General features: G+C 64.1%; 54 protein-coding genes, 1 pseudogene and 1 riboswitch (1 of these 56 only partly in view). Of the genes and pseudogenes, 19 read left to right on the top strand and 36 right to left on the bottom strand.

Going from position 1 to position 55,981, the window contains the following annotated elements; genetic code table 11:
* Positions 1–61: 61 nt before the first annotated feature.
* The 12 genes from ACQR1W_RS30140 to ACQR1W_RS30195 all read right to left on the bottom strand — a co-directional run bounded on the left by ACQR1W_RS30140 (position 62) and on the right by ACQR1W_RS30195 (position 11,162).
* Positions 62–685 (bottom strand): RNA polymerase sigma factor, encoded by a 624-nt coding sequence (locus ACQR1W_RS30140; RefSeq protein WP_434854166.1) that lies wholly within the window; start codon positions 683–685, stop codon positions 62–64.
* Between the two features lie 167 nt (positions 686–852).
* Positions 853–1,764, bottom strand: coding sequence for a flagellin (locus ACQR1W_RS30145; protein WP_434854167.1), 912 nt, complete (start codon positions 1,762–1,764; stop codon positions 853–855).
* A gap of 21 nt (positions 1,765–1,785) precedes the next feature.
* A complete protein-coding gene (gene flgK / locus ACQR1W_RS30150; protein WP_434854168.1) occupies positions 1,786–3,543 on the bottom strand; it encodes a flagellar hook-associated protein FlgK in 1,758 nt (585 codons plus the stop codon).
* A 24-nt stretch (positions 3,544–3,567) separates the two neighbouring features.
* Positions 3,568–4,020, bottom strand: a complete 453-nt coding sequence (locus ACQR1W_RS30155; RefSeq protein WP_434854169.1) for a flagellar protein FlgN — start codon at positions 4,018–4,020, stop codon at positions 3,568–3,570.
* A 21-nt stretch (positions 4,021–4,041) separates the two neighbouring features.
* Positions 4,042–4,314, bottom strand: coding sequence for a hypothetical protein (locus ACQR1W_RS30160; protein ID WP_434854170.1), 273 nt, complete (start codon positions 4,312–4,314; stop codon positions 4,042–4,044).
* A gap of 2 nt (positions 4,315–4,316) precedes the next feature.
* Positions 4,317–5,576, bottom strand: a complete 1,260-nt coding sequence (flgE, locus tag ACQR1W_RS30165) for a flagellar hook protein FlgE (protein ID WP_434854171.1) — start codon at positions 5,574–5,576, stop codon at positions 4,317–4,319.
* A 21-nt stretch (positions 5,577–5,597) separates the two neighbouring features.
* Complete coding sequence (locus ACQR1W_RS30170) at positions 5,598–6,281, bottom strand: flagellar hook assembly protein FlgD (protein ID WP_434854172.1); 684 nt, start codon at positions 6,279–6,281, stop codon at positions 5,598–5,600.
* A 451-nt stretch (positions 6,282–6,732) separates the two neighbouring features.
* Positions 6,733–7,017 carry a hypothetical protein gene (locus tag ACQR1W_RS30175; RefSeq protein ID WP_434854173.1) on the bottom strand — a complete coding sequence of 95 codons (285 nt, stop codon included), beginning with the start codon at positions 7,015–7,017 and terminating at the stop codon, positions 6,733–6,735.
* A gap of 275 nt (positions 7,018–7,292) precedes the next feature.
* Positions 7,293–7,718: a flagellar export chaperone FliS gene (gene fliS, locus ACQR1W_RS30180; protein WP_434854174.1), complete on the bottom strand. Its 426-nt coding sequence runs from the start codon at positions 7,716–7,718 to the stop codon at positions 7,293–7,295.
* A complete protein-coding gene (gene fliD, locus ACQR1W_RS30185) occupies positions 7,718–9,424 on the bottom strand; it encodes a flagellar filament capping protein FliD (protein ID WP_434854175.1) in 1,707 nt (568 codons plus the stop codon). Before fliD ends, fliS begins: the two co-directional genes overlap by 1 nt.
* Before the next feature lie 61 nt (positions 9,425–9,485).
* Entirely contained in the window at positions 9,486–10,319 is an 834-nt protein-coding gene (locus ACQR1W_RS30190) for a flagellin (protein ID WP_008967804.1), read from the bottom strand.
* Positions 10,320–10,457: 138 nt separating this feature from the next.
* Positions 10,458–11,162, bottom strand: coding sequence for an RNA polymerase sigma factor (locus tag ACQR1W_RS30195; protein WP_434854176.1), 705 nt, complete (start codon positions 11,160–11,162; stop codon positions 10,458–10,460).
* A gap of 901 nt (positions 11,163–12,063) precedes the next feature.
* Here ACQR1W_RS30195 and ACQR1W_RS30200 point away from each other — a divergent pair.
* From ACQR1W_RS30200 to ACQR1W_RS30215, 4 genes and pseudogenes are all read left to right on the top strand, one after another.
* Positions 12,064–12,255, top strand: a pseudogene (locus ACQR1W_RS30200) (hypothetical protein); the annotation flags it as partial.
* Positions 12,256–12,351: 96 nt separating this feature from the next.
* Positions 12,352–14,166 carry a hypothetical protein gene (locus ACQR1W_RS30205; protein WP_434854311.1) on the top strand — a complete coding sequence of 605 codons (1,815 nt, stop codon included), beginning with the start codon at positions 12,352–12,354 and terminating at the stop codon, positions 14,164–14,166.
* 54 nt (positions 14,167–14,220) lie between these two features.
* Positions 14,221–15,567 carry a hypothetical protein gene (locus ACQR1W_RS30210; protein WP_434854177.1) on the top strand — a complete coding sequence of 449 codons (1,347 nt, stop codon included), beginning with the start codon at positions 14,221–14,223 and terminating at the stop codon, positions 15,565–15,567.
* 16 nt (positions 15,568–15,583) lie between these two features.
* Positions 15,584–16,309, top strand: a complete 726-nt coding sequence (locus ACQR1W_RS30215) for a formyltransferase family protein (protein ID WP_434854178.1) — start codon at positions 15,584–15,586, stop codon at positions 16,307–16,309.
* Here the strand turns inward: ACQR1W_RS30215 and bluB are convergent, their stop codons facing one another.
* Entirely contained in the window at positions 16,310–16,981 is a 672-nt protein-coding gene (bluB, locus tag ACQR1W_RS30220) for a 5,6-dimethylbenzimidazole synthase (protein ID WP_434854179.1), read from the bottom strand. It lies immediately after the preceding gene.
* Entirely contained in the window at positions 16,978–18,318 is a 1,341-nt protein-coding gene (locus ACQR1W_RS30225; protein ID WP_434854180.1) for a cobyrinate a,c-diamide synthase, read from the bottom strand. The genes bluB and ACQR1W_RS30225 overlap by 4 nt, the downstream gene beginning before the upstream one ends.
* A 47-nt stretch (positions 18,319–18,365) precedes the next feature.
* Here ACQR1W_RS30225 and ACQR1W_RS30230 point away from each other — a divergent pair, with 47 nt between their 5' ends.
* Complete coding sequence (locus ACQR1W_RS30230) at positions 18,366–19,496, top strand: cobalt-precorrin-5B (C(1))-methyltransferase (RefSeq protein WP_434854181.1); 1,131 nt, start codon at positions 18,366–18,368, stop codon at positions 19,494–19,496.
* On the opposite strand, the gene cobM is transcribed toward ACQR1W_RS30230, so the two are convergent.
* From cobM to cbiE, 3 genes are read right to left on the bottom strand one after another with little or no spacing between them, the layout of a single operon-like run.
* A complete protein-coding gene (gene cobM, locus ACQR1W_RS30235) occupies positions 19,466–20,227 on the bottom strand; it encodes a precorrin-4 C(11)-methyltransferase (protein ID WP_434854182.1) in 762 nt (253 codons plus the stop codon). The genes ACQR1W_RS30230 and cobM overlap by 31 nt on opposite strands.
* Positions 20,224–20,628: a cobalamin biosynthesis protein gene (locus ACQR1W_RS30240; protein ID WP_434854183.1), complete on the bottom strand. Its 405-nt coding sequence runs from the start codon at positions 20,626–20,628 to the stop codon at positions 20,224–20,226. The genes cobM and ACQR1W_RS30240 overlap by 4 nt, the downstream gene beginning before the upstream one ends.
* Positions 20,625–21,860, bottom strand: a complete 1,236-nt coding sequence (gene cbiE / locus ACQR1W_RS30245; RefSeq protein ID WP_434854184.1) for a precorrin-6y C5,15-methyltransferase (decarboxylating) subunit CbiE — start codon at positions 21,858–21,860, stop codon at positions 20,625–20,627. The genes ACQR1W_RS30240 and cbiE overlap by 4 nt, the downstream gene beginning before the upstream one ends.
* A gap of 14 nt (positions 21,861–21,874) precedes the next feature.
* Between cbiE and ACQR1W_RS30250 the strand changes: the two genes are divergently transcribed.
* Entirely contained in the window at positions 21,875–22,624 is a 750-nt protein-coding gene (locus ACQR1W_RS30250) for a cobalt-precorrin-6A reductase (protein WP_434854185.1), read from the top strand.
* Here ACQR1W_RS30250 and cobJ read toward each other — a convergent pair.
* From cobJ to ACQR1W_RS30290, 8 genes are read right to left on the bottom strand one after another with little or no spacing between them, the layout of a single operon-like run.
* Positions 22,615–23,379, bottom strand: coding sequence for a precorrin-3B C(17)-methyltransferase (gene cobJ, locus ACQR1W_RS30255; RefSeq protein WP_434854186.1), 765 nt, complete (start codon positions 23,377–23,379; stop codon positions 22,615–22,617). The genes ACQR1W_RS30250 and cobJ overlap by 10 nt on opposite strands.
* Complete coding sequence (locus ACQR1W_RS30260; protein WP_434854187.1) at positions 23,376–24,134, bottom strand: precorrin-2 C(20)-methyltransferase; 759 nt, start codon at positions 24,132–24,134, stop codon at positions 23,376–23,378. The genes cobJ and ACQR1W_RS30260 overlap by 4 nt, the downstream gene beginning before the upstream one ends.
* Positions 24,131–24,763: a precorrin-8X methylmutase gene (locus ACQR1W_RS30265; RefSeq protein WP_434854188.1), complete on the bottom strand. Its 633-nt coding sequence runs from the start codon at positions 24,761–24,763 to the stop codon at positions 24,131–24,133. Before ACQR1W_RS30265 ends, ACQR1W_RS30260 begins: the two co-directional genes overlap by 4 nt.
* The gene (cobG, locus tag ACQR1W_RS30270; protein WP_434854189.1) at positions 24,756–26,030 is read right to left on the bottom strand and encodes a precorrin-3B synthase; all 1,275 of its coding nucleotides are present in this window, start codon (positions 26,028–26,030) and stop codon (positions 24,756–24,758) included. Before cobG ends, ACQR1W_RS30265 begins: the two co-directional genes overlap by 8 nt.
* A complete protein-coding gene (cobN, locus tag ACQR1W_RS30275; RefSeq protein ID WP_434854190.1) occupies positions 26,027–29,437 on the bottom strand; it encodes a cobaltochelatase subunit CobN in 3,411 nt (1,136 codons plus the stop codon). Before cobN ends, cobG begins: the two co-directional genes overlap by 4 nt.
* A 9-nt stretch (positions 29,438–29,446) precedes the next feature.
* A complete protein-coding gene (gene cobW / locus ACQR1W_RS30280; protein ID WP_434854191.1) occupies positions 29,447–30,481 on the bottom strand; it encodes a cobalamin biosynthesis protein CobW in 1,035 nt (344 codons plus the stop codon).
* Positions 30,478–30,891 (bottom strand): DUF1636 domain-containing protein, encoded by a 414-nt coding sequence (locus ACQR1W_RS30285; protein ID WP_434854192.1) that lies wholly within the window; start codon positions 30,889–30,891, stop codon positions 30,478–30,480. The genes cobW and ACQR1W_RS30285 overlap by 4 nt, the downstream gene beginning before the upstream one ends.
* A 3-nt stretch (positions 30,892–30,894) precedes the next feature.
* A complete protein-coding gene (locus tag ACQR1W_RS30290; RefSeq protein ID WP_434854193.1) occupies positions 30,895–31,527 on the bottom strand; it encodes a HupE/UreJ family protein in 633 nt (210 codons plus the stop codon).
* Between the two features lie 118 nt (positions 31,528–31,645).
* Positions 31,646–31,837, bottom strand: a riboswitch (cobalamin riboswitch).
* Positions 31,838–31,874: 37 nt separating this feature from the next.
* On the opposite strand from ACQR1W_RS30290, the gene cobU reads away from it, so the two are divergent.
* The 3 genes from cobU to ACQR1W_RS30305 are packed head-to-tail and all read left to right on the top strand — an operon-like array spanning position 31,875 to position 34,535.
* Entirely contained in the window at positions 31,875–32,411 is a 537-nt protein-coding gene (cobU, locus tag ACQR1W_RS30295; protein WP_434854194.1) for a bifunctional adenosylcobinamide kinase/adenosylcobinamide-phosphate guanylyltransferase, read from the top strand.
* 20 nt (positions 32,412–32,431) lie between these two features.
* Positions 32,432–33,040 (top strand): cob(I)yrinic acid a,c-diamide adenosyltransferase, encoded by a 609-nt coding sequence (gene cobO / locus ACQR1W_RS30300; protein WP_434854195.1) that lies wholly within the window; start codon positions 32,432–32,434, stop codon positions 33,038–33,040.
* Between the two features lie 4 nt (positions 33,041–33,044).
* Positions 33,045–34,535 (top strand): cobyric acid synthase, encoded by a 1,491-nt coding sequence (locus ACQR1W_RS30305; protein WP_434854196.1) that lies wholly within the window; start codon positions 33,045–33,047, stop codon positions 34,533–34,535.
* Here ACQR1W_RS30305 and cbiB read toward each other — a convergent pair.
* Positions 34,522–35,502, bottom strand: a complete 981-nt coding sequence (gene cbiB / locus ACQR1W_RS30310) for an adenosylcobinamide-phosphate synthase CbiB (RefSeq protein WP_434854197.1) — start codon at positions 35,500–35,502, stop codon at positions 34,522–34,524. The two genes, ACQR1W_RS30305 and cbiB, sit on opposite strands and share 14 nt — an antisense overlap.
* A 23-nt stretch (positions 35,503–35,525) precedes the next feature.
* On the opposite strand from cbiB, the gene cobD reads away from it, so the two are divergent.
* Entirely contained in the window at positions 35,526–36,575 is a 1,050-nt protein-coding gene (gene cobD, locus ACQR1W_RS30315) for a threonine-phosphate decarboxylase CobD (RefSeq protein WP_434854198.1), read from the top strand.
* Here the strand turns inward: cobD and cobS are convergent.
* Genes cobS through cobT form a run of 3 tightly spaced genes read right to left on the bottom strand, consistent with a single transcriptional unit; the run spans position 36,565 to position 38,935 of the window.
* Complete coding sequence (gene cobS / locus ACQR1W_RS30320; RefSeq protein ID WP_434854199.1) at positions 36,565–37,287, bottom strand: adenosylcobinamide-GDP ribazoletransferase; 723 nt, start codon at positions 37,285–37,287, stop codon at positions 36,565–36,567. The genes cobD and cobS overlap by 11 nt on opposite strands.
* A complete protein-coding gene (locus ACQR1W_RS30325; RefSeq protein WP_434854200.1) occupies positions 37,284–37,880 on the bottom strand; it encodes a histidine phosphatase family protein in 597 nt (198 codons plus the stop codon). Before ACQR1W_RS30325 ends, cobS begins: the two co-directional genes overlap by 4 nt.
* Positions 37,880–38,935 carry a nicotinate-nucleotide--dimethylbenzimidazole phosphoribosyltransferase gene (gene cobT / locus ACQR1W_RS30330; protein WP_434854201.1) on the bottom strand — a complete coding sequence of 352 codons (1,056 nt, stop codon included), beginning with the start codon at positions 38,933–38,935 and terminating at the stop codon, positions 37,880–37,882. The genes ACQR1W_RS30325 and cobT overlap by 1 nt, the downstream gene beginning before the upstream one ends.
* 177 nt (positions 38,936–39,112) lie before the next feature.
* Between cobT and ACQR1W_RS30335 the strand changes: the two genes are divergently transcribed.
* A complete protein-coding gene (locus tag ACQR1W_RS30335; RefSeq protein ID WP_434854202.1) occupies positions 39,113–41,485 on the top strand; it encodes an Orn/Lys/Arg decarboxylase N-terminal domain-containing protein in 2,373 nt (790 codons plus the stop codon).
* Between the two features lie 10 nt (positions 41,486–41,495).
* Positions 41,496–42,065, top strand: a complete 570-nt coding sequence (locus ACQR1W_RS30340; protein ID WP_434854203.1) for a GNAT family N-acetyltransferase — start codon at positions 41,496–41,498, stop codon at positions 42,063–42,065.
* A gap of 19 nt (positions 42,066–42,084) precedes the next feature.
* On the opposite strand, the gene ACQR1W_RS30345 is transcribed toward ACQR1W_RS30340, so the two are convergent.
* A complete protein-coding gene (locus ACQR1W_RS30345) occupies positions 42,085–42,297 on the bottom strand; it encodes a hypothetical protein (protein WP_008967834.1) in 213 nt (70 codons plus the stop codon).
* Between the two features lie 446 nt (positions 42,298–42,743).
* Positions 42,744–43,712: a Bug family tripartite tricarboxylate transporter substrate binding protein gene (locus ACQR1W_RS30350; protein ID WP_434854204.1), complete on the bottom strand. Its 969-nt coding sequence runs from the start codon at positions 43,710–43,712 to the stop codon at positions 42,744–42,746.
* Positions 43,713–43,864: 152 nt separating this feature from the next.
* On the opposite strand from ACQR1W_RS30350, the gene ACQR1W_RS30355 reads away from it, so the two are divergent.
* The 3 genes from ACQR1W_RS30355 to ACQR1W_RS30365 all read left to right on the top strand — a co-directional run bounded on the left by ACQR1W_RS30355 (position 43,865) and on the right by ACQR1W_RS30365 (position 45,464).
* Positions 43,865–44,419: a thiamine pyrophosphate-binding protein gene (locus ACQR1W_RS30355; protein WP_434854205.1), complete on the top strand. Its 555-nt coding sequence runs from the start codon at positions 43,865–43,867 to the stop codon at positions 44,417–44,419.
* A gap of 8 nt (positions 44,420–44,427) precedes the next feature.
* Positions 44,428–45,030, top strand: coding sequence for a thiamine pyrophosphate-dependent enzyme (locus tag ACQR1W_RS30360; protein ID WP_434854206.1), 603 nt, complete (start codon positions 44,428–44,430; stop codon positions 45,028–45,030).
* A gap of 80 nt (positions 45,031–45,110) precedes the next feature.
* The gene (locus ACQR1W_RS30365) at positions 45,111–45,464 is read left to right on the top strand and encodes a VanZ family protein (protein WP_008967839.1); all 354 of its coding nucleotides are present in this window, start codon (positions 45,111–45,113) and stop codon (positions 45,462–45,464) included.
* A gap of 86 nt (positions 45,465–45,550) precedes the next feature.
* On the opposite strand, the gene ACQR1W_RS30370 is transcribed toward ACQR1W_RS30365, so the two are convergent.
* The 3 genes from ACQR1W_RS30370 to ACQR1W_RS30380 form a co-directional block, all read right to left on the bottom strand.
* The gene (locus ACQR1W_RS30370) at positions 45,551–45,940 is read right to left on the bottom strand and encodes a DUF1236 domain-containing protein (protein WP_434854207.1); all 390 of its coding nucleotides are present in this window, start codon (positions 45,938–45,940) and stop codon (positions 45,551–45,553) included.
* Positions 45,941–47,075: 1,135 nt separating this feature from the next.
* Positions 47,076–47,804: an invasion associated locus B family protein gene (locus ACQR1W_RS30375; RefSeq protein WP_434854208.1), complete on the bottom strand. Its 729-nt coding sequence runs from the start codon at positions 47,802–47,804 to the stop codon at positions 47,076–47,078.
* Positions 47,805–47,920: 116 nt separating this feature from the next.
* Positions 47,921–49,948, bottom strand: coding sequence for a tannase/feruloyl esterase family alpha/beta hydrolase (locus ACQR1W_RS30380; RefSeq protein ID WP_434854209.1), 2,028 nt, complete (start codon positions 49,946–49,948; stop codon positions 47,921–47,923).
* Between the two features lie 187 nt (positions 49,949–50,135).
* Here ACQR1W_RS30380 and ACQR1W_RS30385 point away from each other — a divergent pair, with 187 nt between their 5' ends.
* The 3 genes from ACQR1W_RS30385 (at position 50,136) to ACQR1W_RS30395 (ending at position 52,789) form a co-directional block, all read left to right on the top strand.
* On the top strand, positions 50,136–51,125 hold the full coding sequence (locus ACQR1W_RS30385; RefSeq protein ID WP_434854210.1) for a helix-turn-helix transcriptional regulator: 990 nt from the start codon (positions 50,136–50,138) through the stop codon (positions 51,123–51,125).
* 117 nt (positions 51,126–51,242) lie between these two features.
* A complete protein-coding gene (locus tag ACQR1W_RS30390; RefSeq protein ID WP_434854211.1) occupies positions 51,243–51,857 on the top strand; it encodes a TetR/AcrR family transcriptional regulator in 615 nt (204 codons plus the stop codon).
* Positions 51,858–51,928: 71 nt separating this feature from the next.
* The gene (locus ACQR1W_RS30395) at positions 51,929–52,789 is read left to right on the top strand and encodes a DMT family transporter (RefSeq protein WP_434854212.1); all 861 of its coding nucleotides are present in this window, start codon (positions 51,929–51,931) and stop codon (positions 52,787–52,789) included.
* Between the two features lie 176 nt (positions 52,790–52,965).
* Here the strand turns inward: ACQR1W_RS30395 and ACQR1W_RS30400 are convergent, their stop codons facing one another.
* Both ACQR1W_RS30400 and ACQR1W_RS30405 read right to left on the bottom strand, forming a co-directional pair.
* Positions 52,966–53,196, bottom strand: coding sequence for a hypothetical protein (locus ACQR1W_RS30400; RefSeq protein WP_434854213.1), 231 nt, complete (start codon positions 53,194–53,196; stop codon positions 52,966–52,968).
* A 302-nt stretch (positions 53,197–53,498) separates the two neighbouring features.
* Positions 53,499–55,643, bottom strand: a complete 2,145-nt coding sequence (locus tag ACQR1W_RS30405; RefSeq protein WP_434854214.1) for an acetate--CoA ligase family protein — start codon at positions 55,641–55,643, stop codon at positions 53,499–53,501.
* A gap of 186 nt (positions 55,644–55,829) precedes the next feature.
* On the opposite strand from ACQR1W_RS30405, the gene ACQR1W_RS30410 reads away from it, so the two are divergent.
* A protein-coding gene (locus tag ACQR1W_RS30410; protein ID WP_008967851.1) for a GntR family transcriptional regulator crosses the window boundary here: on the top strand, positions 55,830–55,981 show its 5' end (the start). The gene runs 580 nt beyond the window's last position; the window shows 152 of its 732 coding nt (coding positions 1–152); the start codon lies at positions 55,830–55,832; its stop codon lies off the right edge, out of view.

The following is a 55,981-nucleotide window of genomic DNA, read 5'->3' on the forward strand; positions in this document are numbered from 1 at the left end:
ATTCGGCGCGGCCAACCCGGCTCGCGTTGCTTTGGTCGACCGCGGCGGCAGTTTACTGAAGCTAATCCCGCGCCTGCGGCTTTGCCCTTGGTCCAAAACGGCGAAGGATTTTACGGCCGAGGCGCTGGCTGAGGTGCTCCATAGCATATTGCAAGTCGAAATCGACCGTCCGAACGTTGATCCCGAAACGGTCGGCAATCTCCCGGTGCGGCTGCTGATCGAGATGGGCCGCAACGAAAACATCGCGCCGGCGAGCCGGCAATTCCGCCAGCGCCTTCTCGAACTCCGCCATTTCGATCCGCGACGCCGCAACCGCACTGGGATCAGGTCCATCGTCGGCGAGATCGAGTATCGTCTCGACATCTGCAGCGCTCAAGAGCTGCTGATCGCCTTTGCGTCTGTCGCGGGCAACGTTGAGCGCCATCCGAAACAGATAGTCGAGCGGGCTGCGAACCTCGACAGCATCGGAAACGCGATCGACACGGAGGAAAGTCTCGTGCAGCGCCTCACGAGCGAAGTCGGCGGAGCCAAGACGGCGCGTCAAACGCTTGGTCAGCCCCTCATATTCGGCCGCAAGAGCCTCCCGCAGCGATCTGATATTTGAATCGGACACCGACGCTGCCCCATCCGCTGCCGCTTTGCACTGCAACCGGCATACCGCCCCACTGGTGTACCTATCGAGCACGGATGACAATGGCGTGACGGCGGAGCCGTCCCGTATCGCCGCTTACGGATCCAGATCGAAGGCGACCGGAATCGTGATGTCGTGATCGTCCGACGGGTCGGGCGGAACGCGCGGCAGCGGCTGCGCCTCTTGGATGCTCTCGACAACCGCCACGCCGAGCGACGCCCTTATCGGAGATAGCTCGCCAGGTTGAGGCTCTGGATCTTGGAAATTGCCGTATAGGATGCGGTGAGCTGCGCCTGATAGGTTGAAAGCTGGGCCGTGACTGACGCCACGTCGACACTGGTGAGATCGCTGTCAAGGCTTTCGGCGTAGCTCTTGAAGTCGGTTTGCAGTGACTTTGCGTCCTCGATCTGCGAGGTGGCGTTGGAGAGCTTTGCCTGAACCGTCGCGACATCGTCCACCGCGCTATCGGCGAGGCTCAGCGCACTGGAGATATCGCTGCTCGACAGGGTCGAGCTGTTGGCCACGAACTTCAATGCCCGCATCACCTCCTCAAAGGCGGAGTTGTCGGCGGTGATCCCATACGTCACGGTCTGACCACCCGAAACGCGGACCGAGGCGAGTTCGCTGTCGCCCTGATAGTAGCTGGTATCCGGCGTGCTCAGCGAGCCCGCCCCCGACGAGCCGAAGGTTGAGAGATCGACCGCAGCAGTCGAGGTCTTGGCGCCGCTGAACACATACTCGCCGTCATATTGCGTGTTGAGAATGCCGCCCATCTGTTGCAACAATTGCTGCGCCGTGCTGATCGCCGACGCCACTTCCGTGCCGCTGGCGGTGGTGGCCGCGCTGAGGGCGCTCTTCAATTGGTTCACCACCTCCGAGACCTGGCCTACTGCCGAATACATCACTTGCGCCTTGTTGTCGGCCAGCGTCGCGGCGTCGATGTAGGATTGCGCGCGCGTCACCGAGACCTGGAGGTTGACGACGTGCTGGGTCTCGGCGCCGTAGCCGGCGAGGTATTCCGACTTCAGACCTGAAGCCTCCTGGACCTGCATATCGGCCATGGTCGCCTGCGTCCGCAGCGCGCCGGAGATCATCTGCTCCGTGTTGGAAAAAGTGGCGATCCGCATCATCATGGCACTATTCTCTTGTCCAGACTAACCCGACTGCATCGCGGTGATGAGCGATGAAAACATGGTGTTGACCGCCGAGAGCAGCTGCGATGCCGCTGCATATTTGTTTTGCAGCGAACTGACCCGCGCGGTTTCCTCGTCGATATTGACGCCGGTCTCGGAGGATAGCGAGCTCGCGTAAGTGGATTGCGCGGTCTCCTTTGCCGTATAGGTCGAGGAGGCCTCTGACGCCTTGCTGGCGACATTGGCCACGATCGCCGCGGCGTAATTGGCGAAAGAACCGCTGGTGGCGCTCAAACCTCCTGCAGCGGAAAAGCTGCGCGATCCCGTCAGCGCGCTGTAGAGGCTGTTGATGACGGTCGCCGAACCGGAGCTCAACACCTGACTGCCCGTCGTGAGAGTCGCAGAGCTGTCGATTGTATCCGTCGGCAATCCGGCCGCGCCCGACAGGATATCGCTGCGGACCGCAAAATCCGAGGCGCCGGTTCCGGTGACGAGATCGTTCATCCCGAAATAGTCCGAGAAGCCGGCCCCGCTGACCGCGCTCGTCATGTCATTGATGGCCACGCCATCGCCGGAGGCGGTCGAGCTGACCACCAGATGTCCGCTGGAATCGATCGATGCCGAGACACCGGAGATCCCGTTCAGTGCGGTGACGAGATCGCCGACCGTTGAATAGGATGAGATATCCAAATCTTGATAGGAGACCAGATTGCCGCTCTGGTCGGTGACGGCGATCCGGACCGTCCCGGTGGCCGACAGAGCATCCGTGCTGGCGACCGTCGACGTCCCGGTCAGGCTGCTCGGCGCCGGCACCGAGGATGCACCGTTGGTGACCGCATTGAACGCCGACTTCAACTGCGTCGCAAGCTGGTCGAGCTGTGACTGTTCGGCCGGCAACGTCTGGTCGCGCAAGGTGACCAAGGCGCCGATCTTGCCGGAGGTGATCTGCGAGGTGATATCAACCCCGTTGACCGTGATGCCGCTGAAGCCGCCCGAGCTATAGCTGGTCGACGCGGTGACGTTCGCCGAGGTCGAATAGCTGAGCGTATGCGCCGAGGAATCGACCAGCGCCTGGCCCGACGACGTGTAGACCTGCAGATCCCCGTTCGACGCCGTGTAGTAGCTCACGTTCATGTACGACGAGAGATCCTGCAGCGCGGAATTCCGTTCGTCTTCAAGATCCGCGGTCGATTGTCCGGCCGCGCCCATCTTCCTGATATCGACGTTGAGATCTGAGATCTGCTTCAGATCGCTATTGATGCTGGTGACCGAAGATCCGATATCCTGATCGGCGTTGGACCGCAGCGTCTGGATGCCGCTCGACGTATCACGCAATTGCGAGGCAACGTCGTCGAGCGCGCTCACGACGGCCGATTGCAGCGAGACGCTCGAGGGCGAGCTGGCCAGCGAGGACAGCGCCGATTCGAGCGAGGATAGCGAGTTGGCGAGCGACGTCCCGGTGGTCGACGTGCCATTGCTGTTGGCAGTGCCGAACAGCTGCTCGAGCTCAGTCATGTAGTTATTGGTGGTGTCGGCGGAGCCGAGGTCGGAGGTGGCGCCAATCAGGGACTTCAACAGCAGCTTGTCGACGTTGCTGCTGATCCCGGTGATGGTTACCCCGGTGCCGACGCCATCAGTCACGTTTGCAGACTGATTTGCCGTCTTCTTGGTGTAGCCCGTGGTATCGGCATTCGAGATGTTCGACGACGCCACGCTGATCTGCGTTTCCGTCGCCATGATCCCGCTGAACGCGATCAGTCTTGCAACATCGAGCGACATCGCTTTCCCCCGCCTCTACGGTGCTCAAGCCTGAACGTTAGTCCCGCACGACATCGCGCGCGTCGCGCGGCGGCCGCCCGACCCATAGGGCGAGACACTGGCGATCTGCTCGCGGATCGCCTGCATGACCGCCTCGATCCGGCGGTTGCTCGCCTCGATCGCGGCGCGCAGCCGCATCAGATTCTCATCCATCGCGAGACGCAGATTGAGAATCCGTTCCATCAGCTGCTCCCGCAGCATCTGGTCCTGCACGTCCAGGCTTGCCGTCCTGGCCGCGCACTCCGCGACACGCTGCTCGAACAATCCGGCAAGCCGGTTCTTGTCGTCGAGCTGCTTCGACCGTGACGCCGGCAGGCCCTTGGCCAGCTCGGCGTTCTCCTCCGATACCACGACGATCAGTTCGTCGATCAACGCAATCAACGTCCTCACGCCTTCGTCGCCGGCTCCGCTGCGGACGGCCTGGACTGCTGGTTTCATCTTGTCGCTCCCGTATCGTCGTCAATGACCGCGCCGTTGCGGCGCGCCGGCCGCGCGCGCCACGCGCGCGTAAGTGTTGAACGCAGCGACCCTGACCGTCGCCAGCCTTCGCTCCTCGTCGAGCTGCGCGCATTCGCGCAACAATTTGCGACGCACCGTCTCGATATCGTCGATCAGTGCGAGCAGCTCCAGACGATCGGCAGTGCCGGCAGCCGCTGCGCGGATCTTCAGCCGCCGCAACCGCCGCAACAGCGCTTCGCCTTCGCCGGCCCGCTCCTTCCTTGGATCGGCCATGCTCACCTCATCGACGAGATCAAGGTGTCAAACATCTTGTTGACCGTGGACACGACCTGCGATGCCGCCGAATAGGCCTGCTGAGCCGAAATCATGTTGCTGAACTGACCCGTGGTGTCGGTCGTGCTCGACTCCAATTCGCTACCGTAGATCGTGCCGGCGCCGTTCTCACCCGATGTCTGCAAGGTGGCGTCGCCGGACGTCGCGGTCGATGTGTACATACCGCCGCTATGCGCGACCAAGCCGTTCGGATCAGCGAACGTGGCGACTGCTATCTTGTAGATCGGGATGGTCTGCCCGTTCGAATAGGTCGCATCGACGACGCCGTCTTTGCCGACCGAGACGCTGCTCAGCGTGCCGAAGGATATGCCGTCCGAGTTCGCTTTGAAGTTGCTGACATCTGGGCTCGTACTTCCGGACGACAATTGGGTCAGACCGTTGGTGCCACCGCCGGTGGTCCCAAAGTCCATCGTGATCGAGCTCGTCGCGGCGCCGTTGTTCCAAGTGATGCTGAGCGGGTTGGACGTCGATTGGCCCGCGGTCGTTACAGTATCCAGCGATCCATCCGTGTTGAACGTGACGTCATAGGTGTCCGATGCCGGAGCCGTCGTGCTGACGGTTCCATCAGCCGAGGACATCTGGGCGGTCCAAGTGTTATTCCCGGTCTTGGTCCAGTTTATGTTCAGCGTGTGCGCGTCTCCCAGCGAGTCATAGACCGTGGTCGAACTGCTGAAAGTCGAGCTGGTCGTTGCGTCAGCCGGCAGATTCGCCGAGATGGAGGTCTTTGTTGTTGCCCCGCCATTGGTCAGGGCAACCTCGGTGTTGATCGGCTCGAGGCTCGTCCCGGTGATGTTTCCGCTCGCATCGGTACGCCAGCCCTCCAGATAGTAGCCATTGTCTTCGAGATAGCCGACATTGTCGGTCGTGAAGGCGCCGTTTCGGGTATAGAAGGTGTCGCCCCCCGCCGTCGTGGAGTTGGCTGTGACAAAGAAGCCCGAGCCCTGGATCGCGACGTCGGTCGCGTTGGTGGTTGACGCCAACAGACCTTGCTGGGTGATGTTGGAGCGGCCCGATACGGAGACGCCGCCGGATGAGTAGGACTGGCTGCTGCTCGATGCCGTCACGAGCTGCTCAAACATAGCCGACGTGGTCTTATAGCCTGTCGTATCGGAGTTTGAGATGTTGTCGCTGATCATCGCGAGCGACGAGCTCTGCGCATTGAGCGCGGAAATCGCCGAGGAAAGTGCTCCAGAAAGACTCATAGTCCACTCCGATTAATGCTGTCAGGAGGTTACGCCGATGATGTTTGCGGCACTGACCGAGACGCCGTTCACGGTGAGCGATGGCGTGCTGGTCGAGGTGTCGATGCCGGTCACGGTGCCCGTGATGGTCGTGTAGTTGAGCACCGAGGTGCCGGCCGAGTTGGTTGCCGTGACCGAGATCGTGTACTGCCCGCCATCGCTGAGCTGGGTGCCGGACGAGTCCTTGCCGTCCCAGGTGAACGAGTTCGAACCGGAATTGCCGGTGCCGGTGCCGGTCCAGACCGTATTGCCGGACGAGTCCTTGACCGAGATTGAGACATTGGAGGCGGCCGACGACAGCGAGTAGCCGAAGGTCGCGGACCCGTTGGACAGGGTCGCCGTATCGGTCTTCGCGACGACGGTGTGGCCGATGTAGTTGACCGAATTGAGCGTCACGAGGCTGGAGAACGAGCTCGCCAGCGAGCTCATGCTGGTGTTGATCGCCTGCTGCTCGGAGAAATTGGCGTAAGACGTCATCTGATTGATGAAGTCGGTCACGCTGGTCGCATTCAGCGGGTCCTGGTTCTGCAATTCACTGACGAGCAGCGACAGGAAGTCCTGCGTGCTCAGCGTCGAGTTCGACGAGGATGATGAGGAGGATGATGAGGATGATGAGGAGGAGGACGAGGCGGCTGAACTCGATGAACTCGTCGCGGAAACCGTCATGACAAACTCCAGATCTGCCCGCCGCGCGCGATGCAGCGGCTGCATCGCAAGCTCGCGATCGTGGTGGCGTTTGCAGATCAAACGGTCGGCGCAACCAATTCAGGCGCAGAAAGATTCGACGGAATTACTTGATTAGACGGCAGAATTTGCCGCAGCGCCGCCGTGCAGAGGCGGCAAAAAACGCCGGGTGCGGGCGATCTGACGTAGGCCGGTCGATGAGCCAGAGCCACGGCATCGGATCGAAAATCGGCTCGCAGGATTCGGTGGAGATCGGCGGGCGGGCACCCGTCCGGTCACGGCATGATGGCAGATGTGGCGGAGATCAAAGTCGGCCCAAGGCTTTGGCCTGGCATTCAGCCGTGCCGCGCCCGCAAGGACAAAGCCACACGAACGCCGGAGTGACGCGGCATCGCGCCGCCCTCTCCCCAGGGTCTCAGCTCAGCGGAAAAATTCAGCCCGGATGTGATGCGTCGGCCGCTTGGACCGGCTGCTCTTCTGCAGGCGCGGCGGTCTTCGTCCGCCCGGCCGCAGCGACAATCCGGTCCGCAAGACCTGCGGGCGCTCTGACCGGCGGTGCAGACAGAGCCTGGCGTAAGGTGCGTGCCTCCTCGAGCAGCGCATTTGCTTCGGGAGACGAAGCCAGAAGTTCGACCGCAGCCTGGCGCTGCGCTTCAGGCCAGCCGGAGAGATCTTCTCCCAGCCGGTCGATCAGATCCTCGAATTCCCTGACGTCCATCGTCCGCTCAATCCAGCGTCCCCGGCGCCGTCATAAACCATTCGAGAGCAAGACGAAATTAATATCAATCGGTTGCGGCAATAGACCGCAACATGATACCGTTACCGCGCGTAGATTCGTAGGCTCATATGCACAATGATGTGCATTAAAACCGACCAAAATGCACTTATAGGATGAATTTCTACCAATCTACTGCCTGTGCTGGATCCTAGGAAGAAGCGGCGATGGCTTACAATGCCATTCGCTCGACTGGAGCGACCGACGATTCGGTCGGCTTAGCGCCGGCCTGCCGAATCACCGGGCGGGCGTCCGCTTCTGCTTGCGGCATCGACCGCCTCCCACGCCTCACGGAGTTCAGCGATGCTTGCGATGATGCGGCTGAAGTTCTCTCGCATATGCGGACGGCCGTACGAACGCAAGCATGCCAGGATCAGCGAATTGTAGGTCCTGAACAACTTCTCCGCGACCGCGCCGCCACGGACCGAGTCGAGATGGTGGCTCAGCCCGCGCAGGATCGCGGTGGCCCGTGTCAGGTGCTCATGCCCCTCCTCGAAACGGCGCGCATCCTGCGCCTGCAACGATTTCTGCAGATACATGGTCGCACCGTTCAGCAGCATGATCACCGCCTTGAGCGGGGACACTGTGACAGCCGCGCCGCGGTAGGCCTGGTTGGCACGATAGGCCATCGAACTCTGGGTCATTAGTTGCTCGAATTCGAGTTGAGAAGAGCTTTGAGGTAGGTCAGGGTGTTATTGGCGCTCTCGATGGCGGCTTGGTATTTCGCATATTGAGCTTCGAGCTGACTCTGAAACGTGGCAGCAGCGCTGTCGATATCGTTGACCTTGCTGGTCAGCGTATTGTCTTGGGTCGTCAGGTTGTCGATCAGCGTCTGCAAGGAGCCGCTGCTCCCCGAGGCCTGGTTTGCGATCTGATAGATCTGCGTGGCAAGACCCTGGGTCGAGGTCACCGTGATCGACTGCGATGTCGAACCGCTATAGGTGAAGGCCATGCCCGCATAGGCCGTGCCGGACTTGCCGATGATGGCGTTGCCGCTGACCGTGAACAGAGAGCTGTCTCCTCCCACCGATGCAGAGCTGAGATTGCCTGACGAATCCACGGTCAAGTCGAGCGTGAATGATTGTGGCGAGGTTCCTGTATTGACAACGGTGAGCTGGCTCGACGACGTCTTGGTCTGCGCTGAGAGCAGCGTGGTCACACCACTCAGATTGGTGCTGAGGATCGTCGACAGGGTGCCGGTATCGAGCTGAAGCTCATTCTTCTCGTTGAACGAGAGTCCCAGATCGGCCATCGTCATCCCGCCGACCGACGCGCTCAGCACGCTCTGGAGCTGGTCCATGATGTCGCGCATGGTCCCGTCGCCGAACAGGACCGCGCTCGATGACGCCGTCCCATCCGAATTGGTCGACTGCTGGGCGATGACGGCATCGCGAAATGCATTGTAGTTCGTCACGAAGGTTTCCAGAGCAGATTGGATCTGGCTCGTATCCGTGCCGATGCTGATGCCGACCGACGTTCCGCTCGGGGTGGGCTGCAGCAGGTCGAAGGTCACACCGCTCAGCACGTCCGAAATGTCATTGGTGTTGCGGGTGAGTGAGACGCCGTCCAGGGTGAATTCCGCCGCTTGCGCCGTTTGCATCACTGTCGAGAACGCACCCGAACTGTCGGTCACACCGAGCTTGTTCAGAATGTCGTCGCCGGACGTGCTTGAATAGGTGATATCGGCGGCGTCCTGCGTCCCGCTCAGCACCATTTCATAAGACCCGGTCGAGACTTGCAGGATGTTTGCCTGGACATTCGTTGTGGAGGTCTGCGCGTTGATCGCATCTGCGATGTCCTGCAGCGACATGTCGCTGGTCACCGTGATGCTCTCCGTGCTTCCTCCGGAAAGACCGATCGTGAACGCGCCAGAATAGCCGAGGGCGTCGGTCTCAGTCGACTGGCTGCTGCCAGCAACCTTTTGCGCCGTCGCGATCTGGCTGACGGTCAGCGTGTGATCGCCGGTCGCGGCACCATTGTTGACCGACATCGACAGGACCGACGAGGCGCTCACGTCCCCGTTCGCGGTCAGCGTCGCCGAGCGTGTTGCAAAGACGTTGGTGGCGAGCGGGTTCACCACCGAGGTGGCGAGAGAGGCCAAGCCGGATGAAAGCGTGCTGAGATCTGTCTGGAGAGACTGGTAGGCGGAAATCTTCGCCTGGTTGGCGGTGATGCTGGTGCTGATCTGCGTCGCCTGAGCGAGCTTGGCGTTGACAGCCGATTGGATCAGGGCGCTCCAATCGATGGTGCTGGTCGTGCTGGTGCCTGAGGTCGTGAGGGAGCTGGAGCTCGAAGATGAGGATGATGACGACGTGCTGCTGGTGCTCGAGGTCGTGCTGCTCACAGTCATGATTGCTGGCCCGCCATGGGAAGAACCGGGCCGGCATCATGCCGGCCCGGAAGATCGTCGATCAGCCCAGCAGCTTCAGCAGATACTGCGGCATCTGGTTCGCCGCGGCTTCTGCCGACACGGCGGCCTGGGTCTTCACCTCGGCCGATGACAGCGTCGCCTGCTCCGAGGCGATATCCACGTCCTTGATCGCCGAGTTGGCCGACTGCAGGTTCTGGGTCTGCGTCGAGATCGAGTCGGAGCTGAAGTTGAAGCGCGATTCCTGCGCACCGATGTCGGCGCGCGCCGACGAAACCTTGTCGATGGCCGAGTCCAGCACGGTCAGCGCGCTCGTCGCGCCGCTCTGGGTGGTGACGTTGAGCGCCGAGATCGCGAGACCGGACGTGCCCGTCGTGAGGTTTGACAGCGAGATCGTGATGGTGTCGGAGCTGGACGATCCGACCATGACCGAGACGCCGGAACCGGCGAAAGCGCTGGTGCCGTCGAGCAGGCTCTGACCGCTGTAGCGGGTGCCGCTCGCGATCGAGTCGATTTCGCTCGTTAGCTGCGAGAATTCCGAATTGATGTAGGCGCGGCTGGAGTCGGTGGTGGTGCCCGAAGCCGATTCCGAGGCCAGCGACTTCATGCGGGACAGGATGTCGCTGATGTTGGAGGCGCCACCGTCAGCGGTCTGCAGGATCGAGGTCGCCTGCGCAGTGTTGGTCGCGGCCTGCTGCAGCGTCGTGATGTCCGAGGAGATGCGGGTCGAAATCGCGAGGCCGGCAGCGTCGTCGGACGCCGAAGTGATGCGCGAGCCACTCGACAGCTTCGAAAGCGCGCTGGTTTCCTGATTGGAATTGACGTTCAGGTAGCGAACAGCCGAGTTGGCTGCGATGTTGGTGGAAATTGCGGGCACGGTGAAGACTCCTGAGTGATCGGCTGGATACGCCGCATCGTGGAAGGACTGACGGTGCGTATCAGCCCCGTCTGCCCGATCAAACGGGGAGGCGTGCCAGGATCAGGCGAGAAATCTTTGTCGCCGCGGAGATTATGGTTAGCAGTCGGTAAACGCGCCGCGGATGTCGCGCTCGTGCCGGCGCAGCAATTCGCGCAGCTGTTGACGGCCTCGTTTGAGCAGAGACTCCACCGCGGCGATCGTGGTGTCCATCACGTCGGCGATCTCGCCGTTGCTCATGTTCTCGTGGTACGACAGGATCACCGCAAGGCGCTGCTGCTCGGGCAGCCGCAGCATGGCGGCCTCCAGCAGATCCTTCATCTCGGCGCGCTCGATGACGCTGCTCGCGTCGGGCTTGGAGTCCGCCACCTCGGGAACGACATCGACATTCTCGGTACGCGGCTTGCGCCGGAGATCGATGCAGCGATTGCTCACCACGCGATAGAGCCAGGTCGAGAACTTCGCGCGGCCGTGCTGCCAGCGACCCCGATGCGTCCAGACCTTGAGCATCGTGTCCTGCACGACGTCCTCAGCATCGGCAGCGTTGCCGACGATCCGCAAGGCGATCGCGTAGGCTCGGTCGATGTGGCGCTCGACGAGATCGCGAAAAGCCGCCTCATCTCCCGTCGCCAGTCGATCGAGCAGTTCCTTGTCCTCGTCGAACACACCGCCATCGAAAGCAGGCGTACTGTCCGGCACGATCGCAGCCGACTCTTGCCAAGGCACCGTCGCAGCTTCGGACGAGGCCGGCTCCTTGGCGGCCTCACAGTCGGCAGGAGCCCAGACATCAAGCGCGTAGCTCATTCCCCAATCTCCAACCCGCAGCGCCGAAAGCGCACATTCCAAACCGCTTCCACCCCTTGAACGCCGCAAGCGAACAAGTCAGGCGAACTATTTTCATTATTTTTCAAAGGGTTATGAGGAATGTTTTGCCCACCTGCGGGCAAAAAATGCCGGACAGCGTGCCGCCGCCATCCAATCAGAGACCGAGCATAGGTTTTAGTCCGCATCGCAGGACATTCGTTTGGAAGCAAAGATACAGCAGGAAACGCAGCTGTTACGCGAACTTGACGCGGCTCACGCCGCAAGCACATGAGCCAAAGATGATCAGTTGCGCTGGGCAGAGGTTCGCGCGCGGCGATCTTTTGCACCCGGCAATTTTTTCCGAATCATCATTTTGAACCTATCCGATTTTTTGAATCTGTCAGTCGCTGTGCGCGTTGTTTTTTGAATCGCGCCATGAATTTTTTGAAATGTGAGCGCCTGATTTCGCATCCCCGACCGTTGATAGCATAGGGAGCGGGGAATTTCGCAAATGAAAGTCGCAACGGTCGGCGCAGCGCGTCGAGCGAAGTTTGTTGCTGCGTGTTCGTTCGATGTTTTTGATACTTTTATAGTACGCGCCTGCACCACGCCGGACGGCGTCTTTGAAAGAGCTTATGAGCTCTCCGGTTTGTCTGAAACGCATCCGAATGTTGCAGAGAATTTCGTTCAACATCGCATCAGCGCCGAAGCACGCGCCCGCAACGAGGCGAAAGAAAAGCGCGGATCAGCCGAGGTCCGCATCGCGGATATCTATTCTTTCTTTCCTTTCAGACTGTTCGGCCTCGATCGCGAGGCGCTGAACGATCTTGCCGTCGCCGAGTTCCGCGCCGAGCTCGACCTTTGTCGCGCAAATTCGGAAATGCTTCAGCAATATTTGGAAATGAAACGTCAGGGCTTCCGCGTCGGCTTCATCTCGGACACGTATTGGAGCACGAAGCAGCTTGCCCATTTGTTGCGCAATTGTCGCCCCGATCTCAGCTGGGATTTTCTGTACGCCTCGTGCGAGCACGGCCACAGTAAGAGCGAGAAGCTGTTCGCCAAATATCTGACCGAGCAAAAGATCGACCCGGAGAGGTCGTTTCATATCGGGGACAATGAGCGGGCTGACATCAAGGGGGCGCGCCGGCACGGCATTCGGCCGCGCCACTATCCGCAGGCGAGCGCTCAATTGGCGTCGAAGCTGCAGAGAGAAGCTTCGCTGTTCGAGCTGTTGTCGCCGGGCCGGCCGTCCCGGCTGGACCATGGCATCCGCACCCTGCGGCGCGTGGTTGCGGCTCAGACCGCAGAAAGATCTGCCGCCTGCCACCTCGGCATGACCGTGGTCGGTCCGGTGATGGCTGCGTTCGATGCCTTCGTCGAATCCCGCTGCAACGATTTGCGCAAGAGTGGTGGAACGGTCTCCATCGCCTTTCTTGGGCGCGACGGTTTCCTCGCGCATCGCATCCGGCAAAATGAGCCTGACGCGCACTATGTCGAGGTGAACCGCCGTGTGGCGATGATCGCCTCAGCCGATACGCTGCAGCCGCTTCGCGACTTGCTCGACAGGATACCGGCCATCGATGCGCACAGCTTTGCCGGCATCACCAAGATCCTGCCCGCGGCGGTGGCCGACTTCTTCGCCCGGAGTCCGAACGGCGTGGTCAAGGGCGCTCAACTTGCAGAAGCCCTCCCCGACCTCATAAGCCGCCGCGAGAGCGCCGAGCTCGCCGCTGGCATGCGGTCGCGGCTGCTCACCTATCTGCGCAACGCGATTCCCGATTTCGGCTCCTGCACCGATCTCGTGCTAGTCGACCTCGGCTATTCCGGCAGCGTGCAGAAGGCACTGCGCCGCGTCTTCGATCGCGAAGGCATCAAGATCAGGCTGCACGGCATCTATCTGCTCACGCTTGACGACGCATTCCATGATCTTGCCCGCGGCGACAGTGTCTGTGGTCTTATTTCGGATCTCATCGTGACCCCGCACATGAAGCGCGCGTTGCTGCGCAACGTGTCGCTGCTGGAACAGCTCTGCAGCTCCCCGGAAGGCTCCGTCCGCGACTATCGCGATGGCACCGTTCTGCACGAGCCCAATCCGATTCCTCCTGACCAGCTCGCCCGGATTGCCGAGGTCCAAGCTGGGGCGATCGCGTTTGCGGCGGCAGCGCGAGACCTGGCCACAACTTATCGGCTGCAGCCATTCGCGCCTTCGGATGCCTCGGCACGTTGGACGGCTGCGACGCTTGCACGTCTGCTGATGCTGCCTGATGACGATGAGCTCGCCCTGCTCGGCGACTTCCAACACGACGTCAATCTCGGCACTGAGACGCTGCAGCCGCTGATCGACCGCCCATCCGTCGACAATCAGCTGATTGCGCGCGGCCTCGGCTTCGCGTGCGCCGTCCGCGACCTGCCGATGTGGCTCGCCGGAAGCTTCGCCGCGATCTCGCCCGCTCATTCCTATCTGTACACGCTGTTCGGCGCCAACCGGCTGCCGGCGGACGTGTTCGGCGAGGCGGCCTGCGGCTCGCTTGAGATTGGACTCTTCAAGGCCGATGGCTCCGCATCGATGGAATCCATCACCGTCCACCGGACAGGGTTCGGCGACGTCAGGCTGCGCATTGCCGTATCGCGCGCGATGAACGTCGCAATGATCGTGCTCCCGCTCGGCAAATTCGCCCAGGCGGGAATCCTGCATGGCGTTGTCGTTCAGACCGGAGCGACCGTTGCGGATGCGGCCGTGTCGCCCGACGTGGCTGCACTTTCCGATGACAGGCTGGTGTTTGCAGAGCTCGAGCGCCGTGGCCGCCAGTACCAGGCGCTGACCGAGGACGGCAGCCTCATCATTCCGGTCGCGGCCCTCCATGGCGAGGTCAGCGTCTACACCGTCGCCCTGACCTCGCTCAGCCATGATCGAATCCTTGCGCCGCAGGCCGCGCCGGACGTCGTTGCCTGGAGAATGCTCTCATCACAGCTCGCCGAGCAAGGTGCCGCGCCAACGGCATGATGGATCCGCCTGATTTCGTGTCGTGATCCGTTTGAGCTGGAAGGAGAATGGAGCATGATGCGCAGCACCACGGACCGGACCAGCGACGCCACGACCAAACTCGCGCAGCTCCTGCTGTCGAACGGAGCGAAGCTCGGCGCTGCTCAATTGCGCCGGCTCAGCTGGCTGGCGCGCAGCTTCGGTCCCGCCGCGGTGTGGGGAAGCGGCGCGCATGCCGGACAAGGCCGCGTCGTCGTCGTGATCGACCCGCCGAGCGGTGCGGGCGCGGAGCTATTGTATAGCTCGCTGACCTCGGACACCACGGTCGTCATCCCCTTCGGCGAAAATCCTGCGTTCGATTTCCTGAAGTCGAAGCTGACCGAATTCGGGACTGTAGGGGCGTGCGGTGCCGATGGCCCGCATGCGCTGTGGTGGGGCGGCCTGCGCTGGCGGCCGCCGGCTGATCCGATCAACGCGGCGGCACTGCGCGTGGTGTCCTGCTATCCGCGTGCGCTCGGCGAAATCAGAGCCTATCACCTGAAACGCTCGCTCGATCGGCTCGGATTGCCGTTCACCATCGAGGCGATCGATACCATTCACGACGACCGCCTGCTCGCATCCGAAAAGGCCGACTTCATCCTGCGCATGTGGAAACGACACGATGAGCCGCTGCTGTTCGTCGATGCCGATACGATGCTGCAGGCTTTGCCGTCCCTGCTGGTCGAAGCGGACGGCGATTTCGCGGTTCACAAATGGAACGGCTGGGAGATGTCAACGCGCACATTGTATTTCGGCCGCTCGACAGCCGCCGAAGCGATGCTGCTGACTTGGCAGGAGCTGACCCATTCCTATGTCGCCGTTTGGGAGGGCTATCTGCTCGACCAGGCCTGGAGCCTGACATCGTCGCAGATGCCGCTCGACACCGTCTGGCTGCCCCGCCCCTATCACGCCGTGGCGGGAGAAGCCGGCGCCAGGCGCGCGACGGTCGTCCATAACCTCGCACCGACCACCGCCGATCTCGGCCCGGATCCTGACTTTGCCGATGCAGTGCGCAGGGCGCGGCGCGCCGGCCGTAGCGGCGCACGGGACTCGCTGATCGTGCTGAACTCGACGGCCACATCGGACAAAGCGATCACGGTGATCCTGCGCGATGTCGAAGCGGCGGGCGCGCGTGCCACCGCGGCGAGCCTCCAGGCCGTGACGCGCGCGTTCACCGCCGACTGCGGCGGCTTCGCACGGCTCGAGGTGTCGCTCTGCCCATGGCAGGACGATGTGCGTGTCGCAAGAGAGGCAGCATTCCTCGCCCACAACAAAGTGGTCGAGATCGATCCCGCGCAGGAGCTGCCGAACGATCTGTTCCGCACGCTCGCCGCGTCGGAGACCAAAGGCCGGTCCGTCAATGTAACGCGCTATCAGCGCTGAATCCGGAAACATCCATATGCTCAAGACGATCATTGTTCTGACCGGCAGCCGCGACCAGCAGATGGCGCTGACCGAACTGCTCAAGGCGCACAATCCGGCGCTGTCGTTCCGGTGCGCCGTCAGCTTGGCGGAGCTCGAAGCTATCGAACCCGAGGTGCTCGCTGACGCGCGTCTTGTCGCGTTCACGACGGGCGTCATCGTCCCCGCGCACATCCTCGATGCGCTTGGGTACGGCGCCTACAATTTCCATCCGGGTCCGGCGGACTATCCGGGCTGGGCGCCGGCGCATTTCGCACTTTACGATGGCGCCAAACAGTTCGGCGCGGTAGCGCATGTGATGGAAGCGCGGGTCGATTGCGGCGCCATCGTCGGCGTCGAAGAGTTCGACATCCCCGACGGTGTCGATGTGCGCGGCCTGGAGCAGATGGCCTTCGTGCGGCTCGCTTACCTGTTCTGGCGCATGTCGCGCGAGATTGCCTGCGAAAGCACGCCGCTGGCGGTGCTGCCGATCGCCTGGAGCGGCATCAAGAGCACGAAGCAGATGTACGCCGCGATGTGCGACATGCCTGCCGACATCGCACCTTCCGAGATGAAGCGGCGCATCCGCGCCTTCCATGACGATTTCCGCGGCATTCCGCTGACGGTGACGCTGCACGGCGCGCGTTTCCAACTCGCCGGCGCGGCCACGCCGAAACCGATTGCACCGGCCGTCGAGGCGCCGCCGCTCGCGCTCGCCTCCTGATCAACGCCTGAGCGGCTTGAGCGCCGCATCGCACAGCCGCGCCTCCCAGCCATGACGCTCCAGCTCGGGATCGTCATGCTCCTCCTCCGGCCAGCCGACGCACAGATAGGCCACGAGGCTCCAATGCGGCGGCAGGTCGAGCGACCTGCAGGCCGCGTGGGGATCGAGGATCGAGACCCATCCGACGCCAAGCCCTTCGGCCCGCGCCGCGAGCCAGAAGGTCTGGATTGCGGCGACGACGGAATAGCGCAACATCTCCGGCATGGTCTTGCGTCCGAGGCCATGGCCCGTCTCGGCCGCTTCGTCGGCGCAGACCACAAGATGCACCGGAGCCTGGGTAAGCCCTTCCAGCTTCAGCCGCGCGTAGATCGCACGGCGTTCGCCGTCATAGCCCTCGAGCGCAGCCTGGTTCGCCGCCTTGAAATTGGCCACGATTGCTGCGCGGCGCTCCGCATCTTCGACCAGCACGAAGCGCCAGGGCTGGCTGAAGCCGACCGACGGCGCGTAGCATGAGAGCGCGATCAGCCGTTCGACCAAGTCCGGACTCACGGGTGCCGATCGGAAGCGGCGCACATCACGCCGCCACCGCACCAGCTCCGCAAAACGAGCTTTGAACGCCGCATCGAATTGCGGCGGATCGCGCTTCGTCTCACTGCGCTTGGTTTCACTCATGGCGCTTCTCCACTGATGACGTGAAGGAACGATCCGCTGACTGATCCGCGACGCGCCCCTCGCTCCGTGATGGCGTTGCCGGCCGCATCACGGCAATCGATCAGGGGCTCGTCAGCCTCGGCCAAGATCGACGCGTAGTGAAATTCATGTCCGTGGACGATCGCACCGGGTTGACCCAGTCCGCAAGCAGCAAGCAGCCGCGCGCGGCGATAGCCGAGATGGAGGCGCCGTTTCGCAAAGGAGGTTTCGAGCGACAGCAGGCCTGCCATGGCATGGCGGTCGCCATGTGCATCCTCGAGCCCGTTCCCCAACACCATGTAGCCGCCGCATTCGCCGTGGATACACGCGCCGCTGTCGGCCGCATGGCGCAGGCCGCCAAGAAAGCGTCGCGCAGCGGCCAGGCGTCCGGCATGCAGCTCCGGATAGCCGCCGGGCAACCACACCGCATCCGCGGATGGATCAGGCGCCTCGTCGGCGAGTGGCGAGAACGTGATGATCTCGGCGCCGGACTCACGCCAGTGGCGGATCAGATGCGGGTAGCTGAACGAGAACGCGGCGTCGGACGCCAGCGCGATCCGCTGGCCCGGTGGCTTGATCCCAGCACCGATCGGTTGGTCATCACGCGGCTCAACTAGCATGGGCCGCGCCAATGCGCTGATGGCATCGAGATCACAGGATTCGCTGATCCGGTCCGCGAGCCGATCAAGATGCGTCTCGATCGATCCGATTTCCTGCGCCTGCACCAGGCCGAGGTGACGTTCCGGCAGCACGAGTTGCTCGTCGCGGGCCAAGGCCCCCAGCAACTTGAGACCTACGCGATCGAAAGCAGGTTTGATCAGGGCGCGATGCCGTTCGCTGGCGATCCGATTGAGGATCACGCCCGCAATGGTGATGTCCTCGCGGTAGCGGGCGCAGCCGAGCGCGACGGCCGCGGCCGTTTCGGTCTGGCCGGAGACATCGACGACCAGCACCACCGGCCAGCCCAACAAGGTGGCCAGATCGGCCGCGGATCCCCTGCCCGCCCGACCCTCCGCCGGCGCGCCATCGAACAGGCCCATGACGCCTTCGACGATCGCCAGATCGGAATCGGCCGCCGTGTCGCGTGCCAGCCGGCGCAGCTGCGGCGCTGTCATCGCCCAGCAGTCGAGATTATAGCTCGTCCGCCGCGCCGCCATCGAATGGAAGGCGAGATCGATGTAATCAGGCCCGCACTTGAATGGCTGAATCTGCCTTCCGCGCTGGGCCAGCGCCCGCATCAGCCCGAGTGCGACCGTGGTCTTGCCGGCGCCGGAGCGCGGCGCGGCGAGGATCAGCCCCTTTGGTGCCGCCGAGGTCATGGCTACGGTACCGTCCCAACACGGCAAACTGTGCTATGCGATCGGTGATGACCGAAACCGCGGGAGCGCCGGAACGACCCCTGAAGCGTGGCTGGACCACAGGCAGCTGCGCCACCGCGGCTGCGCGCGCGGCCTATGAGTTGCTGGTCACTGGAACCTGCCCCGCGATGGTCGAGATCGCATTGCCCAGCGGTCAGCGCGTGAGCTTTGCGGTCGCCATGCATGAGGGCAACGAGAGTACCGCCACCGCTGGTATCATCAAAGATGCCGGCGACGATCCGGACGTGACCCACGGCGCATTGATCAAGGCGTCCGTGCAAGTTGGACCGGACGGTTCGGGGATCGTCTTCCGGGCTGGCCCAGGCGTCGGCACCGTGACAAAGCCGGGTCTGCCGCTGCCGCCAGGCGAGCCCGCGATCAATCCGGTGCCCCGGCAGATGATCAGCGCATCGATCCGCGAAGCTGCGGCGCTGCTGAACGGGCCAGACGACGTGACCGTCGAGATTTCCGTTCCAGGCGGCGAGGAACTCGCCAAGAAAACGTTGAACCCGCGGCTCGGCATCATCGGCGGCCTGTCGATCCTCGGCACCACCGGTATCGTCATTCCCTTCAGCTGCGCCGCCTGGATCCACTCGATCTATCGCGGCATCGACGTCGCCCGCGCGTCGGGGCTTACTCACATTGCCGGCGCGACAGGTACGACCTCCGAGAAAGCCGTGCAGCAGCTCTACCGGCTGCCCGATGCCGCGCTGATCGACATGGGCGATTTCGTCGGCGGCATGCTGAAATATCTGCGCCGTCATCCGGTTGCGCGCATCACCGTCGCCGGCGGCTTCGCCAAGATGACGAAGCTCGGCCAGGGCCTGCTCGACCTGCATTCGCGTGCCGGCGAAGTCGACCTTGCCTGGCTTGCGGAGACACTGCATGACGCGGACGCGCCTGATGCGCTTGTGACCCTCGCGCGCGGCGCGAACACCGCGCTGCAGGTTCTCGACGAAGCCAAGCGTTTGAACTTCCCTGCAGGCGATGTCGTTGCGCACGCGGCATGGAGCACGGCGCGCCGTGCCCTCGGCGACGACGGCATTTTGCTCGATGTCGTCGTGTTCGATCGCGCCGGGCAGCTGGTCGGACAGTCGAGCGGCGCAGATCATTCGCCTCTCCCGCGAAAACGCCGCTGATAATCGGCGTCATAGAGGGCACTCTCGCGAAAATCCTGCGCCGCCAGTGCCTGGCCAACCAGGATCAATGCGGTGCGCTCAACCGGATCCGACTGCATGATCGCGGCAATGGTCTCGAGCGTGCCGGTGACGATGCGCTGCTCCGGCCAGCTTGCACGATAAACGACAGCGACGGGGCAGTCCGCTCCATAATGCGGCAACAGCTTGGCTACGACCTTGTCGAGCACATGGATCGAGAGGTGGATCGCGAGTGTCGCGCGCGACTGCGCAAACAAAGAGAGCTGCTCGCTCTCCGGCATCGGCGATGCCCGGCCTGAGGTCCGCGTCAGCACTACGGATTGCGCCAAGCCCGGCAAGGTCAGTTCGCGCCCAAGCACGGCAGCAGCGGCAGCAAAAGCCGGCACGCCGGGCGTGACCGTGAACGGAATCCCAAGCTGCTCTAGCCGTCGCACCTGTTCACCAAGCGCGCTCCAGATCGACAGATCGCCCGAATGCAGCCGCGCGACGTCTTCGCCAGCGGCGGTCGCGCGCGCCATTTCCGCAATGATCTCATCGAGCGACAGCGGAGCGGTGTCGATGATGCGCGCGCCGGGCGGACAGTGATCGAGCAGCGCCTTCGGCACCAGTGAGCCGGCATAGAGATAGACCGGACAGCGCGCGATCAGATCGCGGCCGCGCACCGTGATCAGGTCCGGCGCGCCAGGGCCGGCACCGATGAAATGCACGGTCATATCGTCCCTCCCGCACGAACGAGCCCATCGCCTTGCGCCAGCGCGCAGGTCGCGGATGCATTAGCAATGCGCGGCAAGAGCAGGCGCGCATGCGCGCCAACAGCAGCCAGCGCGGCCGTCTCCGCCACCGATGGTACGCCTTTCAGATGCTGCACGCGCGCACTGTTGGTCGCCGCGAGATGCGAGACGCCGGCGAGCTCACTCGCGACGATCCCGACCAGCGGGCGTCCAAGCCGACGCGCGCACGCAATGATACCAGCCTCCTCAGCCTTCGCGCTCTCGGTCGCGACAACTTCGATGGCGTCAACCTGCAGCGCGGCCGCAGCGAGAGCCTCGACGATCAGCGCTGCGATGTCGTCAGCCGATGCGTTGCGACGACAGCCGATGCCAAGCGCAATCATGGCTTGGTCACCCGCCATTGCGTCACCGGCATCGCCGGCTTCCAGCCATGCATGCTGCCGACCGGTTTGACATGCGCGATGGCAATGCGGACCAGTTCGCCGCCATGCTGTTGAAACAGGGTTGTGAGCCGCGCCTCGCCTTCAAGCGACACCACATTCGCGACCAGCCGGCCGGCCGGCTTCAGCCGCGACCACACGATTTCGAACACACCTTCGTCGGAGATGCCGCCGCCGATGAAGACCGCATCAGGCGCGTTCAGATCGTTCAGCGCAGCCGGTGCCGAGCCAACGATGATCTTGAGGTCAGGCGTACCCAGGGCGAGCGCATTGCGCGCCGCGCGGTCGGCACGATCCTGCCGCGCCTCGATCCCGATCGCACGCAGCGACCCATGACGCAGCAGCCACTCGATCGCGATCGACCCGGCGCCCAAGCCGACGTCCCACAGCAATTCGCCCGGCCGCGGCGCGAGCGCCGATAGCGTCACAGCGCGGATATCGCGTTTGGTCAGCTGCCCGTCATGCTCGAACAGCTCGTCGGCAAGACCCGGCGCAAGGCTGATAATCGGCGCATCGGGATCGGCGACCACCTCGACAGCGACCGTTGCCAGCGCATTGATATCCGACCGGTCAAAATCCGCAGCGAGCGCGCTGCTTAGGCGCTGCTGCGGTCCGCCCATCGCCTCCAACACTGTCACGCGCGAGCCGCCCATGCCGCGCGACGACAGCAAACTCGCAAGCTTCCTTGGCGTCGAACCATCCCAGCAGAGCGCAATGATCCGCGCACCGGGACTGAGATGACGAATGATGCCCTCGAGCGCCCGGCCGTGCAGGCTGATTTGTGTCACGTCCTGCAGTGCCCAGCCGAGCTGGGCTGCGGCCAGGCTGAAAGCGGATGGTTGCGGCAGGCATAGGATTTCATCGGCGCCAAAGCGCGCGACAAGCTGCTTGCCGACCCCATAGTTGAAGGGATCGCCGCTGGCGAGCACGACCACGGCCTCGCCTCGCCGCGCTGCGATCTCATCGAACGCAAGATGCAAGGGGCTCGGCCAAGCCAGCTGCTCACCCGTGATCAGGGAGCGCGCAAGTTCAAGGTGGCGGGCACCACCGGCGACAAGCGAGGCGCTCGCGACCAGCCGGCGCGCGAGCGGCGATAGACCATCGGCGCCATCCTCGCCGATGCCGATGATGGACAGCCAGCGCGTCGCGTTGCAAGTTGCGCCGGAGCTCATCACGGACAACGCCCTCCATGCGCATTCTCATTCTCGGCGGCACCACCGAAGCCTCGGAGCTGGCGCGCCTGCTGGCCGGCGATGCCCGGTTCCAGCCGACACTGTCGCTCGCAGGCCGTACCACCTCGCCAAAGCCGCAGCCGATCCCGACGCGCATCGGCGGTTTCGGCGGCGTCGCCGGACTGGAGGCTTGGCTGCGCGACAACGCCATCGCCGCCGTGATCGATGCCACCCATCCCTACGCCGCGCAAATCTCTGCACATGCGGTCGCTGCGTGCCGTGCGGTGTCGCTCCCTCTGGCCTCGATTGTCCGGGAGCCTTGGCGCCGCGAGGATGCCGACCGATGGATCGAGGTCGACACGCCGCAAGACGCCGCGGCTGCGCTCGGCGGCGAGCCGGCGCACGTCTTTCTCAGCCTCGGCCGGCTCGAGCTCGCCGCTTTCGGCGCGGCGCCTCAGCATCACTATATCGCCCGCACCATCGATCCGCCCGGCGACGTCCCGCTGCCGCCTGACATCCGGTTCGTCTATGAGCGCGGACCGTTCGACGATGCCAACGAAGACGCCTTTCTGAGGCGCGAACGCATTCAAGCCGTCGTCTCGAAGAACTCCGGCGGTGCAGCGACCTATCCAAAAATCGCGGCCGCGCGCCGGCTGCAGATTCCCGTGGTCATGATCGCGCGTCCCGACAAGCCGGGCGGTGTGCCCCTCGACGGCGCGCAGGCCGCTCTGCGCTGGCTGAAGACGCTGCTCGCGCATCACGGATGATCCGTCTCGCGGCGCGGCGTGTAGATCCAGGGCGCCTTGCCGTCACGACTGATGAGACGGGTCGCCGACGATCCGATCAGCACCAGCGTGCGCATATCCGCCTGCGACGGATCAACGTCGCCAAGCGTCGTCACGGTGCGGCTGACATCGCCGGTCCCGGCTGCGCGCACCATCACAATGATCGTCGAAGACGGCTTTGTCCGACGCAGGATCTCAAAGGCCTCCCCGAGCTGATGAGGACGTGCCTTCGAGGCGGGATTATAGAGCGCGATGACGAAGTCGCCGGCGGCCGCCGCCTCCAACCGGCGCGTGATCGTCGCCCAGCTCTTCAGATTGTCGGACAGCGAGATCGCACAGAAGTCGCCGCCCAATGGTGCGCCGACTTCGGCGGCGGCCGCCAGCATGGCGGTCACGCCGGGCTCAACCTTGATATCAAGTCGACGCCATTCTAACGGACCGGCCTCGACCGCTTCGAACACCGCCGCCGCCATCGCGAACACGCCGGGATCACCGCCCGAGATGACCGCGACGTACCTGCCGCCTGCAGCAAGCTCAAGCGCGTGCCGGGCACGCTCAAGCTCGACACGATTGTCGCTCGCATGGCGGCGCTGGCCTTCCACCCGCGTTGCGATGCGATCGAGATAGGGCCCGTAACCGACCAGGTCGGTCGCGCGCGCAATCGCGTCTGCCGCGGACGGGGTTATGAGTTCGGACCGTCCCGGGCCGAGGCCGACTACCGTGAGCGTCCCCGTCATAGCTGACGTCCCTGGCCCGGGATCAGGACCATCGAGAAATAGGGTCCCCGCTCGTCGTCGCATGCCGACAGCGGCACGATGCGCTGCCCGTCCATGGTGCCGCGCTCGACATAGAGCGCGCGCGCGAGCAGCCCGGCGCCTGTCACCGCGCGCTTCACCTTCGGCAGGTTGCGCCCGACCTTCATGATGACAGCCGCCTCGCAGCGCTGCAGCCGGTCGCACAGGACGTCTTCGGCCAGCGTGCCAGGCAAGACGGACAAGATATCGTCACCCCAAGTGATCGGCACGTTCGCCTGGGTCCAGCAGCCGGACATGCCGGTCACGCCAGGCACAACCTCGACCGGGAAATCGCGATCGAGCCGCCGCCACATATGCATGAACGAACCATAGAAGAACGGATCGCCTTCGGAGAGCAGGCCGACCGAGCGGCCCGCCTGCAGGTGCGCGGCAATGCTCTCGGCGGCGCGACGATAGAAGGCGGCAATCTCGGCCTGATAGGCGGCGTCCGCAACCGGCACTTCCTCGGTCACGGGATATTCCAGTCGCAGTTCGTGGCGCGATGCGTCCATCAAGGGAGCGACGATACGGCGAGCGTTTCCTTCAAGCCCGCGCTTGGCAAAGAAGCCGACCACATCGACCGAGCGGACCAATCCGGCCGCGCGCAAGGTGAGGTAGCGCACGTCACCGGGACCGACGCCGATGCCGTAGAGTGTTCCGGCCTCAGCCCTGCCGGCGATGGTGTCGAGCAGGCTCATTCGGCATCGCTCGCAATCGCATTCACCGCGGCCACGGCCATGGCGCTGCCGCCCTTGCGTCCCCTGACAATCAGATAAGGCAGGCGGCCATCGGCGGCCAACGCCTCCTTGGATTCCCTGGCGCCGACGAAGCCGACGGCGGTGCCGATCACAGCCGCCGGCCGCGGTGCGCCAGCGTCCAGCATGTCCAACAGGTGAAACAACGAGGTCGGCGCATTGCCGATCGCGACCAGCGCGCCCGCCAGATGCGGACGCCACAATTCCAGCGCCGCCGCCGACCGCGTGGTGCCCAGCCGCGTCGCCAGCGCGGCGACTTGCGGATCGTCGAGCTTGCAGACGATCTCATTGTTGGCCGGAAGCCGCGCGCGGGTGATGCCCTGCGCCACCATCTTGGCATCGCACAGGATCGGCGCGCCGTGGTTCAGCGCCGCCCGCGCCTCCGCTGCAAAGCTCTCCGACATCTCGATATCGGAGGTGATCTCGACCATGCCGCAGGCATGGATGATGCGCACCGCGATCTTCTCTTCCAATCCGCGAAAGCGCGACAGATCGGCCTCGGCGCGGATCGTGGCAAAGGAGCGCCGATAGATCTCGGCGCCATCGCGGATATAGTCGCGCGCGTCAGACATGAGCGCCCTTCTCCTGCATCAGCAGCGCATGGCCGGCTGTCGCGATCTGGGCCGGGTCCAATTCAGCAAACGCGCCGTCCTTCACCGTTCCCTGGCGGACGACCCGGTAGTGGTCACCATCACCGATGAAGACCAGGTCCGCGAGCGCCGACCGCGCGCAGCCCTTGGCGCAGCCAGAGACGTGCAGCGTGCCGGAAAAGCCGGTGCGCTCGGCCATGTCGGCCAACACGCGCGCATGCTGGCGCGTCGCGAGCGTCGTGGAGCTGCAGCATCCGACGCCCGAACAGGCGTCGATGCGCGTCAACGGATCGGCGTCATCGACGATGAAACCAGACCCGCGCGCGAAAGCGAGCAGATGCTCGCCATCCGCGCGGTTTACAATCCCTGCATAGAACGTTCGCCACGGCGAGAGGCGCAGTTCGGCAATGCCAAGGCGGGCCAATTCGCCGGCGAGTTCCGACGTGACCTCGCTATCAAGACGGCCAAAGACCGCTCCGAGGCCAACTGCATAAGTACCGTTGGCGAACGCGATCAGGCCACGCGCTTGCGAGCCGACCTGCCTGACATTCGCGATCGAACGATCAAGCGGCCGCAAGCCAAGCTCGGCGCGAATGACCGCGACCGCCTCGGATGGCAACGCGCGCGCCCGGCCGGTCGGACTCTGCTTCAGGATGGCGAGCGCGAGCCGAACGGCAATCGCGTCGGCGTCCGCAGCAGCCGTTGCGCCAAGCCATTCGAGCCCGTCCGGACCGTCAAGTCCGATTGCGATCGATGCGTCACCACAAGCGACCAGGTGGATATCAGCCTCGAGCTGCAGCAACGGAAGACGTCCGCCACCGTCGAGCAAGAAGCCGAATTTGCCCGGCAGCCGCCGTACCCCTGCATCAGCCGCCAACCGGCGTTCGAGCGCGCGCGCAAGCGGACGCATGTCGAGGATTTCAGTCGGATCAAGCCCGGCCAACGGATTGACGGCGACGTTCCTGATCGCCTCCCCTTCGGCATCATCGTCGAGCAGATCGAGCGACGCCAGCACGCTCCACAAGGGTGCAAGCGTCTCGGCGGTCACCCCGCGAAGCTGCAGATTGGCACGCCGCGTCAGGTCGATCTGGCCGTTGCCGAACCGGGCAGCCGCATCGGCCAGCGCTGCGAGCGCGCCAAGCGGCACGCTGCCGGCATGCGGCCTGACGCGCACGACGAGACCGTCCCCGCTCTGCATCGGCCGTCGTGCGCCGGGACACCATCCCTTGATGGCGACGGAGCCCGTCATGTCTTCACCTCCGCGCGGCTCGCGCGTGCCGCGATCGCAGCGAGCTCATCCGCGACAGCATTGCGGCGCGGAACCCACAATCTGCGGCGTCGCGCGTCTTCCAGGCGCGAGACGATGGAAGCCACTGCCGCCGGATTACGATCCAGCATCGCCTCACACACGGACGCGTTGCTCAGCAGGGCCGCGTGAGTCAGCTCGAACAGATGGCCAGGCACGGTGTCCGAGGTGGCTGCAAAAGCATAGAGCGCGTCCACGCCCTGCGCGATCTCGGCGACGCCGCGATAGCCATGCGCGAGCATGCCGGAAATCCAGCGCGGATTGGTGAGCCGCCCGCGCACCACGCGCGCGATCTCCTCGGATATCGCGCGCGCCTTTGGCGCGTCGGGCCGGCTGGTGTCGAGATGCAAGAGCGCTGGCGAGGCGCCCAGCGCGGCTGCCGCGGCCGCGAAGCCACCGGCGAAATCGGCAACCTCCTCGCCATCGAGCAGATCGCGCTCGCGGTCATCCTGCGGATGCACCAGCGCATCAGCGCTGCGGACGCGGTCGCGGAAGGCTGCCTCGTCTTGCGCAGCCTCATGCGCACCGCCGAAACTGTGGCTTGCAGCTGCGAGGTAGGCTTCGCCCAGTTGCTCGCGGTTCTCCCACGCCGTTCCGAGGACAAGGCTCGCAGTCACGGCACCGTAAGTGCCGGGAGCGCCGCCGAACACCCGCGCCAGGCTGTCGCCGCGCCGCTTCGCCGCTGCGAGCGGATTGTCGGCATCATCTTCATCGCGGGCCGCGACCGTCTGCACGGCGAGATCGAACAGCGCGATCTGCGCTTCGAAGATGTCGCGAAACAGGCCCGAGATGCGCAAGGTCACATCGATGCGCGGCCGATCCAACGCAGCCAGCGGCAGCACGTCGATGCCGGTGACGCGGTTGGAATTGAGGTCCCAGCGCGGTCGCGCACCGAGATAGGCCAGCGCCTGCGCGAGATCATCGCCACCGGTGCGCAGCGAGGCCGAGGCCCAGAGGTCGAGCACCAGCGCGCGCGGATACTCGCCATGGTCCTGCAAATAGCGGCGGATCACCTCGTCGGCGGCGCGGGCGCCGACCACGGCGGCCGTGCGGGTCGGAATCGCGCGCGGATCGATCGCGGTGAGATTGCGCCCGGTCGGCAGCACGTCGAGCCGGCCGCGGCTCGGCGCCCCCGCAGGGCCCGCCGCCACGCGCCGGCCATCGAGTGCGGCGAGCAGCGCTGCGCATTCGGCGCGTGCGCTGTCGCGGATCGCCAGATCGATCCGGCTGCGATCATGCTCTCCACCGGCGGAGGCGATGGCATCACCGAGCAGTCCGATTGCAGCGTCATCCGGCGCACGGCCGAACACGTGCAGACGGTCGCGCACCGCGAGCTCCTTGATGTCGCAGAGCTGCGCATCGAGCTTCGCGATCGCCTCGCGTCCGCTTGCACCCTGCTCCAGGCCGCAATCCGCAGCCAGACCATTGGCCCAGGCGCGCGCGACGATCTCGTCCTCCAGCAGGCTCACACGGCGCTTATCGAGCCCATCGGCTTCGGCGTATTCCTCGACCAGGCCTTCGAGTTCGAGCAGCGGACCGTGCAAGCCGGCCTGCGACAGCGGCGGCGTCAGATGGCCGAGCGTCACCGCGCCAAGCCTGCGCTTGGCCTGCATCGCTTCGCCCGGATTGTTGACGATGAAGGGATAGATCACCGGCAGCGGTCCAAGCACGGCCTCCGGCCAGCAACTCTGCGATAGCGCCAGCGCCTTGCCGGGCAGCCATTCCAGCGTCCCATGGGCACCAAGATGCACCAGCGCGTCGATCCGCTCGGCTTCGCGCAGATGCGCGTAGAGCGCGACATAGGCATGGCGCGGCGGCACTGTGGTGTCGTGATAGCCCGCCTTGCGATCGGTGTGCGCCCCGCGATCGGGCTGCAGCAGAATCAGGGCATTGCCGGCGCGCAGCACCGGGAAGCGGAAGGCGCCATCGACAAAGGCCGGATCGGACTCGGGCGCGCCCCAGCCTTGCGCAAGTTCGCGCGGCAAATCGTCCGGCAAGGCCGCGAGAGTCTGCTGATAGATCGCGATGGGCACGGCAAGCTCGGCGGCCTCGCCTCTCAGCAAGGCTTCGATGTCGGCCGCGCTGGGAAGCGCCGCCCCGAGATCATAGCTCTGCTCGGCGAGAAGGCGGGTGATCTCGGCCGCGCTTTGCGATGTATCGAGGCCGACGGCATAGCCGCGGCGGCCGCCGCGCGCCGGATAATCCGACAGCATCAGCGCGAGCCGGCGCTTTGCAGCCGGCGTGGACCGCAAACGGCACCAGCCCGCCGCGAGTCGCGCGACGAAAGCGATGCGATCGGGCTGCGGCACGTAGCTGATAGCCCCGAATTCGAGCCGCTCGTCGAGGGGCGCTTCGCCCTTGAACGCGATGGTGCGCGCGAGCAGCCGCCCGTCGAGCTCCGGCAGCACCACGTTCATGGCGAGGTCGGTCGGCGACAGGCCGCGTGCCGATGCGGCCCAGGCCTGCTCGCTGCTTTGGGCTTGAACGATCTGCAGCACCGGCACATCGGCAACATCGAGCGCGGTGGTGCCATCCTCGCGCAACGCCGAGAATGCGGTGGCATTGAGCACGACGGAGGGCCGTCGTGCCGCGACCAACCGCTCCAATCCGTCCGCAACATCAGGGTCCTTCAGGCTGGTCACGGCGACGGCGACAGATGCAAGCCCCTCAGCTTCAAGCGCGACTTGCAGGGCTGCGATGGCCGCGGTGTCGGCGGCGAGCAGGCTCGCGCGATAGAACACGATCAGGGCGCAGGGACTGGTGTCGCGGGTAAGGCACAGCTCCTCGGTCGCAACGGCGCCGCGGCCAGCGACGAATCCGACGACAGAGCCGATTGCGACAGGCTCGGCGAATGCTGTCGGACGTCCGAGCAGCGAGTTCAGATAGCGCAACGCCTCGCGCGCATTGGCCACGCCGCCCTCGTGCAAATAGCCATAGAGTCGCGCAGTGACGTCGAGCGGCAAAGTGGAGAGCGCATCCAGGCGCTCGTCCGTGCGATCATCGCCGGGGAGAACAGCAAGCAGGATGCCTCGGCTCCGGCACAGTGCGGCAAGGCGCTCCAGCCCGTAGCGCCAATAATCGAGACCGCCGAGGCAACGCACGACGACGGCACGCGCCGCCACGACGACGCGGTCGAGATATAGATCGACCGACATCGGGTGCTTGAGCCGCTTGAGGCTGGCAAGCCGCAAGCTCGGCAACTCTTCTGCGCCTGCCCGCCATGCCTCGGCCAATGCCGAGAGATCGCTGTCAGAAAACGACAGCACCACGATGTCCGCGGGCGACTGCGCGAGATCCACGGCCTGTTCGAGGTCGTCGAGCGCGGCACCTGATGTCGCCAGGAGATGCATCGGCCTCGCCTAGCCTGCGACCAGGCTCTTGATCGCGGCCACGTCGAGGCCGCGCTCGCCAATGAAGACCAGCCGTCCCTGGCGCTCCTCGCCGGCGCGCCAGGGCCGCTCGAACTGATGCTGAATGCGATTGCCGACCGCCTGGATCAGGAGCCGCAGTGGCTTGCCCGCAACCTCGACAAAGCCTTTGACGCGCAGCACGTCATGCGCGCCCACAGCATCGGCGATACGGGCCAGGAGCGCCTCGGGCGAGGCCTGCGCCGGCACGTCCAGAACAAAGCTTTCGAAATCATCGTGGTCGTGCTCGGCTTCGTTGTCGTGATGCGAGGGGCGCGCCGCAAGATCGCCTTCCGCTGCAGCACCCAGCCCAAGCAGCACAGAGGCCGACAGCTTGCCGTGCTCGGATGCGATCACCTTGACCGCGCGCTGCACCTTTGTCGCGATCTCGGAGCTGACGGTCTTTCGCTCAACATCCGTCATCAGATCGCTCTTGTTCACGACGACCAGATCGGCGCAGAGCAATTGATCCTCGAACACCTCCTCGAGCGGATTGTCGTGGTCGAGCGACGTGTCCGCCGCGCGCTGTGCGGCGAGCGCCTCCGGATCGTCGGCAAAGCGGCCGGCAACGACGGCCGGCCCGTCCACGACAGCGACAACGCCATCGACGGTGACGCGGGTCGCGATCTCCGGCCAGTTGAACGCCTGCACCAACGGCTTCGGCAGCGCGAGGCCGGAGGTCTCGATCACGATATGCTCGGGCGGCTCCTTCTGATCGAGCAGGCTCTTCAGCGCCGGCACGAAATCGTCGGCGACTGTGCAGCACAGGCAACCGTTCGACAGTTCGACGATACGATCCTCGGGGCAATCCGGCACGCCGCAGCCCTTGAGGATATCGCCATCGATCCCGACATCGCCGAACTCATTGACGATGATGGCGAGCCGGCGGCCGTTCGCGGTCTCGATCAGGTTGCGCACCAGCGTAGTCTTGCCGGCGCCGAGGAAGCCGGTGACGATGGTGCACGGTGTCTTTGCAAAAGATTTCATGGCAGCGAAGCCTCTTCGGATGAGCGCGGCAGCGGCGGCACGCGCGCGATCGTGTTCTTTCTGACGTATTCGGGCCGCTCCCGCCACGGCGGGAGCCCGGCCTCATGGCGCTGATGCAGCCGGGCAAAAGCCAGCACATCATCGGCATGAGCGTCCGGATCGAGCGCGCCGACGATATAGGTCCATTTGCCGGGCGCGGTGACCGCGACCGTGCAGGAGCGATTGCAGTTCGAGAGGCATTCGACCGGCACGACGGTCACTCCGTCGCGCCGCTCGCCAGCAACGGCATGGATCGCCTCGAGCAACCGCGCGCCCGCGCGCGGCTCCTCACTGGACACAGGCTCCGCAGTCTGCGTCTTGCAGGTGACGCAGACGAACAGTGTCGTCGCGTCAGGGGATGTATTGGTCATCAACTAGCCAGCCAGACCGGCAGCCATGGCAGCCGCAGCGCCACCGACCAACATAATGGCCGCGCCCGCGGTCCGCACCGCGACAGATCCGAACGACACGCCGCGCGCAGCCACGAAGCGAGTGGCTGCGAACGCGCCTGCGGCGATCAGGCTCTGGATCACCAGCAGCCCGGCGAGATAAGCGCCCAGCGGCGTGTTTTCCGCGCCGACGATCGATTCACCCAGCGCATAGCCATGCACGAGGCCGGTGAGCGCGAACAGGATCGCGACCAGCAGCACGCCGAAGCCGCTGCGGAGAACGATCAACAGGCCGATCGCGGCTGTCGACAGTCCGACCAGCAGCTCCGCGGCCGGCATGTCCGCGCGCGCCACATGCAGCATCACGCCTGCGATCATCGCCGTCGTGAAGGCCAGCACCGGCGCAAAGCCGCGGCCGATCAGCGCCGCAATGATGCCGGCGCCGATGATGGCCGCGAAATGATCGAGCCCGATCACGGGATGGCCGAGGCCGGAGAGCAGGCCCTGCGCAAAGGTCTGCGGCAGCTTGCCGCCCATCATGTGATGCGCTGACGCGGGATCAGCGGCGACCAGCGCCAAAGCTGCAACTGCAAACGCAATGCGAATGGGATATCTCATGGCCGTCTCCGTCGATGCCCGAACCGGATGGGTTCGTGCGATACGCTGCGCCCGACGGCATCCCGGACTGCCCCCGGGATCAGAACCCTGCATCGCGACTCCCCGCGCGACGGGTCGGCCAACAGCAATGTCGACGGCAGGTCTCCTGGCTCTCGGGTCGCCGCGCGAGACCACCTTCCCGGTTTCCCAGTGGTCATAAGGCCTCGCACTCGCCGATTACAGTTGCGGGGGCAGCCGCGGCCTGGGGCTTGCACCCGCACCGCGTTCCCTAAATCTCTCCTTTCGGAGAACCGTCATCTGTTAGATACGGGATTGGGACAAAGCCCGTCAATCGGAATCCTGACCTCATGCCGCCCTCCCCGCCCAACCCAGCCCTGCCGCGCCTGACCCTGGTGCTGGGCGGTGCCCGTTCCGGCAAGAGCCGCTACGCGGAAGGATTGATTACGGCCGCCGAACCGCCGTGGGTCTATATTGCTACAGCCCAGGCCTTCGACGCCGAAATGACCGCGCGCATCGCTGAGCACAAAGCGCGTCGCGCCGAGGGATGGACGACGATCGAGGCGCCTCTCGATCTTGCAGCGGCGATTGTGGCAAATGGCGGTGCCAAGACGCCGGTTCTGATCGACTGCCTCACGCTCTGGCTCAGCAATGTCATGCTGGCCGGCCGCGACGTTGCCGCGGCTTGCGGTGAGCTCGTCGATGCAATAGCCCAGGCGAAGGGGCCGATCGTCGCCGTCTCCAATGAGGTCGGGCTTGGCATCGTGCCTGACAACGCGCTGGCGCGTGCGTTTCGCGATGCGCAGGGCCGCCTCAACCAGGACATCGCGGCACTGGCCGATCGCGTCATCCTGATGGCAGCGGGCCTGCCGCTGACATTGAAATAGCGCATCGAGAGGATATCAGAATGAGTGAAAGCAACGAGGATGCGCGTCACAAGTCCAAGATGGAGAACCGCAAGGCGATCCAGGACGCCGAGGTCGCATCAAAGACCATCGAGAAGGGTCTGTTGATCGTTCACACCGGCAAGGGCAAGGGCAAATCAACCGCAGCCTGGGGCTTGATGCTGCGCGCGCTCGGCCGTGGCTTCCGCATCGGCGTGGTGCAGTTCGGCAAGGGCGCGTGGGAGACCGGCGAGCGCAAGGCGATCGAAAAGTTCGGCGACCAGGTCTCGTGGCATACGCTTGGCGAAGGCTTCACCTGGGAAACCCAGGATCGCGCCCGCGATGTCGCTGCGGCCGAGCGCGCCTGGGCCAAGGCGAAGGAGCTGATGGCGGATCCTTCCATCGGGCTCGTGATTCTCGATGAGCTCAACATCGCGCTGCGCTACGATCATCTGCCGATTGCCGAGCTCGTGGAAAGGTTGCGTGCGCGCCGTCCCGACCTGCACGTCGTCGTCACCGGCCGAAATGCTAAGCCGGAGTTGATCGATGCCGCCGATCTCGTCACCGAGATGAACCTGGTGAAGCACCATTTCGCTGCCGGCGTGAAGGCGCAGGAAGGCATCGAGTTCTAAGCCCATGGTCGCGCGCGCCATCATGTTTCAGGGCACCGGCTCCGACGTCGGCAAGTCGCTGATCGTCGCAGGCCTTGCGCGCGCGCTGACATTGCGCGGGCTCAAGGTGGCGCCGTTCAAGCCGCAGAACATGTCGAACAATGCAGCCGTGACCGCCGATGGCGGTGAGATCGGCCGCGCTCAGGCGCTGCAGGCGCGCGCGGCGAAGCGCCCGACGTCCGTCCATATGAACCCGGTGCTGTTGAAGCCGCAGAGCGAGATCGGATCGCAGGTTGTGGTGCAGGGCCGCGTGATCGGCAACGCCAAGGCGTCGGCCTATCAGGCCATGAAGCCGCAATTGATGATTGCGGTGCTCGACAGTTTTTCACATCTCGCTGACGACGCTGATATCGTGCTGGTCGAAGGGGCAGGCTCGGCGTCGGAGATCAACCTTCGCGCCGGCGACATCGCCAATATGGGCTTTGCCCGCGCCGCGAACCTACCCGTCGTGCTGATCGGCGACATCGATCGTGGCGGAGTCATCGCCAGTTTGGTTGGCACCAAGGCCGTGCTAGCAGCCGAGGATGCCGCGCTGATCGCAGGCTTTCTCGTCAACAAGTTCCGCGGCGATCCCGCATTGTTTGCGAGCGGGATGGCTGACATCGCGGCACGGACCGGCTGGCAGGCGCTGGGGCTCGTGCCGCATTTCAATGAGGCGCAACGGCTGCCGGCTGAGGATGCACTCGGACTGCCGTCGCGCGACCGATCGGGAGAAGGCGGCCTGCCCAAGATCGTCGTGCTCGCCTACCCGCGAATCTCCAACTTCGATGAATTCGACCCGCTACGGCTGGAAGCCGGTATCGAGCTGCAGTTTCTGCGTCCAGGCGAGCCAATCCCCGGAGACTCCGCCATCATCATTCTGCCGGGGTCGAAGGCGACCATCGCCGATCTGGCTGCCCTGCAGCAGACCGGCTGGGATATCGATCTCGCCGCCCACATCCGCCGTGGCGGACGGGTGCTCGGGATCTGCGGCGGCTATCAGATGCTGGGCCAGATCATCAGCGACCCCGATGGCCGCGAGGGGCCGGCCGGCATGGTCCCCGGGCTCGGCCTGCTCGACGTGGCGACGGTGCTGACCTCGGACAAGGCGCTGCGTGAGGTCGGCGGCTCACTGCACGACGGCGACACGCGCTTTCGCGGCTATGAGATGCATATCGGCCTAACCACCGGCGCTGACACCATCAGGCCATTCCTGACCTTCGATGATGGCCGCAGCGACGGCGCGGTCGATGCCAGCGGCCGTGTCGCGGGGTGCTATGTGCACGGGTTGTTCAGCGACGATGGCCTGCGCAAGCGATGGCTGGAGACGCTCGGTGCCGTATCGACGGTGGCGGATTATGACGCCGAGGTCGAGGCCACGCTCGACGCCCTTGCCGCGCATCTTGAACGGCACCTCGATATCGACCGCATTCTGGAATTGGCACGCCGGTCCACGCTCTCGGTCACCGCCAGATAGAGATCACCGCAACCAGCGCAGCAACAACAACCAGCGCCTGAACGGCGCAGGCGGCTCGGTAGAGCCGCAGTGCGCGCCTGATATCGCTCGCCTTGGCATCCGCCCTCCCCTCGCCCATCCAGGCGTCTTCGACAATCTCACCGTGATAGACCCGCGGGCCGGCCAGCCGCAGGCGGAGCGCGCCGGCCATCGCGGCTTCCGGCCAGCCAGCATTGGGCGAGCGGTGCTTGTGCGCGTCACGCCAGACCGCGGATATCGCATCGCGCGCTGACGCGCGGGGGATGGCAATGGCCGCAAGCGCCAGCCACAGCGCTGAGAGCCGCGAGGCCGGCAGATTGATGAGATCGTCGAGCCGCGCGGCCGCCCAGCCGAAGGCGCGGTGACGCTCCGACAGATGGCCGATCATGCTGTCGGCGGTATTGGTGGCCTTGTAGATCAGCATGCCCGGCAGGCTGCCGATGGCGAGCCAGAACAGCGGCGCGACTACGCCGTCGGAGAAATTCTCGGCCAGGCTCTCGATCGCGGCACGCGCCACACCCGCTTCGTCGAGGCTTTCAGGGTCGCGGCCGACGATCATCGACACGGCGCGACGGCCGCCGACGAGGCCCTCCTTCTCAAGCGCTGAGGCGACCGCCGAGACATGCTGACCAAGACTGCGCTGTGCCAGCAGACTGCTGGCGAGGAGCCCTAAGACGCCGGTCGCGAATGGTTCAGGCAATGCCAAGCGCGCCGCTGCCGTGAGCCCCAGCCCAATGGATGCAGCCGCCATGATGAGCAGGAGTACCAACGCGGCGCCCCAGAGGCGACGGAGGGTGAATGAGTCCGATGCGCGGTTCCAGTGCCGGTCCGCCCATGCTATCAGCGCGCCGATCCACATCACGGGATGGCCGATGCGGCGCACCAGCGCTTGCGGGTAGCCGAACAGCGCCTCAATGATCAACGCAGCGAGCGCAACGGCGAGAAACATCGAGCTCCAATCGAAGGCCTGATATGAACGACAGAGCGACTAGCACGCCAGGAACCGCATCGGAAGCGGTCGTTCACGGCGGCAATATCGACGAGGTCAGTCGGCTTTATCCTGACGCGCCCAAGCCCTGGATCGATCTGTCGACCGGGATCAATCCGATCCCCTATCCTGTCCCGCCGCTTTCCGCCGATGCCTGGTCGCGATTGCCGACCAAGGCGGACGAACAAGCCTTGTTGGCCGCGGCCGCTCATCGCTATGGCGTACGCGCGCTGAATAGCATCGTCGCCGCGCCCGGCACACAAGCTCTGCTGCAGATCATCCCTCGCCTGCGTCCATCCGGCTCCGTTGCAGTGCTCGCACCGACCTATGAGGAGCACGCGTTATGCTGGCGCAGTTGCGGACACAAGGTTCGCCTTGTCGACAAAATCGATGCACTGGCAGAGGCCGACGTCGCCGTGGTCGTCAATCCCAACAATCCGACCGGACGATTGCTTCCGCGCGCCACGCTTCACGCACTCGGCGCGGTGCTCGCGGGCCGCAATGGCCTGCTGGTCGTGGATGAAGCTTTTGCTGATTTGTGTCCCGTGCGGGCAAGCCTGACTTCCAATCTTCCGCCGGCGACCCTCGTGCTGCGCTCCTTCGGCAAGACTTACGGACTCGCAGGGGTAAGACTTGGCTTTGCCATTACCTCCGTCGACATGGCCGATCGGCTGCATCGCGCGCTGGGCCCATGGGCTGTCTCGGGGCCAGCGCTTGCGATCGGAACCGCAGCTTTAGGCGACGATCGGTGGCTGGAACAAGCACGCGCGCGCTTGACGCTTGACGGCCAACGCCTCGATGCGTTGCTGAGCGCTGCAGGTTGTACACCGCTGAGTTCCGGGTCTGTAACCCTCTGTGGGTCGCCTCTGTTCAGGCTGGTTGAGAGCATGAGCGCCGCAGATCTCGCCGACCGGCTCGCGCGGCATGGCATTCATGTCCGGCGATTTTCATATAACCCAGCGTGGCTGCGCTTCGGCCTGCCCGGCTGCGAGCAGGAATGGCAGCGCCTTACGGATGCGCTGGCTACGCGCTGAGCGCGCAGGCGAACAGCAGCAAGGTCTCCGTCACCTCGACGCTGGCGCCGAGGCCATCGCCGGTGATGCCACCGAGCCGCGATTGCCAATAGAGCGCGATCGCCGGGATCACAATGACGGCGAGGAGCGTCGGGCGCGCGCCGAACATGGCGAGAACAACGAGCGCCAGAGCCCAGACTCCGATCATCAACCAGCCGACACTGTTTGCGACGCTTGCACCGAGCCCCGGCTTCAACGATAGGAGCAGCCTGCTCCAGAGCAAGGTGCCCCAGCGCGCCCAAGCCGGAATAACAAGCAGTGCCCACGGCGCGAGCGTCGGCGGCAATTGCGCAATCAGCACGAGTTTCGCCGCGATCTGCAGCGCGATCGCGACCACGGCAAAATTGCCGGCATGAGGATCGCCCAGCACATCGATGAAGCGATCGGGCTTGCCGTGCGACGCGCCGAATGCATCGGCGACGTCGCCGAGCCCATCGAGATGCAGCGCCCCGGTGATCCAGATCCAGGCCGCGAGCACAGCCAGCGCGATCACCCAAGGATCATTGCCGCGGAGGATGCGGGCGATCAACGCCAGGCAGATACCGATAACGACTCCGACCGCAGGAAAGTAGATCGCCGCACGCGCGAGATCGCCTGCCTCAGCATCCTTGATGCGAGGCGTCGGCAGCCGTGTCAGGAACTGCAGCGCGATCCAGAATTCACGCAGGCTCATGGCTGGGTGATCTCGACGAGTTCGCCCCAGAGCGCGCCGTCCTCGCCGCGCCCGACCTCGAGCGTGATACGCGTGGCGGGCTTGATGCGCAAACTCCACAGCGATTGCAGCGGCCAACCTAAGATGAGCGACAGCGTTGCACGAATCGCCCCGCCATGGGTGACGACGAGCACCGGAGAGAGCTCGGGATTCGCGGTCAGCCGATCGAGCGCGCGCCGGACGCGGTGCCGGAGGCTGGTCCAGCTTTCACCCTCAGGTGCGGTGAACGCAGCGGGGTCCGCGTAGAAAGCCTCAAGCAAGGCGGCATCGCCGGGCTCTGTCGCGATCTCGCAACGCTCGCGGCCGTCCCACCGACCAAAATCGAGCTCGCGCCAATCCGGATCGATCTGTAGCAGTATGGCCATTCGCCGCGAACAATCCTCGGCAGCGGAGCGCGCCCGCGCCAGCGGCGAGCTTACGATGAGCTTCCAATCTCGATCTTTCGTCTGCGCGGCAAATTGTTGCCAGCCGGTCTGGCTCAGGGGAGGATCGGTGCGGCCATCGAGATAGCCATCGCGGCCGGTGTCGCCATGCCGCAGGAGATCGATGCGCATCAGCTCGTGCGGCCCGACACGGCGGCCTCGGCGAAGGTCGCCATCCCATTATGGAGCTCACAGGCCAGCCGCAGCAGCGGCAGCGCGGCGGCCGCACCGGAGGCCTCACCGAGCCGCAAATCGAGGTCGATCAGCGACCGCGCACCGAGGGCGTCCAGCACGATCCCATGACCGCGTTCCGCCGAGCGGTGCGAGAAGATCAGCCAGGGACGGCATGAGGAATTGAGCTTGACGGCAGCAAGGGCAGCCACCGACACGATGAAGCCGTCGATCAGAACCGGGATGCCCATTTGAGCAGCCGCAATGATCGCCCCGGTCATCGCCACGATCTCGAGCCCGCCGACGGTCGCGAGCACGGTCTGCACGGGGGTGCCGACCTCAAGTCCGTGCAGCACGAGCGCATCGGCGATCACGCGCGCCTTTCGCGATCGCCCTTCCCCGTCGAGCCCGGTGCCGCCGCCGACGATACCATCCGCGGCGCAGCCGAGCAGCGCCGCCGCAATGGCCGCAGCCGAGGTCGTGTTGCCGATTCCCATTTCGCCCAGAAGCACCAGGTGCGGTTTGCGTTCCGCCTGACGTGCGATCGCGCGCTGCCCGCAGGCAAGCGCAAACGCCACCTCTTCGGAGGTCAGTGCTGGCGCAATGCTGAAATCTCGTGCGCCAGCGCGGGGCTTATCGACGATCACGCCCGTGATCGGCTCCTCGCATAATGTGCCAGCATCGACGAGCTCGAGCGGACAGCCGAGCGTGCGCGCCAGCACCGAGATCGCGGCCCCGCCACCGGCAAAGTTGTGCAGCATCTGCACGGTAACTTCGGAGGGATAGGCCGAGACCCCACGGGCCGTGATGCCGTGATCGCCGGCAAACAGGATGATCGGGGCCCGATCCGCGCCCGGCCTATCGGTCGCCTGCAGCGCCGCAAGCTGGACGGCGACCTCCTCAAGCCGTCCGAGTGCACCCAGTGGCTTGGTCAGCTGTGACTGGCGCGCAAGCGCCGCCTCGCGATGGCCCTCCGAGGGAGCTGGACATCTCACATTAATCCAATCAGGCAACACGGCGACTTCCATGGCAAAGAATCGAACTGGCACGATTGCCATCGGCGCGGCGGCGTGACAAGCAGCGTTCATACCCGCTGATTTGAACGCGCCGGCCCCGATGGCACTTTATACTGTCATTTAAGTGTCATGGAATACGCCGACAGCTGGCCTCCCGACCCAACCTGGCAGACCCGCATGGATTACTTCCGACGCTTCACCTTCCTGTTCGCGGCTCCGGTGTTCGAGGCCGACGACCTCGCCGGCGTCCGCTTCAACCAGATCATCGAAGAAATCCAGCGCTCCGGCTTCGAGGTGGTGCGGGCGCGCAAGCTCGAGGATGCCGAGATCGCGGTGCAGACCGATGCAGCGATCGGCTGCATGGTGGTCGATTGGGGCAAGAAGGGCCTGGAAGGCAAGACCGCGGCGCTGATCAACCTGATGCGCCGGCGCGGCCTCGATTTTCCGATCATCCTGCTGATTCGTCGCAAGCGATTCGAGGATCTGCCGGTCGAGGTGCTCGACTTCATCGACGGCTATGTCTTCCTGTCGGAAGAGACCCCGCCCTTCATCGCCAAGAACCTGATCAGCCGGCTGAAGCAATATGCGGAGACGTTGAAGACGCCGTTCTTCGGCGCCCTGGTCGACTATGCCGAGGAAGGCAACCAGCTCTGGACCTGCCCGGGCCACAATGGCGGCGTGTTCTACAGCCGCAGCCCGATCGGGCGGGTGTTCGTCGAGCATCTCGGTGAAGCCGTCTTCCGCGACGACCTCGACAATTCCGTGCTCGACCTCGGCGACCTCCTGACCCATGAGGGGCCGGCATTGCGGGCGCAGAAGGAAGCGGCGCAGATCTTCGGTGCCGAAAAGACCTATTTCGTGCTGAACGGCACCTCGACCTCGAACAAAGTGGTGCTGGGCGCGCTGGTCACCGACGGCGATCTCGTGCTGTTCGACCGCAACAACCACAAGGCCGCTCATCACGGCGCGCTGCTGATCTCGGGCGGCATTCCAGTCTACATCCCGACGGTGCGCAATGCCTGGGGCCTGATCGGCCCGATGCGCTGGGACCTGCTCGACGAGGAGCATCTGCGCCAGCAGATCCGCAACAACCCGCTGGTCAAGGATCCCGACGCCTGGCGCAAGGAGCGCCCGTTCCGTGTCGCGGTGGTCGAGCAGTGCACCTATGACGGCTCGATCCACAGCGCCGAGATGATCTTGAAGCGCATCGGCCACCTCTGCGAGTACATCATGTTCGACGAGGCCTGGGCGGGGTTCATGAAATTCCACCCGCTCTATGCCGGCCGTTTCGCCATGGGCCTGTCGGAGTTGGGACCGGATGCGCCGGGTATCATCGCCACGCAATCGACCCACAAGCAGCTCGCGAGCTTCTCCCAGGCCTCGCAAATCCACATCAAGGATCGTCACATCAAGGGCCAGCGCCGGCGGGTCGAGCACCGGCGCTTCAACGAAAGCTTCATGCAGCACGCCTCGACCTCGCCGTTCTACCCGCTGTTCGCCTCGCTCGATGTCGGCGCGCAGATGATGAAGGGCCGTTCCGGCGAGGTGCTGTGGGACGACACGATCCGGCTCGGCATCGAATTGCGCAAGAAGATCCGGGCGATGCGCCGGGAATTTGAGGAGAAGGAAAAGGATCCGGCGCGGCGCTGGTTCTTCGAGCCTTTCGTGCCGGACCGCGTGGCGCTTCCGGATGCCGCAAGCCCCGGCGGCGTCCATGACGTCGCCTGGGACGCGATCTCGACCGATCAGCTCGCGACCGACGCATCGCTTTGGCAGCTCAATCCCAAGATCAGCTCGCAAAAGACCAGCTGGCACGGCTTCCCGGATCTCGCCCCCGGCTTCGCCATGACCGATCCGAACAAGCTGACCTTGCTGACGCCAGGCTTCGACCGCGCGACCGGCGGCTATGCCGAGCATGGCGTGCCCGCCCCCGTGGTCGCGCAATATCTTCGGGAAAATCGCATCGTTCCGGAGAAGAACGATCTCAACTCGCTGCTGTTTCTGGTGACGCCGGGGGTCGAGGCCAGCAAGGCCGGCACCCTGATCAGCGGCCTCGTCGCCTTCAAGAAGCTGCACGACGACAACGTGCTGCTGGAGGATGCGATACCGGAATTCACCCGCCGCCGCTTCGCACGCTACGGCAAGGTGCGGCTGCGCGACCTCTGCGCCGAGATGCATCGCTTCTACCGCGAGAGCGACGTGAGCGCGCTGCAGGCCAAGCAGTTCCTGCCCGAGCATATGCCTGAAATTGCGATGTCGCCTCGCGAGGCCGCGCGCTGCCTGATGCGCAACGATGTGGACTATCTCCCGATCGACAGGATCGGCGGACGGATCGCGACCACGCCCTTCGTGGTTTACCCGCCAGGAATTGCCACGATCGTGCCGGGCGAGCGTCTGTCGGAACGCGCCAAGCCGATGATCGATTACCTGAAGATGTTCGAGCAGGCCTTCAACACCTTCCCCGGCTTCGACGTCGAGATCCAGGGGCTCTACAAGGAGGTCGACGAGGCCGGCCGCGTCAGGCTCTATACCTACGTCGCCGCCGAGTGAGCCTGTGCCGATGGAAGCGATGATCGCAGCCATCAATGCCGAGCCGCCGGTGCTCGTCCGCCCGTCGCGGGACGACGACGTCGAGTCGATGCTTGCGATCTATCGCCGCCACATCCGCCGCGGCATCGAAGAGGCCACCGAGAATTCCGGCGTGCCGGAGCCCGACGATCTCAGGCAGCGGCGCAAGAACCTGCGCAACAACCGTCTGCCGCATCTGGTCGCCACCTTCCGCGGCGAGGTTGTCGGCTATGCCTATGTGGTGCCGTTCCGGAAACGCCCCGCTTATCGCTTCGCCGTGAAGCACTCGATCTATGTGCATCATGAGCATCTCGGCCGCGGGGTCGGCCGGCTGCTGATGCAGGCGTTGATCGACGCGTGCGCGGCAGCCGGTTTCCGGCAGATGATCGGCTATATCGATGCTGATAACACCGCCTCGCTCGGGATCCATGAGCGATTTGGGTTCAATCGGGTCGGGCTTCTCCCGGCCGTTGCCTTCCGCTACGGCCGCTGGTCGGACACGGTGATGGTGCAGCGTTCACTCGGGTCAGGCGCGACTGAGCCGCCTACTCCCGGCCGTTGAACCGATCGGCGCGGTTCGATCAGGAGGGGTAATCCGCCGATTTCACCTGGATCCGGTCGGCGTGCAGCGACCAGTCACGCAATGCCTGCATCTCGCAGAATTTCTTCTTGGCAAGCTCGGCCGCAAGATTTTCGTTGGCCGCATCGATCTCGACGGAACTCTGGCAGATCTCACATTCCCGGCCATTTTCGCCGAGCACGTCTTTCATGAACTTGACGACGTAGCGTGACATGGAACCGCCCTCCGCTCAGGTATTCGCCGGCCCATGTTAGCGTGCTCTGCGGAAGAGTGTTGAGCGATATCAGACCCGCCGAAATATTTAATAATGCGGCCTGGAACCGCAGGGCTCAGGCGCCGGCAGCCGGAAGGCTGGCCGCGGCGATGGCGACGAACTGCGCGACAGCGCGGCGCACGCGGCTTCCGGTGGTCTGCAGCAATGAATTGAAGCGACGCATCGAAATTCCCCTTTGCGCCGTGCGAGCGATCGCCCGCAAATCCCTGGCGCAAAAGGAGAAATGGCCTCACTTGAGAAAGCCGTCGAGGGGCTGGGAAAAATAGCAAAACTTGCGTCGCCGGCGCCCTCGCCGGCAGAAGGTTTATTGCTCCCCGGCAGCCCGGGACGACGAAAATCTTCTCGTCGGCCCTCGCCGACAAACCGCCCCGAGCCGGGCACCCGCCTCAGTCCGCCTTGATGCCGGCGGCCTGGATGATCGGTCCCCACTTGTCATAATCGGCATGGATCTTGACGTCGAAAACTTGCGGCGTGCTGCCGATCGGGGTCGCACCGAGCTTGGCGAGGCGCTGCTTGACGTCGTCGGTGTTGAGAGCGGCGACGAAATCGTGCGAGATTTTCTCGACCAGATCGGACGCCATGCCGCGCGGCCCCAACAGCCCCCACCACACCTCGGTGTCATAGCCCGGCACGGCTTCGGCGATGCTCGGCACGTCCGGCAGGAACGAGGCGCGGGTCGCGGTGGTGACGGCCAAGGCCCGGACGGTGCCGGCCTGGAGCTGACCGACCGCCTCGGGGCCGTTGTTGAAGGACAGCGGAATCTGACCGCCCAACAGATCGTTGATCGCGAGCGCGCCACCCTTGTACGGGATCGGCTCGATGTCGACCTTGGCCATGCTCTTGAACAAGGTGCCGGCCAGGTGCTGCGAGGTGCCGATGCCGGCGTGCCCAAAGGACAGGCTGCCGGGCTTGGCTTTCGCCGCCGCGATCACGTCGGCGAGCGTCTTGTACGGCGAGTCCGCCCGCACCAGCAGGATGTTCGGCGACGACGCCAGCAAGGTCACCGGCGTGAAATCCTTGAATGTGTCGTAGGGCAGTTTTGGATACAAAAACGGATTGGTCGGATGACCGCTCGCGACCACCATCAAGGTGTATCCATCCGGCGCCGATGCGACCAGGGCCTGCGAGGCCACCACGCCGCCCGCCCCTGGCCGGTTCTCCACGATCACCGACTGGCCCCATTGCTTGGAGACGACGTCGCCGAGCGTACGCGCCAGCACATCGACCGCGCCACCCGCGGCATAGGGCACCAGGAGGTGCACCGCTTTGGTCGGATAAGTGCTCTGCGCCGATGCGCCTCCGGCCGTGACCAGCATGGCCGCGATTGCGGCGGCGACTCCAAACCATCTGCTCAAGCTGTATCCTCCCCTTGGCGCCATCTTGTTTGATGTTGTTTGTTCTTCGATCCGCGCCATCCGCCGTCTCAGGCGCAAGGCACGTCAGCAGCAGCGCATGTTGACAATCCCGCTTGCTGCGTCAAGTTCGGCGGCAACACAGGGAGACAAGGATGGCCGCCGAGGGAAACCCTGCGCTCGCCACAACAAACGAAGACAGCTGGCACGGGATCGTGCTGCGCACGCTCAGGCGCAACGAGATCCGGCTGGTGCCCTACGTCCCCGATCGCGTCCTGACGCCGCTGATCGCGGCCCTGCACGCCGATCCCTATTTCTCCACTTTCGCCACCGCGCGCGAGGAGGAAGCCGTCGGCATTCTCTCCGGCGCCTGGATGGGCGGGGCCCGCGGCGCAATGCTGATGCAGACCTCGGGCTTCGCGACGCTCGCCAATGTGCTGGCCTCGCTGGTCGTGCCCTGCCAGATCCCACTCGTCATGTTCGTCTCCGAGCGCGGCACGCTGGGCGAATTCAACTACGGCCAGTCGCTGGTTTGCCGCACCATGCGGCCGGTGCTGGATTCGCTGGCGATGGAGCATCACACCATGACCCGGCTCGACGAGCTGGAATTCACCGTCGATCGCTCGATCAAGCAGGCGGTCGCGACCCAGGCCCCGGTGGCGCTGATCCTCTCGCCGCTTCTGACCGGCGGCAAGGTCTTCGAGAAATGAGCGCGCCGATGACGAACGCCCCTGCCCGCAATACCAAGGTGATGAACCGGTTCGATCTCACCTCGCGCCTGGTCGCCAAGCTCAAGCATGAGGAAGCCGTCGTCGGCGGCATCGGCAACACCAATTTCGATCTCTGGGCCACCGGCCAGCGGCCGCAGAACTTCTATATGCTCGGCAGCATGGGGCTCGCCTTTCCGATCGCCCTGGGCGTCGCGCTGGCGCAGCCGAAGCGGCGCGTCGTCGCGCTCGAAGGCGACGGCTCGCTGTTGACGCAACTGGGCTGTCTGACCACGATCGCGACGCTTGCGCCGGACAACCTCGTCATGATCGTGATGGACAACGGCATCTACCAGATCACCGGCAGCCAGCCGACTCCCGCCCGACACGCTGATATCGTCGCGATCGCGATCGGATGCGGGATCGCAAGAAGCAGCTGGGCGGCGGATGAAGAGGATTTCGAGCGCCTGGTCGATCAGGCGCTCGCGTCCCCCGGCCCGACCCTGATCGCGGCGCGGATCGACGACAAGCCCGGAGTGGGCGCAACGCGGCGCGATCCCGTGCAGATCCGGGAGCGATTCATGCAGGGCTTGGGCGTCCGGCAACCACTCTGACGCGGCTGTCGCGTTAATCACACGCGGAATTCAAATTCCGTGAATGCGGCTCCGTGGCCCCTTTTGTGCTATGGGAACGCATGACCATTCTCTTGCGCCTATCCGCCTGGCTGCTCGCGGCCGCCGTCACCTTCGCCACCCTTGGTCCGCCGCAATTGCGGCCCCATTCCCATCTCGGCCAGGATGGCGAGCATGCGCTGGCCTTCATCCTGGTCGGCCTTGCCTTCGGCCTCGCCTATCGAAGCCAGCGTCTCCTGACCATCACCATCGCACTGGTCCTGATCGGGGCACTCGAAATCGCCCAATTCTGGGCACCGGGCCGTCATGCCCGCCTGGAGGATTTCCTCGTCGATGCGTTCGCCGCCTGTGCCGGCTTCCTGCTCGCCGCCACGCTCGACTGGGTGGCCGCCCAGCTGCGACCTGCAGCCGCTTAGCCCACACCAATTCGGCCGACACCAATGAAACGCCCCGCCGCTCCAAGCGGCGGGGCTTCATGTTCAGTCGAACGAACAGCGTGGGATCAGTCGATGATCTTGATCACGCGGCGGGTGCGCGGATCGACGATCACGCGGCGATCGTTGACCACGGCATAGCGATACTCGGTATAGCGTGGCACCGGCCGCAGCACGACCGTATCCGGCAGCGGTTCGCCGACCACGACGCGCTCGTGCACCACAACCGAGGGCGCGCGCTCCTCATCGATCGAGTTGATCACGGCGTTCGGGATTTCCAGCCCGGCACCGACAGCCGCGCCCACGGTGCCACCGACCATCGCACCGAGCGGGCCGGCCACCGCACCGCCGGCCTCAGCACCATTATGCGCGCCTTCGACGGTGGTGGACTGCGCAAGCGCTGCGCCCGAGGTCAGCAGCGAAGCCGCGATCAGTGAAACGGCAAGACGGGTCCTCATCATCTTCTCCTCCAGTGTGTTTGAAGATGCCGTTCAACAACGAAGGATTGCCTGCGGTTCCGGGTTCCATGTGGCGTAAAGTTCATCAAGCGCAGGGAACAATCTGACCTCAAGCGGATGACGGTCGCAGCACGCCTCTCTCGCAGTCAGCTATCTTTCCCCGCGGACCCGGAGCGAAAAGAAGCGATTAGGCGCCACTTGCACGCAGCGATGATCAACGAAGCTTTGGCCACATCGTCATTCCCGGGCGCGCGTGCGACAAACAGCACAGCTGCTTGCGCGGAGCGCGGGCCCGGAATCCATAACCACAGGCCGCCTCTTAGGGCGCGTTCTCATATCTACCCTGCTTCAACAATATCTGCCGCGGAGTATGGATTCCGGGCTCGCGCGTTCCGCGCGCCCCGGAATGCGCTGAAAAGAGTCTTCATACTTATCCTATCCACGTTTCAAACAGCAGCGGATGCGCGTCCGCGGTCTCGCGGCGGAGTGCGCCCAAGTGCTGCGATCACAATGCCCTCGAAAAGCGAGAGGGCGCAGGGAATGCCGGGTGAAGGCCTCACCTATGGCCCGCCTGCAGCAAAAAAGCAGGCGGCAGTTACCACAGGTGCAGCCAAATCATCCGGCATTCCCTGCGCGATGGTCTTAACGCTTATACGTGATCTCCCCGGGGACCGGCTTGATTGCCCCCGTCCGCGTGAAGCGAAGCTTCATCGCGTCGCGACAACGCTTGCGCGTTGCGCGGACCTCAGCACCGGGAGGTCAGAACCACACGACTTCACGTCCGCATCCGCCCCACTCGTCCGCGCGAACAAACACGCTGCCAGGGCAGTCACGGCCACCGCATCCCCGCCTCACGTGTCGTGACGATCGCGCGCAACGCCCCTCTCCTCAAGGCGGGATACCTACATGATCCACGATTTCTGTAAAAACGAAAGCGAAATTTTTGCCTGGGCGAACCTCGCCGGACGCTTCGCATTGAACCGTCTCGACAAATGAGTTTTTCCACGCGGGCGCTTTTCTGCGCTGTGAGGCGCCGCCGCAAGCCAGAACCGGTGCGATGGCAGACACGTGATTTGCCCGCCGGGCAACGCCAGCTAGGGATGCAGCCCAGCGCACTGTCACCGCAGCTCTGTTGTCACCTGCCCTCGCGCGTGTCTCGATGATCCCCGGAGTGATTTTGCAGTTCGTCTGGCAGGCCTTCCTGGAATTCATTCAAGCCGGTGGGATCGCCGGCCGGCCCCTCATAGGCTTTCGCAAACCCTGCGAGTGGCAAGGTAAAGCTGATCGGCTTGCCCTTGTCGAAGGCCTGGATCGCCAGAGTTCGTGCTGTTTTCAGCTTCTCGATCAAACCAGCCTCGGCCTTGTAATCCGCCATGCAACCCGTTTTCGGCAGGCAGGCGATGTAGGGCGCCGTCATCGCCTCCTTCTCATCAATCACAATGCGGGTCCCCGGGACCAGCGCCACGCCCAAGGGCAGCGTGACGCGCAGCAGCTTCGTATCGCTGCCCTCCTGCTCCAGCAGCAGCGCGATAACGAGCTTTTGGGCTGATGTCAGATGGCCGTCTGCGGCCGTGAAGCAGACCTCCTTGGCCCGGATTTCGGATGATTGTTCCGTCAGACCCTTGGTGCAGTATTTGGCCCAAGGTGAAGAAATCAGCTGCATCGGCTGGCCGCTCTGCCCCGTTTCAGCCGGCGCTGTCTGTGGCGCCGGTCCCGCGTTCGGAACCAGCGTCACTTGTGCCGCTGTTGGATTTGTTGACGGCGGCTGTGCAAATGCGTGCGTCCCCAACCCGAGGGCAAGCGCAACCATTGTCAGCATGCGCAGGCCGTTCGTCTTCGCGACCGATCCGATCGGATACATCATGGAAAGCAGTCCCCGTGGTCTACAAAACAGGCGCGCGCAGCACTGCGCACGCCTGCTGTTCTGCCGCTCTTGGAGACAGCAACCCTGCGATTGCTGCTCCGCTGGTTTGAACCTCATCAAGGTCCGGGAACGTGGCAGGAAGCCGGGTCGACGCCACTGCCCTCGAAATCGAGCGGCCCGTTGACCTCGTGCTTGTACTTGACGAGCACGTCGTAACACGCAACCGGCAGACCTGGTGGCCCCGACAGCGGCGCACCGACCGGCGTGTTCTTCTCCATGTCGCCGTCGCAGTGCCAGTTCGCAGCGTCGTTGACATTTCCCGAGCCGTTATACACCGCGGTTTGCGGGTAAGGGCACAACGGACGTGTCAGCGTCGTCGGCGACCCCGAGATGAACGCAGGCGCCGCCGTGTTGCCCGACCCGATCACCTGGCTCGGTGCAACACCATGCTCGACCCAGTTGATGACGGCATTGAAGTCGGCGCCGCCCTGCGGCCATGGTCCGAGGCTGCCGTGGTTCAGAATGCCGAGCCCGCAGTGACTGACACCAGGCGCGCGGAACAGGCGGTAGAACTTCTGGATTCCCCGGAACCGACCGGACGGATCGTGGCGGAATCCCTCCAAATCATCCGCATCTGCGAAGCGATCGTGATCGCCTCTCTCGGCGTAACGCCTGGCCATGACGCGATAATAGTTGATCACACCGCGCGGCATGATCAGGCCGTCGTTTGTACCGAGGACCGTGATCATTTTGCCGCCGCTTGCCTTGAATGCATCGAGGTCGTCGAACGTGTCGGTGCGATCGGCGACACTGTTCGAGCCGGCCTGGGCAACCGCAGCGTAGGTCGTGACCGCACCGGCGGGCTGCGTCGCAGAATTCAGCGCGACATTGCCCCAAAAGCCGGGATAGTTGCCCGGGAAAGAGCCCGCATTGTAGTAAGCCGGATTTGCCAGATCCCATCCAAACTGCACCGGGGCGAGCCCAAACGGCACGTTTCCATCCCAGAAGTTGAAGTCGGTGCCGCGATCGATCGGGAACCAAATTCTCTTGCCGGAATCGTTGCGCGGTCCGTCCCACATGACGTTGACTGCGTTGGCTTCCGCGGGCGTCAGGCAGTTCGGAGCAGCCGGCGCGCCGGCTTGACCGCAGATATTGGCCTTTGCGTTGAACGTGCAGGTCCGCGGATCGTCGATGATGCCGTCTTGCACACGATCATTCTTGTCGCACGCAGCGATCGCCGCGTTCTGGACGGCCGCAAGCTTGCCGCCCGCAATCACCCCGCCCGCGATGTCGAACATCGCGATCTGACCCCACATCTGCGCAGTCTGGAAACGCGTCCAGTACATCGCGGGCGCATTGGCGAGGATGCCGTCCAGCTCACCGGCGAGCGTTTGAGCCAATGCGAAGCCCTGATGCCCGCCTGTCGAGCAGCCATTCCAGTAGTTGTAGAGCGGCGCCTTGCCGTAATACAGCCTGGCAACTCTCTTCGACCAGAGGATTTCCTGCTGAGGACCGCTGTAAACCCAATCGTCGATATATTGCTTGTTCAGGTGCCCGAGGCTGAGAACGCCCTGCTGGCATGTGTTGTTAGGATCGTTAGTCGGATTGCCGTGCCCGCCATCGGTGCCCGATCCGACAAAGCCGTTGGCGACAGCGCCCGCCGAATTGACGTTGGTATTACCGGTACAACCACCACCGCCTTGACCCTCGGTTCGACCGTTCCAGTTGCCCTCCACTGTGGCGAAGTTGAAGGGCGCATCGATGGTAGAACCGGTTGTGCCGCCGTCGAGCGAATTCAGGGGGAGACCGACATAGACGGTGATGTTCTGCGGCGTCGGATCGTTCGCAGGGGTGCTGCTGTAGCTCAACACCACGAGACAATAGGCGACCGGGACTTTCACCGAGCTCGGGGGCGTGCCGGTGAAGTTGTTGAACTGCGGTCCGGGCGCTGTATTGGCCGGCACGATCTGTGCGTTCGCATATTTGATATTGCCGCCCAAGAGTTTGGCCGGCAGCTGCGCGCAAGTGGTTGGCAGCGATATCGGCCGTTCAGCAACCGCACGATTCGGCAACGCGGCCAGGCAGGCGAGTATTGCGAGTACAGCTAATAAGAATAGGTTTGCGACGCCCTTTATGCCCGGCATGAATTCCTCCCTCATCGAACAGGCTTGACGCTTTCGAGCGACTTGTCCGACGATCCTAGGGCCAGGAATTTTTCAGCGAAACACCTATTGGGGGAAGAATTGCGCTCACTGGACAAGACTGCGCGTTTGGGATTGAATTTCAGCAAGCCTGCGTGGCGGATACCTCATTTTGAGACGGCGAGACCTCATGTTTAGCGATCTCTCCAGTCGTGATGAAAGCTTTGAGACATTTCTCAGTACATTCCACCAGCTCGCACCTCACGCACGAATCGAGCTCAACAGCGGCCAAAGCGCATTTCGTTGGCGAGGCAGATTTGCTTCGACACGCAGCTTCTCCTGGTGGGAGGTTGAGTCCGAGATCGACTGGACATGCCGGTTTGCACAGCGCAAGGAGAGAGTAGGCCTGGTGCTGCCAAGCTCGGGAACCGTGAATGCAAGGATTCGAAATCGGACTATCGCAATCGATCGGCAATGCGCGCTCGCGCTGAGCGTGCCGGACGTCAGCTCGATCTCATACTCCGGTCGCGGCAAGCACGGGCACGTCACGCTCGAATTCGAGCCGGCTGCGGTGCAAAAAACCCTCTCCGCTATTTTCGAGGGCGCCACATTGCGGAGCAGCGAGCTTATTCCGCGACTTGATCTCGCCAGTCCGGCAGGAGGAATGCTCCGCGCGTTGGGCGATGCCATCGGCGCCGGAATGCATGATGCGCGCTTACGGTCCGAAAAATCGATGGCGCTGCTCGGCGAAGCCGTTCTGCGGCTGGTTTTTCTGAACTTCCCACACCGCCTGAGCAATCGCGCGCAGCCCCATCTGACGGACGCCACATCGCGTCAGATCATGAAGGCGGTCGATTTCATGCGTGCCAACATGCACCAGCCGCTGACCCTGAGCGAAGTGGCCGACGCAACCGGGATCGGCGTGCGATCCCTGCAATATGGATTTCGCCGGTTTCGGAACACCACACCCCTCGCCTACTTACGCGAGATCCGTCTGGAGGCGGTGCAGGCCGAGCTGGCTTCGCCGCTGAATCTGTTGCCGATCAAGGATGTGGCGCTGAAGTGGGGCTTCACCCATATGGGGCACTTTGCCGCCCGATATCGTGCAGCTTACGGCGAGACACCTTCCGAGACGGCTCGACTGGGACGAGCCGAGGCAAAGGCCGATCGATCCAGATAAAGCACGACGCCACGCGTCTCACGACTGCTCATAAGCTCGGCTTCGCTCGAGATTGAGCCAGATCGGACAGTTCAAGACCCCTTGCAATTTCAAGACCGTTTGGTTCATATATGAGTCATGAGCCGCCAGACCCCAGTGCAGTTGCCACGCGGGCGTCCCCGAACCTTCGACGTGGACGCCGCGGTCGAACGCGCGATGGGGGTGTTCTGGTCGCGCGGCTATCACGCCACCGCGCTGCCGGATCTGCTTCGTGCAACGAAGCTCTCGCGCGGGAGCCTTTACGCCGCCTTCGGTGACAAGCACTCGCTGTTCCTGCGGGCGCTTGATCGCTACATCGCCGATGCGGTCACGCGAATGGATCGCGAGCTCGATCCCCGCAACGATCCGCTCGAGGGCTTGCGCACCTTCCTTGCCGGCTACGTTGACCGCACCAGCGGTGCCAACGGGCGGCGCGGGTGCCTGCTGGTGGCCACAGCGATGGAATTGGCGGGCCAGGATGCTGAGGTTAACCGCCGCGTCGCGGGCTTTTTCAAAGCCATGGAAACCAAGGTGTCGGATGCATTGTCCCGTGCGAAGACGGCGGGCAAGCTGGCCGATGGTGTCGAGCCATCAAGTGCCGCCCGGATGCTTGTCTGTTTCGTCGAGGGGCTGCGCGTGGTCGGCAAGACCGCACCGGTACGGGCCACATCGCAGGCCACCGCCGACGCCCTGCTCGACCGCTTCATCAAGTAAGTTCCCAAAGGCGCCTCAGCTCCTTTGGCACGCTTATATTTGGACTGATCGGTCTTGAAAGGAAAGATGCCATGTCTGCCATCCAGATCGTCTGCGCGGTCACTGTTCCCCTGCTCTGGGGCTATCAGTTCGTGGCCATCAAGGTGGGCGTTGCGGAATTTCCTCCGCTCTTCTTCCTCGCCCTGCGCTTCCTGGCCATCGCGCTGCTGCTTGTTCCATTCGTCAAACGGCCCACGCGCCGACAGGTCGGCCCTGTTGCAGCGATCTCGCTCTTCCTTGGCGGCCTGAACTTCGGGCTGTTCTATGTCGGCCTTGGGCTCGGCTCCGGCAGCCTATCGGCGGTCGCCTATCAGCTCGCCACGCCCTTCACCGTCCTGTTGGCCTGGCCGCTGCTCGCGGAGCGGCCGTCGCTCACCACATCAGCCGGCGTGGTGCTTGCATTCGTCGGCGTCGTCGTGTTGGCCGCAGAACCCGGTGGGGCGGCCAACGCGCTTCCCCTGCTGCTCGTGATCGGCGCTGCCTTCGCGTTCGCGGTGTCCAACGTCCTGACCAAACGCTATGGCCCTTTTGATCCCCTGATGTTGATGGCATGGTCGTCGCTGCTCACGGTGCCGCAGGTCATGCTGATGTCGCTGCTGCTTGAATATGGACAAGTGACGAGCCTCGTCACGGCAGACGAATGGGGTTGGCTGGCCCTCGCCTATACGATTTTCATCGGAGGCATCGTCGGGTTTGGCCTCTGGTTCTGGCTGATCGGGCGCTGCTCCATGGGCCGCATCGCCCCCTTCGGCCTCCTTCTTCCGGTGTTCGCCTTGCTGTCGAGCGTGCTTTTCCTCGGCGACCGTATCACCACCAGGTTGATCGTCGGGGGCCTGCTCGCGATCTCCGGCGTCGCCATCACCCAGGTCAGGCCTAGCTTTCGGCCGATTTGAGCATTTGGGCCTGCGTGTCGCGACGTCCGGGTTCAGCCGTTTTGCAACTTAGAAAGGCGTGCGCTGGTCGCCCGCTGTCGGAAAAAAGCGAGCATCGGGCCGTATCCGGCCCGATGCTTCAAACAAAGGTGCCGCCCCGGCCTCCACTATTTTTGCCTGGTGCAGCGATGTGAAAACTACATCCCGTGACTTTGGAAGACCGCCGAACAGCTCTTGCTCAGCTTGCCGCGGTTCTGCATCAGACACTGCTGAACCGCGTTGTCGTCGCCGAGCTGTGTCCGACAGAAGTGCTTGGCATCGCGTGAGCATGCCCGCTGCTCCTGAGGCGTGCCCATATGGCCTTGGGCGAAGACGAATGACGGCAGAGTCGACAGAAACACCGCGAGCGCGAACGACAGCTTCTTCATCGAGAACCTCCTCCTTGGCCGGGATAAACGGCTATCGGCCGCGGCGGTTCCGGTGGCGCTCGCGATCAACGTCAAGTCGCCCGCGCGATCGTGCGCCTGCCGCCGCATCGATCGCGAGTTTCGGCCGTCTGCAATGTCCGTGAGCACGCCGGTATCGCCGAAGGTCGGATAATCCTGAGAAGCATCGCGCTACGCTGGCCGTCCGAGCGCGTCTCCAGCCCGGCGGACGCCGCGCGAAAAGAAAACGCCGCCCCGGTTCCAACCGGAGCGGCGTCAGTGGCCGTTGATAGCTTACAGTAAGCTCAGAGCAGCCCTGCCCCGCGCGCCCATTTGTACTTCGCGCCCAAGACCTCGACCGGCAGCTCGGTCGAATAGGCATAGGCCGGGATGCCGTGCTGGTAGAGATATTCGGCGGCCTCTTCGACCTCGACGTCGCCGGCGAGCGAGGCGACCATCGGCTTGACGAAACCCTTGGCCTCCATCTCCTTCTTCACCTCGACCATGTTGCGGGCGAACACCATCGGCGGGGTCACGATCGTGTGCCAGTAGCCGAGGATCAGCGCATGGATACGGTCGTCGGAGAGCCCGAGCTTGACCGTGTTGACGTAGGTGATCGGCGGCTCGCCGCCGGTGATGTCGACCGGGTTGCCGGCCGCGCCGAACGGCGGGATGAACTTGCGGAACGCGGCATCGAGGTCCGGCGGCATTGCCATCAGCGACATGCCGTTGTCGACGACCGCATCCGACAGCAGCACGCCCGAGCCGCCGGCACCGGTGATGATGACCACGTTCTCGCCCTTGGGCGTCGGCAGCACCGGCACGCCGCGGGCGAACTCCAGCAGCTGCCGCAAGCTGCGGGCCCGGATCACGCCGGACTGCTTGAGCACGTCCTCGTAGATCTTGTCGTTGCCGGCGAGCGCGCCGGTGTGCGACGAGGCTGCCTTCGCGCCGGCCGAGGTGCGGCCAGCCTTGAGCACGACGACCGGCTTCTTCTTCGACACCCGCTTGGCGGCCTCAGCAAAGGCGCGGCCGTCCTTCAGGTCCTCGCAGTGCTGCGCAATCAAATTGGTGTTCGGGTCCTGCTCGAAGAAGGCGAGCAGATCGTCCTCGTCGATATCGGACTTGTTGCCGAGGCCGACGATCGCGGAGACGCCCATCTTGGCCGAACGGGAGAAGCCGATGATCGCCATGCCGATGCCGCCGGACTGCGACGACAGCGCCGCATGGCCCTTGACGTCATACGCGGTGCAGAAGGTCGCGCAGAGATTGGCCGGCGTGTAGTAGAAGCCGTAGATGTTCGGCCCCATCAGGCGGATGTTGTACTTCTTGCCGACCTCGACGATCTCGGCCTGCAGCTCTGGCGCGCCGGCTTCGGCGAAGCCCGACGGAATCAGCACCGCGCCGGGGATCTGCTTCTCGCCGCACTCGGTCAGCGCGCTAGCTACGAACTTGGCAGGGATCGCGAACACCGCGGTGTCGATCACGCCGGGCACGTCCTTGACGCTCTTATAGGCCTTGTAGCCGAGGATCTCGGGGGCCTTCGGATGGATCGGATAGATCTGGCCCTTGTAGCCGCCGTTGATCAGGTTCTTCATCACGGAGTTGCCGATCTTGCCGTCCTCGGCGGACGCGCCGATCACGGCGACGGCCGAAGGCTTCATGATCCGGTTCATCGCGGTGACGATTTCTTCGTTCGAGCGCGGCGCCGGGCGCGGCTTGTAGTCGAAATCGACCACGATGCGGACGTCGGCCGCGATGGCGCCGGCCTTGGTGGCGAACACCGGGTTGAGGTCGAGCTCGACGATCTCCGGGAAATCGCTGACAAGCTTCGAGACCTTGACGATCACGTCGGCAAGCGCCTCGCGGCTGACCGGCTCGCCGCCGCGGACACCCTTCAGCATCTCGTGTGCCTGGATGCCGTCGAGCATCGACAGCGCATCGTCCTTGGTCGCCGGCGCGAGACGGAAGGTCACATCCTTCAGGACCTCGACCAGCACGCCGCCCAGGCCGAAGGCCACCAGCTTGCCGAACGAGCCGTCGGTGATCGAGCCGACGATCACCTCGGTCCCGCCGGTCAGCATCTGCTGTACCTGGATGCCTTCGATCTTGGCGTCGGCCTTGTACTTCTTCGCATTCGCGAGAATCGTCTCATACGCCTTTTGCGCGTCATCGGCGGTTTTGACGCCTACGATGACACCGCCCGCTTCCGTCTTGTGCAGAATGTCAGGCGAGACAATCTTCATCACCACCGGAAAACCCATATCGCCAGCGATCTTGGCCGCTTCGGCCGCCGATTTCGCCAGCCCCTCCTTCGGCACCGGGATGCCATAGGCATCACACACCAATTTGCCTTCCGGCGCGGTCAGGCTGGTCCGCTTATCCGCCTTCACCCGATCGAGAACATCGCGGATCGTGGCTTTTGCGTTGGGCATCGCGGCATCAGACATAGGGCTTCCTCCTGGGGGGCACACGTTTATGGCATTTGGTATGCCAGAAGCAAACTTTGTCAAGCGCAGCGAAGATGTGGAAACGCTGAAAAATCACCCAGCTTGACAGTCTGGCATCTGGCATGCCAAAAACTTGACCGTAAAATTGCTGTATGAAGACATCTCCCGCAGCAGAGGAGATTGGTCTTGTCGACGCAAAAACCAACCAAGGCATTACCGCTGATGGCCGAGGCCGACATCGCGATCGCTCGCATCGCCCCGGAGACGAGCTTCAAGAATAAGGCCTATGAGGCCTTGAAGGAAGCCATCCTGAAGATGGACATCTATGCGACGCCGGA

Source organism: Bradyrhizobium sp. HKCCYLS1011 (assembly GCF_051167795.1).
GTDB lineage: Bacteria > Pseudomonadota > Alphaproteobacteria > Rhizobiales > Xanthobacteraceae > Bradyrhizobium.

Excerpts from the sequence above, each read along its gene's own strand:
- ACQR1W_RS30145 (WP_434854167.1), bottom strand. The coding sequence starts at position 1,764 with ATGATGATGCGGATCGCCACTTTTTCCAACACGGAGCAGATGATCTCC.
- flgK (WP_434854168.1), bottom strand. The coding sequence starts at position 3,543 with ATGTCGCTCGATGTTGCAAGACTGATCGCGTTCAGCGGGATCATGGCG.
- ACQR1W_RS30155 (WP_434854169.1), bottom strand. The coding sequence starts at position 4,020 with ATGAAACCAGCAGTCCAGGCCGTCCGCAGCGGAGCCGGCGACGAAGGC.
- ACQR1W_RS30160 (WP_434854170.1), bottom strand. The coding sequence starts at position 4,314 with ATGGCCGATCCAAGGAAGGAGCGGGCCGGCGAAGGCGAAGCGCTGTTG.
- flgE (WP_434854171.1), bottom strand. The coding sequence starts at position 5,576 with ATGAGTCTTTCTGGAGCACTTTCCTCGGCGATTTCCGCGCTCAATGCG.
- ACQR1W_RS30170 (WP_434854172.1), bottom strand. The coding sequence starts at position 6,281 with ATGACGGTTTCCGCGACGAGTTCATCGAGTTCAGCCGCCTCGTCCTCC.
- ACQR1W_RS30175 (WP_434854173.1), bottom strand. The coding sequence starts at position 7,017 with ATGGACGTCAGGGAATTCGAGGATCTGATCGACCGGCTGGGAGAAGAT.
- fliS (WP_434854174.1), bottom strand. The coding sequence starts at position 7,718 with ATGACCCAGAGTTCGATGGCCTATCGTGCCAACCAGGCCTACCGCGGC.
- fliD (WP_434854175.1), bottom strand. The coding sequence starts at position 9,424 with ATGACTGTGAGCAGCACGACCTCGAGCACCAGCAGCACGTCGTCATCA.
- ACQR1W_RS30195 (WP_434854176.1), bottom strand. The coding sequence starts at position 11,162 with ATGAGCTACGCGCTTGATGTCTGGGCTCCTGCCGACTGTGAGGCCGCC.
- ACQR1W_RS30210 (WP_434854177.1), top strand. The coding sequence starts at position 14,221 with ATGATGCGCAGCACCACGGACCGGACCAGCGACGCCACGACCAAACTC.
- ACQR1W_RS30215 (WP_434854178.1), top strand. The coding sequence starts at position 15,584 with ATGCTCAAGACGATCATTGTTCTGACCGGCAGCCGCGACCAGCAGATG.
- bluB (WP_434854179.1), bottom strand. The coding sequence starts at position 16,981 with ATGAGTGAAACCAAGCGCAGTGAGACGAAGCGCGATCCGCCGCAATTC.
- ACQR1W_RS30225 (WP_434854180.1), bottom strand. The coding sequence starts at position 18,318 with ATGACCTCGGCGGCACCAAAGGGGCTGATCCTCGCCGCGCCGCGCTCC.
- ACQR1W_RS30230 (WP_434854181.1), top strand. The coding sequence starts at position 18,366 with ATGACCGAAACCGCGGGAGCGCCGGAACGACCCCTGAAGCGTGGCTGG.
- cobM (WP_434854182.1), bottom strand. The coding sequence starts at position 20,227 with ATGACCGTGCATTTCATCGGTGCCGGCCCTGGCGCGCCGGACCTGATC.
- ACQR1W_RS30240 (WP_434854183.1), bottom strand. The coding sequence starts at position 20,628 with ATGATTGCGCTTGGCATCGGCTGTCGTCGCAACGCATCGGCTGACGAC.
- ACQR1W_RS30250 (WP_434854185.1), top strand. The coding sequence starts at position 21,875 with ATGCGCATTCTCATTCTCGGCGGCACCACCGAAGCCTCGGAGCTGGCG.
- cobJ (WP_434854186.1), bottom strand. The coding sequence starts at position 23,379 with ATGACGGGGACGCTCACGGTAGTCGGCCTCGGCCCGGGACGGTCCGAA.
- ACQR1W_RS30260 (WP_434854187.1), bottom strand. The coding sequence starts at position 24,134 with ATGAGCCTGCTCGACACCATCGCCGGCAGGGCTGAGGCCGGAACACTC.
- ACQR1W_RS30265 (WP_434854188.1), bottom strand. The coding sequence starts at position 24,763 with ATGTCTGACGCGCGCGACTATATCCGCGATGGCGCCGAGATCTATCGG.
- cobG (WP_434854189.1), bottom strand. The coding sequence starts at position 26,030 with ATGACGGGCTCCGTCGCCATCAAGGGATGGTGTCCCGGCGCACGACGG.
- cobN (WP_434854190.1), bottom strand. The coding sequence starts at position 29,437 with ATGCATCTCCTGGCGACATCAGGTGCCGCGCTCGACGACCTCGAACAG.
- cobW (WP_434854191.1), bottom strand. The coding sequence starts at position 30,481 with ATGAAATCTTTTGCAAAGACACCGTGCACCATCGTCACCGGCTTCCTC.
- ACQR1W_RS30285 (WP_434854192.1), bottom strand. The coding sequence starts at position 30,891 with ATGACCAATACATCCCCTGACGCGACGACACTGTTCGTCTGCGTCACC.
- ACQR1W_RS30290 (WP_434854193.1), bottom strand. The coding sequence starts at position 31,527 with ATGAGATATCCCATTCGCATTGCGTTTGCAGTTGCAGCTTTGGCGCTG.
- cobU (WP_434854194.1), top strand. The coding sequence starts at position 31,875 with ATGCCGCCCTCCCCGCCCAACCCAGCCCTGCCGCGCCTGACCCTGGTG.
- cobO (WP_434854195.1), top strand. The coding sequence starts at position 32,432 with ATGAGTGAAAGCAACGAGGATGCGCGTCACAAGTCCAAGATGGAGAAC.
- ACQR1W_RS30305 (WP_434854196.1), top strand. The coding sequence starts at position 33,045 with ATGGTCGCGCGCGCCATCATGTTTCAGGGCACCGGCTCCGACGTCGGC.
- cbiB (WP_434854197.1), bottom strand. The coding sequence starts at position 35,502 with ATGTTTCTCGCCGTTGCGCTCGCTGCGTTGATCATTGAGGCGCTGTTC.
- cobD (WP_434854198.1), top strand. The coding sequence starts at position 35,526 with ATGAACGACAGAGCGACTAGCACGCCAGGAACCGCATCGGAAGCGGTC.
- cobS (WP_434854199.1), bottom strand. The coding sequence starts at position 37,287 with ATGAGCCTGCGTGAATTCTGGATCGCGCTGCAGTTCCTGACACGGCTG.
- ACQR1W_RS30325 (WP_434854200.1), bottom strand. The coding sequence starts at position 37,880 with ATGCGCATCGATCTCCTGCGGCATGGCGACACCGGCCGCGATGGCTAT.
- ACQR1W_RS30335 (WP_434854202.1), top strand. The coding sequence starts at position 39,113 with ATGGATTACTTCCGACGCTTCACCTTCCTGTTCGCGGCTCCGGTGTTC.
- ACQR1W_RS30340 (WP_434854203.1), top strand. The coding sequence starts at position 41,496 with ATGGAAGCGATGATCGCAGCCATCAATGCCGAGCCGCCGGTGCTCGTC.
- ACQR1W_RS30345 (WP_008967834.1), bottom strand. The coding sequence starts at position 42,297 with ATGTCACGCTACGTCGTCAAGTTCATGAAAGACGTGCTCGGCGAAAAT.
- ACQR1W_RS30355 (WP_434854205.1), top strand. The coding sequence starts at position 43,865 with ATGGCCGCCGAGGGAAACCCTGCGCTCGCCACAACAAACGAAGACAGC.
- ACQR1W_RS30360 (WP_434854206.1), top strand. The coding sequence starts at position 44,428 with ATGACGAACGCCCCTGCCCGCAATACCAAGGTGATGAACCGGTTCGAT.
- ACQR1W_RS30365 (WP_008967839.1), top strand. The coding sequence starts at position 45,111 with ATGACCATTCTCTTGCGCCTATCCGCCTGGCTGCTCGCGGCCGCCGTC.
- ACQR1W_RS30370 (WP_434854207.1), bottom strand. The coding sequence starts at position 45,940 with ATGAGGACCCGTCTTGCCGTTTCACTGATCGCGGCTTCGCTGCTGACC.
- ACQR1W_RS30375 (WP_434854208.1), bottom strand. The coding sequence starts at position 47,804 with ATGATGTATCCGATCGGATCGGTCGCGAAGACGAACGGCCTGCGCATG.
- ACQR1W_RS30380 (WP_434854209.1), bottom strand. The coding sequence starts at position 49,948 with ATGCCGGGCATAAAGGGCGTCGCAAACCTATTCTTATTAGCTGTACTC.
- ACQR1W_RS30385 (WP_434854210.1), top strand. The coding sequence starts at position 50,136 with ATGTTTAGCGATCTCTCCAGTCGTGATGAAAGCTTTGAGACATTTCTC.
- ACQR1W_RS30390 (WP_434854211.1), top strand. The coding sequence starts at position 51,243 with ATGAGCCGCCAGACCCCAGTGCAGTTGCCACGCGGGCGTCCCCGAACC.
- ACQR1W_RS30395 (WP_434854212.1), top strand. The coding sequence starts at position 51,929 with ATGTCTGCCATCCAGATCGTCTGCGCGGTCACTGTTCCCCTGCTCTGG.
- ACQR1W_RS30400 (WP_434854213.1), bottom strand. The coding sequence starts at position 53,196 with ATGAAGAAGCTGTCGTTCGCGCTCGCGGTGTTTCTGTCGACTCTGCCG.
- ACQR1W_RS30405 (WP_434854214.1), bottom strand. The coding sequence starts at position 55,643 with ATGTCTGATGCCGCGATGCCCAACGCAAAAGCCACGATCCGCGATGTT.